This is a genomic window from Cyanobacterium stanieri LEGE 03274, assembly GCF_015207825.1.
Taxonomy (GTDB): Bacteria; Cyanobacteriota; Cyanobacteriia; order Cyanobacteriales; family Cyanobacteriaceae; genus Cyanobacterium; species Cyanobacterium stanieri_B.
In genome coordinates this window covers 1-57,671 of record NZ_JADEWC010000003.1, presented here as the reverse complement: position 1 = coordinate 57,671, position 57,671 = coordinate 1, and the positions used below count along the sequence as shown (strand labels likewise).

Here is a 57,671-nt window from a genome sequence, read left to right as displayed (position 1 = left end):
TACAACTCATCAATCAGACATCCAAGGCGGAGTTACGATCGCACTTTACCATTTACAAATAGGTGCGATCGCCTTTATCTCCTTAGAAACAGAGGAGATTTCGAGAAAATTACCAGGCTAAGTAGTTAAAATTAGTTGATTGAGCAAAAATGTTTTTCTAACTAACTCGAAATACTATGCAGTTAATGCACCCCTGTTTAAAAGACTTACTTTTAATTCCTGAATACAATCAAAGTGCGATCGCCTTTATCTCCTTAGAAACAGAGCTACCAAATTGGTTACTAAAACTTAGTAAACTATTTCCCTATCAAATTGGGTTACAAATCAGACGGGAATATCGTCATATTGCCATGGGATTAAGAGCATTTAAATTTAAAGATATTGACTCAATTTTTGTCTTTGAATTTTATAATCAACATTGCTTATTTTTACTACCCCTACTGGCATTGAGAGGAAAATTAACCTTTCTTACTCTCCATGGTAATCAACAATTTGCGATGAATAGTAAAATAAAATATTTAGGTTTTATTTATCTAAAAATTTATCTAGAATTATTTAGAAACTTAAAAGTAGTTTTGCTAGAAATTGATGATGATGTAATTCCTGAAAAATACAGATTTCCTGACTATTGTAAATATTTAATGCCCCTTCCTATTCTTAGTGAAGTAACACCAAGGCTAAAATTAGGAGAAAGATTATCGGAAAATGAAACTATCAAAATTGGGGTAGTAGGCATGATTCGCCCCGATAAACCGATCGCCCTTATCCTTGATAAAATACAACAGTATATTACCGATAGTGATCATCAATGTGAATTAATCATCGGTACACCTCTAGGGCAAAAACCAGCCTATCTCGATGAAGTAAAAGCAACTTTGCTCGACACCACCAAAGAAGAAGATTATTTAAAAGTATTACAGCAAATCGATATACTAATCATACACTACGACCAAGAGCGTTATTTTTACCGTGCCAGTGGGGTAATTAGCGATGCGGCTTCGGCTGGTTGTCATATTATTGCCTCTGATTACCCCGTAATTCATCATCAGGTTAATCATCCTGTCAAAATTGGTTACAACTTTTCAGATTTTGCCCAAATACCAAAATTAATAGATCAAACCATTGAAGATATTAAAAATCATGGGCAGGATAACCATTGGCAATGGAGAGAAGCTAGAACAGTAAGGGCGATCGCACCTATTTTTGACGTAGAGAAAAAGTGAGATCATCAAAGACCCGAATCTTACGCCCATTTCAAGCATCCCGTATTGCTGCTACCTTCCGGTCCTGACAAAGTTTGAGCGTCGAAACCGCATAAGTCCGAGTCAGTTAATATTATAGCCCATTGCAAAGGTAAATTTCAACTACCACAATCATTACCAGTATCAATTATCATCATAAAATACAAAAAAGCATATCCCCAAACTAACTAGAATATGAATATATTAGTAACAGGTGCCGCAGGATTTATTGGTTTTTATCTAACTCAAGAATTATTATCCAAAGGAGAATCTGTTATCGGTATAGATAATCTGAATGATTACTACGATACCTCCCTCAAAACAGCCCGATTACAAGAATTAGAAACACAAAAAAACTTCACCTTTCATAAACTAGATTTAGCGGATAGAAAAAATTTAGAACAGTTATTTAAAAACAATCAATTTGATTTTGTAATACATCTAGCCGCCCAAGCAGGGGTAAGATATTCCATCGAAAATCCCCATGCCTATGTAGATAGTAACCTAGTGGGTTTTGTAAATCTTTTGGAATGCTGTCGCCACAATAGCATAAAACATTTAGTTTTCGCCTCCTCTAGCTCAGTTTATGGGGCTAACAAAAAGATTCCTTTTTCCACCTCCGACAATGTCGATAATCCTGTTAGTTTATATGCCGCCACCAAAAAGGCCAATGAATTAATGGCACACACCTATAGTCATCTGTATCATATTCCTTGTACGGGATTACGCTTTTTCACCGTTTATGGGCCTTGGGGAAGACCTGATATGGCATACTTTTTATTTACTAAGGCTATTTTAGAGGGAAAACCGATTAAGGTTTTTAATTATGGCAAAATGCAGCGAGATTTTACCTATATCGATGATATTGTGGAGGGAATTATTAGGGTGATGAATCATATTCCTCAATCATCAACAGCTGAGGATAGAAGCAAAATTCCTCCTTATAAGATATATAACATAGGTAATAATCAACCCGTTGAGTTAACTAGATTTATTGAAGTTATTGAAAATTGTTTGGGTATGAAAGCAGAAAAGAATTTCTTACCCATACAACCGGGAGATGTGCCAACAACCTATGCAGATATTGATGATTTAATTCAAGATGTCGGTTTTAAACCTACTACTTCCATTGAGGAGGGCATCGAAAGATTTGTAAGTTGGTATAAGAATTATTACGAAACTAACTAGCACATATATGTTATTTTGTCAATAAAAGTAATTAAACTTTAGACAGGGATGGATTTTTGTTAACATTTTGTAATAGTTACTAAAATTAATTCCTATGACACAATCTACCCTAGAAAAAGCAAAAGCCCCTGTAGTTTTACCTGTGGGGGGAGAGGATGAAGATAATTTTAATTATCAAGAGGTTTGGTATCCTGTGTTTTTTGTGGAGGATTTGCAAAAAAATCGACCTAATTCTTTTACTTTGTTAGGGGAAGATATTGTAATTTGGTGGGAGGAAAAAACTTCTCAATGGCGAGTATTTACCGACAAATGCCCCCATCGTTTAGCGCCTTTAACGGAAGGGAGAATTAATGAGGAGGGTTTGTTGGAATGCCCTTACCATGGTTGGGCTTTTTCTGGGGAGGGAGATTGTGAGGTGATACCCCAACAACAAGAAAATCAACGGGCGCATACTTCTTCCCGTGCCTGTGTGAAGGCTTATCCTTGTAAGGTTGAGCAGGATTTATTATTTGTTTATGCTGGTGATCCTGATAATGCGGATAAAACTCCTATTCCCATCGTAGATCCTTTGGAGGAAGATAAGGATAAATGGTTGGTGTTAAATACTTTTCGGGATATTCCTTATTCTGCCCTCACTTTATTGGAAAATGTTTTAGATTCTAGTCATATCCCCTATACTCATCATGGTTCTGTGGGCGATCGCTCCAACGTTTCTACGGTAGAATTAGAAATTATCAGTAGTAATAGGCAAGGCTTTAATGGAGTATGGCAAGAAGGGCCAAGAAAAGGTAAGCTAGGCAGTCAATATACTACCTTTGTTGCCCCCAATTTAATGTGGCACGACTTAACCTCTAAACAATTTGGACGCACCATGACGGTGGTTTATGCTACTCCTATTAGTAAAGGAAAATGCCGTTTGTTTGCTCGTTTTCCCTTCCAATTTTCCTCAAAAATTCCTCAATTTTTTATCAAATTAACCCCTCGTTGGTATTCCCATCTTAATCAAAATGCTATCCTTGAAGATGATCAAATTTTCCTCCATTATCAAGAGCGATACTTAGAAAAATTAGGCGGTAGCGAAAAATATGAAAAAGCCTGTTACTTACCCACTAAGGCAGATTTATATGTAACCGAATTTAGACAGTGGATAAATAAATATAATGCCGAATTATTCCCTAATCAAGACTTACCAGCAACCCCTACCCACGATATTTTATTAGAGCGTTATCATTCCCATACAGAAAAATGTTCTAGTTGTCGTCAGGCACTGAACAATATTCAAAACATTCGTCAAATTTTAATCATTTTTACTGCTATTATTTGGTCACTTTTACCGATGATTTCTCTTAATTTCCCGAATATATCTCCAGTAATTATTTATTCAATAGTGATCGTTAATTTAATCAGTATTGTCAGTTACTTTTATCTAGGAAAAATTGAAAAAAGATTTTATCAAGGTCAAAAAATAGCTCCTAGAAATATTACAAAATAATTTATTATAAATAGGTTTTTTGGGGATAGCTATAGTATGCCTAAATACTGTATATTTTCTAGCTTCTCCATAACCTAAAATAAACCCATATTTAAAAATTAATAAGCTCCATTATTTTTAGTAAAAAACATCACCGCAATAGTTTTAAGAACAATCCAAATATCAAACATAAAATTATTATTCATAACATAATAAACATCCATTAAAATACGACGATTATAAGGAATATCATTTCTTCCCGATACCTGCCATAATCCTGTGATCCCTGGCTTGATAGTTAATACTTTATCAATTTTATTACCATACATACAAAGCTCTTTGGGGACAAGAGGACGAGGCCCAACAATACTCATATCACCTTTTAATACGTTCCAAAATTGGGGAAATTCATCTAAACTTGTGGCTCGTAAAAATCTACCAATCCAAGTGATACGAGGATCTTTTTTTAGTTTAAAATTATTTTCAAATTCAGCTTTTTTATGGGGACATTCTGCTAAAATTTTGTCTAAGATTAGATCAGCATTTTTAACCATGGTTCTAAACTTAATACATTTAAAAGTTTGAAAATTTTTGCCTACTCTTTCTTGATAGTAAAAAATTGGTCCAGGGGAGCTAATTAATATTAATAGGGCAATGGTAAAGTAGATGGGAAAACAGATTATTAATACTGTGGCGGAAAAAATAATGTCAAATACTCTTTTATAACGATAGCTATGGGAAATGGTTGATTGTGCGATCGCCCTTGATTTTGTAGAGCTACGCGCGCTTTTCCTAGACAAAAATTGGGTATTGATGGTCATTGTTACTCCTCTAGTCACACCTGATTAATTATCATCGAGAACAAAATATTTTAAATATCTCGATAATTGAGGGAAAATAGTTCATTTATTAAGTTGGTTTTATTATTACTCAAAATTGTGATAGATGAATTGTTTATTTTGGACTAAATTCATATAAACATTGATCAATGAATTGTTGATATGACTGTTGAAATCTTTGTAAACTGAACCTTTGAGCATTAATAAGACAATTTTCGGCATGGAAATGGGGTAATAAATTTTCAAAATTATTGACAGCATCAACCAATGATTCTACGGTTTGAGATGAGAAAAAAAGCCCCGTGCCAGTATCCTGATGGGTTCGTATGTCAATAACCGTTTCTAAAGCTCCCCCTTGCCCATAGGCAATCACAGGAGTGCCACAGGCTTGGGCTTCTACAATGGCGATGCCAAAATCTTCACAAGCACCGTATATAAAAGCCTTAGCGGAGGATAAATATTTTTTAAGGGTTATGTCATCCACTGACCCTAAAAGGGTAATATTAGGCTTGGCAAGGGCTTGTATGGATTTATATTCAGGGCCATCCCCAATGACAACTAAAGGTTTTCCTAGTTGATTAAAGGCTTCAACAATGAGGGATACTTTTTTATAACTGACAAGGCGAGATACAATTACGTAAAAATCTGATTTTTGAGCCTCAAAGGGAAACTTATCTACCTGTACGGGGGGATAAATTACTTCTGCTTCCCGACGATAACAACGCCATATTCTTCTCGCTGTGTGGTGGGAATTAGCGATAAAGTAATCTACCCGATGGGCTGAGATTACATCCCATTGTCTTATTTTGTGGAGGAAATAACGGGCAAAAAATCCTTTGAGGGGTGAGGTGCGCTGGAGATAGTCAAAGGTTAAATCCCAAGCATAGCGCATGGGAGTATGGCAATAACAAATATGAAGTTGAGCGGGGGTGGTGATTATCCCTTTTGCTACTGCATGGGAAGAAGATAACACCAAATCATATTCTGTTACATTTAGTTGCTCTACGGCAATGGGCAATAGGGGTAAATAGTTTTGGATGCCGTTTTTGCTCAGGGGAAAATGTTGTAGGAAAGAAGTGTTGATTTTTCGTCCATAAAGGTAACTTTGAGGATTGGAAGACTCGAAATCGATGAGGGCATATAGTTCAATATTATCTATTAGCTCTAAAATCTCTTTAACTACTAACTCCGAACCTCCCGTCGCCTTGGGGGTTAACCATTCATGGACCAATGCTGTTTTCATGAAAACTTAGAATTCATCATTATCGGAATTGTAGTTTTCATTATCCCGTTTCGAGCCTAATAAATCAAGGTTACTAACTCTTATAACGGGTTTTGAACGATTTGCCCCTGTGTTACGATCGCTCCAGGTATCAATTTTTAGTGATCCTTGAATACCAATTAAACTACCTTTTTTAGTGTAATTTCCTGCAATTTCCGCAGTTTTTCCCCAAATTTCTAACTCAAACCAATCGGGGCCTTCATCCCTTTTACTACGACGATTCACCGCTAGGGTGAGACGACATTTAACACTTCCAGAGTCAAAATAACGAACTTCAGGATCTGTACCCGTACGACCTACTAAATTAACAATGTTTAGACTCATACTTTTGCCTACACTCTCATAATGTACTAATATTATACTATGATCTAAGGCAATTATTCAGATTGATAATTTTCGTCGGGGGGTAAATTAGAGCCATGGGCGGCCTCAAAAGCAAGGCGATCGCACCTTTCATTTTCTTTATTACCAGCATGACCTTTAACCCAGATAAATTCTACGTCATGTTGACGACACAGAGCCAATAAATCTGCCCACAAATCAGGATTTTTTGCTTTTTCTTTGGCATTGCGCTTCCAACCATTTTTTTCCCACTTCTGCGCCCATCCTTTACTAATGGCATTAACCACGTATTGAGAATCAGTATATAATTTGACTTGACATTTTTTCTTGAGGGAGCTTAACCCAGCGATGACCGCAAAAATTTCCATACGGTTATTAGTGGTTAAACTAAATCCCCCTGACAACTCCTTACGGTGTTGCCCATATAATAATACTACTCCGTAACCCCCAGCCCCCGGATTGCGCAGACAAGAACCATCGGTATAAATTTCTACTTCTTGTAGCCCTTGTTTACTCATGATTATTTCCTTTAAATACCTTATCCATTTGACTATTGATCATATTGGTAATAGCTTTTTCATAGTTAGAGGCGATCGCCAATAAAATTCCTCCAAAAATATACCATGGCAAAGGAGCAATAAAAGTCTTTACCCATAAGCCAAACTGAGCCAGAACAAACAATAACGCAAACAAAACAAGCCAAGCCTTCATTATCAGTTAACTCCTCACAACTGCCCACAACCTAACATAATAAACGCTGAAGTTCACAAAAAAAAGGTAAATTTCAACGGAAAATAACCATAAAAAAGATGGGCATTGCCCACCTTATAAAAACTATTCAGTTATGAATAATTGTGATTATTTAGCCAAAGCCAATTCACGCTCTTTAGCTTCCTTGATTACCTCATCAGCGATATTCTTGGGACAAGGAGCATAATGGGAGAATTCCATGGAGAATTGACCACGTCCAGAAGTCATGGTACGTAAATCACCAATATAACCAAACATCTCACTTAAAGGAGCTTCAGCCTTAATTCTTACGCCCATGGGAGTAGTATTTTGAGATTTAATCATGCCACGACGACGGTTAATATCACCAATTACGTCTCCGATGTGATCTTCAGGGGTAAATACATCCACATTCATAATAGGCTCAAGGATTTGAGGACCGGCTTTAGGAATAGATTGACGATAACCCGCTTTAGCTGCGATTTCAAAGGCGATCGCACTAGAATCCACAGGGTGGAAAGCACCATCAGTTAAAGTAACCTTGAGATCCACACAAGGATAACCAGCTAATACACCTTTTTCGATACTGCTTTCAAAACCTTTATTAACCGCAGGCCAGAATTCACGGGGAACATTACCACCAGTTACCTTAGATTCAAACTGGAATCCAGTACCAGGTTCACCAGGTTCAATGGTGTAGTCAATACGTCCAAATTGTCCAGAACCCCCAGACTGTTTCTTATGGGTATAGCTATCATTAATTACCTTGGTGATAGACTCACGGTAAGCCACTTGAGGTTTACCAACTTCTACTTCTACCCCGTGGGTACGTTTGAGGATGTCCACCTTAATATCAAGGTGTAATTCACCCATCCCTTTAATAATGGTTTCACCGCTTTCTTGGTCAGTTTCCACATAGAAAGAAGGATCTTCTTGAACCATTTTACTAAGAGCCATACCCATTTTTTCATTACCACCTTTTTGGGTAGGTTTGATGGCAATAGAGATTACAGGCTCAGGGAATACCATGGGTTCAAGGGTAGCAGGATTGTTAGGATCACAGATAGTGTGACCAGTTTGGATGTTTTTCATCCCTACAATAGCCACGATGTCTCCTGCTTGGGCTTGATCAATTTCAATACGATCATTAGCGTGCATTTCCACAATTCTACCCACACGCTCACTCTTACCAGTGGCTGTATTTAATACAGTCATACCTTTTTCGAGGACACCAGAATAAATACGAGTAAAGGTAAGGGCGCCGTAGCGATCGTCCATAATCTTGAAAGCTAAAGCTCTGAAAGGCTCTTCTGCATCAACTTTGGCAAATTCACCAGTTTCGTTACCTTCCAAATCTACAATAGGCTGAGGATTAACTTCATTAGGAGCAGGTAAATAATCAACCACCGCATCCAAAACTAATTGTACCCCTTTATTTTTGAAAGAAGAACCGCAATAGGTGGGGAAGAAAGCTAGATCACGGGTACCTTTACGGATACAACGTTTAATATCCTCGATGGCAATTTCTTCACCTTCAAGATATTTTTCCATCAATTCCTCATCCTGTTCCACCGCAGTTTCAATCAACTGTTCACGGTACATTTCTACGTCTTCTTCCATGTCCGCAGGAACATCTTCGATGGTGTAGTTCATGGGATCTCCAGAATCATCCCAAATCCATGCCTTACGGGTTAATAAATCCACAACCCCTTTAAATTCGGTTTCAACACCGATGGGTAATACCATCACCAAGGGAGTCGCCGCCAGAATTTCTTTTACTTGCTTCACAACACTATAAAAATCAGCCCCAGTACGGTCTAATTTATTAACATAGATGATACGAGAAACCTTAGAATCATTAGCATAACGCCAGTTGGTTTCCGACTGAGGTTCAACCCCACCAGAACCACAGAATACCCCAATACCACCATCAAGAACTTTTAAAGAACGATATACCTCGATGGTAAAGTCCACGTGGCCTGGAGTATCAATGATATTGAATTGATAATCTTTCCAGAAACAACTTGTAGCGGCGGATTGAATGGTGATTCCTCGCTCCTGCTCCTGTTCCATAAAGTCGGTGGTAGCGGCTCCATCATGTACTTCGCCAAGTTTATGAATTTTACCAGTTAATTTTAGGATTCTTTCTGTAGTAGTGGTTTTTCCAGCGTCAACGTGGGCAAAAATCCCAATATTTCTATATCGAGCGAGGTCCTTTTTCATAATTTATCTATAAATATACAGCTTATGTTTTCTTACCTAAATTTTGTTTTATTTTTTTAGGTGGTTGAGTAAAAAAATTGTTGCACTCTAGCTAGTGGCAACTTTATTCATAGTCTTGATATTGAATGATTATAGACTTTGGTTTTTAGCCTAGGCTTGACGATTACTTTCTGTCTATATCTATTTTTCAAGGTTTTGAAATGTTCTAGTTGATTATATCATAGCGTTACATTATATAAACAAGTTACCCCATGAAGCTAATCTATGGGCGATAATAAAAGGTTATCTTTTTTTATAGATTTATTTTCTGGATTTATTTATCATTAAATGACCATAAATCTTGAATGAAGTGTCTGAGAATTTTTTTGGCATTTAAGAGTTTTTTATCGTCAAATTCAAATTCAGGCAATTGGCAAGAAAAATTAATATATTCAGTATCAAAAACCGGACGAAAAGATTGGGTATTCCATAACAAATCTGAGGTAAAACGTAAATCTTCAATGTTTTTTATGGCTTTTTCATAGGTATTTTTTTCCGCAAAATTTACCAGCATAAGAGGTCGCACCCAACATTTATTCTGTTGTGTAAGAACGTCAATTATTTCACAATATAAAGATTTATTTTGATTATCTAAACAAACTATTTCTCTAGGTTTAAAAACAATCACTTTGGTTATTTGTTAATCCCGATGGTTTGATTTCAATTTTTTAGTTAAAAGAGGGGATTTAACCCCCCTTAGTCAAGGCTATCATAGATTACATAACAGCATAGGCAGAATTGAGAGCCCAGATAATTAATGCGGTAATACTGCCGAGTATGATAAAAGCGGAAACCCCGACAATAATTGGTTTATCAGCACCTTCAAATTTCATGATGCCACGATTTAGATCAGACATACGACCTCGAATTTAATTTAAAGAAAAAAAACGGTTTATTATCAGGTTAACTTAAAAAAGATCTCTTTCCAAAGAAAGGTTCACAATTGTTGATACTTTTAGTTTTTGACGAAGGAAGTTTCGGGAAAAGATACTTTAGTACCTCCTAAACCACAATAACCGTTAGGATTTTTGGCGAGGTATTGTTGATGGTAACCTTCAGCGAAGTAAAATTCGGATGCGTCAAGGATTTCGGTGGTAATTTCTTCGTATCCTGCTTGGTTTAATTGTTGTTGATAGATTTGTTTGGATTTTTGGGCTAATTCTTTTTGTTGGGCGGAGTAGGTGTAAATCCCTGAGCGGTATTGAGTGCCTCTGTCGTTACCTTGACGCATTCCTTGGGTGGGGTTATGGTTTTCCCAAAATACTTTTAAGAGGGTTTCATAACTGATAATCTGAGGATCATATACTACTAATACGACTTCGTTATGACCTGTTAAACCGCTACATACTTCCTCATAGGTGGGGTTGGGGGTATAACCTGCAGCGTAGCCTACGGCGGTGAGATAGATTCCTGTTTCTAGTTGCCAAAATTTTCTTTCAGCGCCCCAAAAACAACCCATACCAAATAGGGCTTTTTCCATATGGGCTGGATATTCGCTTTTGAAGGGATTGCCGTTGACAAAGTGTTTAGAAGGTAGGGGCATTTTTTTGTCTCTACCTTTGAGGGCTTCTTCTGGTTTAGGTAGGGTAAGTTTTTTGTCTCCGAGTCCAAATAAAAACATATTTTTATTAATGATGGTAAAGAATTATTACTGTCTTATTTCATCTTATCGTTTATCGTTGTAGTTTATGTCTTTTCGAGAGCTACGGAGACATTTACTTGATTACAAGCTCAGTCAATGGTTAGGTTTCAGGTTGAGCATTTCTGAGCGATCAATAAAAACATGAAAACTATTGCCCATTCCCTGTCTTAACCAGAAAATTTTATCCCAAACTCAAGTTATGCAACAGGAGCGTTAGTGGAGGCATAAAAGGCGATCGCAATGCCCCCTAATACAAGAATAGTCGAAACAGCAACTAAAATAAGATTATTTCTTTTTTCGTTTTCTGTGGGAGCTTGAGCTTGGTAAACTTTGGGTTCATGGGCAAAATTATTAATTCTGCCGCCGTCTTCGGTGGTATATGGCATATACTGATGACCTCATTTACTAAAAATTACAATAGTCTATAGATTATGATCAGACTTTAATTTTGGGGGAAGTGTAGTAATAAATCTTGATATTACTTTACATTTTTTGTTGTCAAAATTAATATTTCTTTGTGATGCTGTGTCAAAATGAATGTTAATTTTTCTGCTCAAATAAATTATTATGCTTAATTATGTCTGGTTTGGATTGATTGCGATTTCGGTTATTGTTGGTGCAATCAATGGCAATATTGATGCGGTGACGGAGGCCGCCATTAGTAGCGCTGAAACCGCTGTTACCCTAGCCATTGGTTTAATCGGTATTATGGCTTTGTGGTTAGGAATTATGAAAATTGCTGAGACAGCAGGGTTAGTAAGTGCGATCGCCCGTATCGTTCGTCCTATCACAGTTTGGCTATTTCCAGAAGTCCCCCCCGAACATCCCGCCATGAGTGCCATGGTATTGAATATGTCCGCCAATATGTTGGGCTTGGGTAACGCGGCCACCCCCTTGGGTCTAAAAGCCATGCAGGAATTAGAAAAACTTAATCCCCATCCCGAAACCGCTACCAACGCCATGTGTACTTTTTTAACCATCAATACCTCCAGTGTGCAACTAATTCTCCCCGCCACGGTGGTAGCCCTCATGGGAGTAGAATCCAGTAGCCTATTCATTCCCACCATCCTCGCCACATCCTGTTCTACCATTGCAGGAGTCACCGCCGTCAAACTCCTCTCAAAACTCCCCAAATTTGCCATACCCGAACAAGAAACAGAAGAATCAAATCTCAATAAATAATTAATCTGAATTAAAGATAAGATTTCTCAATACTTTGAAAACTACATAATGGGCAATGGGCTTAAGCCTATTGTTGACAATAACCCAAATTAAAGCCAATTTCACAACACAAAAATATTTCATAACACAAAAATAATGATTGAATCCATTGCCGATATTTTTAACACCACCGCCAAATATATAATTCCCCTGCTATTAATGGGTATTCCCTTCTATGCCCTCGTATTCAAAAAAGTCAAAGTTTATGAAGTCTTCACCGAAGGCGCCAAAGATGGCTTCACCATCGCCATCCAAATTATTCCTTATCTAGTCGCCATTCTCGTTGCCATTGGGATGTTTCGAGCCAGTGGAGCATTAGACATCATGCTTAATATTCTATCTCCCGTGTTGTCAGTGCTGGGTTTTCCCCCTGAAAACCTCCTCCTTGCTATCATGCGTCCTCTGTCTGGGGGAGGCTCATTTGGTTTGCTGAGTGACTTAGTAGAAATCTATGGCCCAGATTCTCTCATTAGTAAAATCGCCGCCACCATGTATGGCTCAACAGAAACAACCTTTTATATATTAGCGGTGTATTTTGGCTCCGTGGGTATCAAAAAAGTACGCCATGCCCTTTTAGCGGGATTAATTGCTGATGTGGTGGGAATTTTTAGCGCAGTTTATATTTGTCGTTTATTTTTTGCTTAGATGTTTAGGTTTGAGGTATTGAAATTATTGTCTATTCACTTTACTAACCAGGAAACCTTATCCCTGACTTAAGTTTAAAAATGTTCTGAAAATGGGCAAACTTAAAACAATCATTACTTTATAACCAGAGATTGGCTCAAGGTAGTGTTAAAATTTGTTTGTTATTCTATTGTTAATGTAAAAAGAGTATATAAATATGGCACAAGGAAAAGGATTTGGACTAGGCTTAGGTAAAATGAAAGAACTTGCGGAGGCTTTCAAAAAAGCTCAACAGGTGCAAGAAGGAGCAAAACAACTCCAACAAGAATTAGAAACCATGGAAATTCAAGGGCAAAGCGAAGATGGCTTAGTAGTTGTTACCATGAGTGGAAATCAAGAGCCTTTGAAGGTAGAAATTAAGGACGAGGCTTTGGGTAAAGGTTCTGAGGCTTTATCTGCTAGTGTTACCGCCGCTCTTAAAGATGCTTATCAAAAATCTACCGAGACTATGCGCGAGAGAATGGAAGAGTTAACTGGTAGTTTTGGATTACCTGGAATGTAGGTAAGGGCTATTTGAGGGGCTGGAACATTTTCAGCCCTTAATTTTGTTTAATTAAATTAAATTGTTGTGATGGTTAAGTTATTATTTGTATGTTTAGGTAATATTTGCCGATCGCCCTCAGCGGAAAATATTATGAATTATTTAATAGAAAAAGAGGGTTTACAAGATAAAATAAGTTGCGATTCTGCGGGAACTTCCCGTTATCATATTGGTGCTTCCCCCGATAGCAGAATGAGAGAAGCTGGAAAAAAAAGAGGAATAAAGCTAGTAGGAAAAGCCCGACAAATTGAAGATTTTGATCTGGAATATTTTGATTTAATTTTAGCTATGGATAAGGCTAATTATCATGATATTTTATCTTTGGATTTGAAAGGAAAATATAGGGACAAAGTTAAGTTAATGTGTGATTTTGCTTCTAATTATTCTGATACAGAAGTACCAGATCCCTATTATGGTGGAGAATCGGGCTTTGATTATGTGATTGATTTATTACTTGATTCCTGTCAGGGTTTATTAGATTATGTGAAGGAAGAATATAATATCAACTGATTAAGGCAATAGGCAAGAGTAATAATCTTTATTCTGTTTGTTTCATTGTCCATTATTAATTATCCATTATCAATTAACATAATGACTGTTAACGAATCAATTTCTATTTATCTTGATATTGCCCTATTGGCGGCAAGGGCTGGGGGGGCTGTACTTAGTCACTATTGGGGGAAACAATTGGCGATCGCCCAAAAAGGTAGATCAGGTGATCTTGTTACCCAAGTAGATAAAGAATCCGAAGCGCAAGTAATCAAAGTAATACAAAGACACTGCCCAGATCATGCCATTTTTGCTGAAGAATCGGGGAAAAGTGGTACTCAAAACCATAAATATCAATGGGTAATTGATCCCCTCGATGGCACTACTAATTATGCCCATGGCTACCCTCAAGCAGCCGTTTCCATCGGTCTAAACATTGACGGCGTCCCCTCCGTGGGAGTAGTTTATAACCCCATGAGAGAAGAATTATGGTGCGCTGGGAAAGGATTAGGAGCAACCCTCAACGGCAACCCCATAAAAGTATCGAATACCGAAGAATTAAAAGATAGTTTATTGGTGACAGGTTTCGCCTACGATAGACGGGAAACCGATGATAACAATTATGCCGAATTTTGCTACCTTACCCACCTCACCCAAGGAGTAAGAAGGGCAGGAAGTGCTTCCCTAGATTTATGCGAATTAGCAGGGGGAAGGTTAGACGGTTATTGGGAAAGGGGCTTAAGCCCTTGGGATTTACTCGCGGGGGTGGTAATCGTTAAGGAAGCTGGAGGTTATATTAGCGCCTATGACGGCTCGGAATTTGATATTAACACAGGGCGCATTTTAGCTACCAACGGTAAAATCCATGATGCTTTGATGGTGGCTTTGAAGAATACTCCCCATAGCCCTGCTTTTTCTTTTCCTGATGTGGTGGGTTAGTGGTTGATTGGTGGATATTTTTAACTGACTGTCTCACTTTTATTTTGACGAAGCATGACATTAGAATGAGTCATATAAAATAATGCTCCAACAAATATACCTCCTCCAATTAAATTACCAATCGTCACGGGTAAAAAACTCCAAAAAACCATATCCATACCCGTAATATCAGCACCTAAAGCCATGCCTGTAGTTAAGAAAAACATATTAACGACAATATGTTCCATTCCCAATACAATAAAAGCCATAATAGGAAACCAACAACCAACAATTTTACCAATTACTGACTTACTGACAAAACCCATCATTACGGCAATACATACGAGAAAATTACAGACAATTCCTCGCACAATAAATAAAGTAAAACCAGATAAACCCATTTCTCTGACAGTGACAGATTTAGAAATGGCAATTTCCATAATTTTTTCTCCTACCGCAGAAGGGGGAATCATTCCGCCGTCGGTAAGGGAATAACTCATCAATAGTGCAATGGTAAAACAACCGCAAAAATTAGCAAAATAAACCCACAACCAGTTATTAAGGGCTTTATGAAAACTAACTTTTCCAGCTAATATACCCACACACATAATGGCGAAGTTGCCTGTTACTAACTCCATGCCAAAAAGTACGATGGAAGCAAAGCCCCAAGGAAATAGTAATGCTCCTAAAAAGGGTATTTGTGATTGAATGGCGATGGTAATGGCGAGGGTTGTGGCTACTCCTAAAATTGCACCAGAATAAAATCCCCGAATCATTAAGTTTTTGATAGATAGTCTTGATTTGCTTTTTGCCGCATCGATAACGGTGTTGATTAAATCCTGTGGCAATAAATAATCCATTTGCTAATCCCTCTACTTGATAGTTAGTTTTGTAAAAACAATCACAAAATGCAATTTATAATTATTAATTATTGAATTAATGCTTATATTAGGGATAAATATTGGGCAAAAATGTAAATTTAAATACTAAATAAAGCTATTTTTACTTTTTTTACATAGTGTTTAATTGAAAATTGCATATTTTTTCTAAAAGAGGAGTATCGAAGATGGGGAGTAAGGATGATAATCATGAGTCTATTAATTGTCCATTGTTTACATCTTTAAAAGACTAAAAATGTTGTCCCAAACTCAAGTGAGTTATTATTGTTTCAATATCAAAGGTTTAATACCAAATCCGATTTAGAAAATATATCATCACTCTCTTTGCAATGAATAATCTTTGTAAAGATGTCGGGTATCGGATTATATCAAGTCCGCTTGATCACTTACAAATAGTAATGTCAATATCTTAGTTCAATAAATTGAACTAACCACCGTTAGCCATCTAATTCATTACACGGTGGGGCAACTAAGAAAATGCAATCTATTGATAACGAATTATCCGAACTTTATTTTAAAGAATTTATAAAAAGTCGCTTCTTTTACTTTGGGTGATGGTTAATAGTTGCTCAATTTCTTGCCAATGGTTGGACTCTATATCATTAATAATAGTATCTAAATTTTGGCGGTATTTTTTAAGACTATTAAGAATGTTTTTTTGATTATTTTTTGCCATCATTAATCCTAATTCGGGGTTTCCTCCTCCTACACGGCTAGTGTCTTTAAAACCTGAACTAGCTATTTTTTTGGCAAATTCTCTTACTTTTTGATCCTTTTCTCCTAAACAGCTATAAATTAAATTAGCACTTATCATCACGGGTAAATGGGAAATCCATGCTACTGCTTGATCATGAATTTCGGGACTGGTGGTTAATATTTTACATCCGACTGATAACCACATTTTTTCGATAAGGGCGATCGCCCTTACCCTAGTATAATCATTAGGAGTAATTACACAGGGAGCATTATTAAATAAATTCCTTTCCACCGCATCAATACCACTATTTGCCGTACCTGCCATGGGATGACTACCGACAAAATTAGGACAGATTTTTTGGGCTTCCCTGACAATAGATTCTTTCACCGAACCAACATCCGTAACCACGGTATGGGAAGATAAATACTGGAGTAAACTTTTAAGAGTCGGGATAATATATTCTATGGGGGTAGCAATGACCACCACATCGCAATCTTTTAGTAAACTCAAATCAACCCCTGACTTAGTCGCCACGCCCTTTTGCAAAGCCTTAGAGCAGGTTTTTGGGTTACGAGATACCCCCACCACATGATAATTTTTGGCAGTCAAATCCAATCCCAGAGAGCCACCGATTAAACCTAAACCAATAATACCAATTTTCATTCTCTAATTACAGACGGAATAATTATCCGTGGTCAATTTTCCCCATTGCCCCACTTTTTGATCAAATTTTAACTATTTCTTGGGCATAGCGGCAAAAATAGAATCTCCATCCACGGTTACGATAATTTCTCCATTATCTTTTATCCAATACCCTCGCAAAAATGGTGCTAATTCTGGAGTAATGGCCGAGGCAGGGGGAGAGTGTAAATTATCAGTGTGACACATTTCAATATCTTGAATATCACTTACTACTAAACCCACTAATTCTCCAGTGGTTAAACTTTTGATATTTTGGTTACTAGGGTGAATTACCACCGCCTTATGGTTAGAAGCGGTAACCGATTGTTCATACCAAGGGGTAAAACCTAATAATTGCCCTAAATCTATCATCCAGACAATTTCCCCCCGCCAATTATAAACCCCCATTACCCAACTAGGCATATCTGGCACAGGGACAATTTTACCGAAGGGAATTTTTAACACCGCCGCAATCTGTGATAGGCTAACCATCAAATTGGTGTCGGGGAGTAATAAAAACCTTAAAAATTGAGAGGCTTGGGAAGTGGTGTCTTTGTTAATTGACAAGGATGGGTTTGATTTATTTTCCATGGTTGATTCCATAATTATTGTAGAGGGTAGCTGAGAATTGATTTCTCACTATTTTCCCTCCTCAAAGATATTTTATGCCGTCAATTTCTTTACAGTGCTAAATAATTCGTCTTTATTAACGGGTTTGGGTAAATAGGCATCTGCCCCCTGTTTCATACCCCAGAATTTATCCATTTCACTGCCTTTGGTGGAACAAATAATCACGGGTATTTTATTGGTGTTATCATTGGATTTTATTTCTCGACAGATTTCAAAGCCACTCTTACCGGGTAAAACCACATCTAAGATAATTAAGTCGGGGTTAATTTGAGGAATTTTATCGAGGGCTTCCTCTCCACTTTCAGCGGTAGTAATAGAAACACCTATTTCTTGTAAATAAGTTACTAATATTTTTCTCTCGGTGGAGGAATCGTCAACTATTAATACTTTTGCCATATTGTTTATTAACCTCTATAAATTAGTCATAATCTTTATATACAAACCATAACAATGATATAGCAATCTTTTCCTTTTCCATAGAGAAGTTGCTATATTTCCCTTAGGATACTCCTATTTTGAGATGTTTTCTGATGGTTTCTAGCACTAAGGCTCTATCTACGGGTTTACCGATAAAGTCTGATGAACCTACCATTTTTGCTCTCACTCTATCTACTAAACCATCATTTCCTGTCAAGATGACGATGGGGGTATGTTTGAAGAAGGTTAATTTTCTTAGTTGACTACAGATTTCATAACCATTGGCGTTGGGCATGATTAAATCTAGGAAGATAAGATCGGGTTTTTTGGCCAGTAAAATGGCGATCGCCCTTAGGGCATCATTCACCCCAATAAAGGAATAACCTGCCCCGGTGATAATTTTTTCCATGGTTTGACAAATCAAGGGACTATCATCCACACAGGCGATGGTAATGTTACTGTTAGCGGATAAATCATCATCCCCATCGTTATGGATAGGTAAAGAAGGGGCGGGAATATCGCTAATGTCTATTAACCTTACCAAACCCCTTTGCACGTAGGGTAATAGGGAACGAGTAACCGTTAAAACATCCCTTTTCATCCTGACGGATAAATCTCGCAAGGTTTGTTGTCCATCGAGTAATTGAGTAAGGGTTTGATATACTTGGGGGTTGGTTTGTTGTTCTAATTCTTGGGGCTGGGTAATCACCGGGGCCATGTCTGGGGAGCGATCGGCGATTTTGGCTGACTGCCAGGCCTGCCATGCCTTTTGAGCTTCAGCGATTACCTGTTCGGCATCTATTAACACTAAACGGGAAGAAAAAGGTAAGGTGCGATCGGGTTTTAATTCACAAGTAACCTGCATCGCCTGAGTAACATCAAATAAAACCTCCGTAATATTTTGACGAATCATCTTCGCCGCTTGTTCAAGGGTTATCCTTTGCTGATCTACCCAAAAACACAATAACTCATATTCCCAACAATTATTCTGCTCATCTAACTGTAGCTGATTAATATCATTTTGAATCGCTCCCATGTGAGAAGGAATATGGGGTAAATTTGCCACCAAATTACGACGCCATCTTCTAACAGGGTGATGCCCCCCCGTAGCATAGACAATACGACCTAAATAAAGATAGAATACCCACTTATTACGAGTTCCAGTCAACAGTAGTTGACCGCTGAAACGGGGCTGTTTCAAATTTTCAAAAAATCCCGCTTGTTTTAGAGCCGTAAACTCTCGAAAAGGTATTGGATTAGACATATTCTCTTTGGGCAGTCGTTATTTTCTCGGTGAATTTAATAATGGTTTTATTATTTTGTCACACCTTCTAGGGTATCACAATTCCGAGACTTCACACCTTTTGTGTCAGCCCCTGACCACAATAAAAAAGTAGATTGAGGGCTTGATAATCTTGGATTTAGTATAACTACTATACTCCAAAAAATTGTCGGTGAGGACAAGCAGCAATTCTGGTGTCTGGAGTTAAGGGAGTACCTTCGGCGGTGGTAGTCATACCTCTCATTTTACGAACGGCATTGATGGAAGAAATACAATCACAACCAAATAATCTTACTGCTTCATCACTTTCTTCATCGGTAAAATTCATGATGTAATCGCCAAATTCATTTTTTTCTAAATTGGGATATTCTACTTGTTCATTTTCCCCTGTGGTGAATACACTTCTTTCTACACTATTTCTAAATCTGATTTCTTGAGCTTTAACGGAAGAATTAGATTCCCCGAAACTTACAAAAATAGAGGCGACAACTAAGGGCGTTGAAAGCACTAATGTTTTAAAAATTTGATTAGCATTCATCACGAATAATTTAATTAATATAAAATGATTTTTCGCCCATGGTATTTAATAATTAGTTGATCTGTCAAGGGGATAATAATCCATAGAAATTAATCTATAGAAAATCCTCTCTAATCTTGAAATCATCAACCTCAAGAATTTGATTAGGGTTCATAGTTAGTCTCTTTTTTTCAGTAAAATAACTTAACCTTGCTATAATCAGAAAAGTTTTTATGTCACTATCAAAAAAATCGGTAAAAAATTAAGAATGATCTGGCCCTTTAAACCCAACACAAAAAAGAAAATTGCCAAAATTGAAATTAACGGCGCTATCGGCTCATCAACTCGTGTACAGGTTTTAGAAGCCTTGAAAACTGTAGAAGAAAAAAAATATCCTGCGCTCTTATTACGTATCGATTCCCCTGGAGGTACGGTGGCAGATTCTCAGGAAATATATTCAGCCCTGAGGAGATTGGGAGAAAAAATAAAAATTGTGGCTAGTTTTGGTAACATTTCCGCATCGGGGGGGGTTTATATCGGTGTGGGGGCAAATCATATCGTCTCTAATCCTGGCACTATCACAGGCAGTGTGGGGGTAATTATTCGGGGTAATAATCTGGAAAAACTTTTGGATAAGGTGGGGGTGTCGTTTCAGGTAATTAAATCTGGCCCTTATAAGGATATACTATCTTTCGATCGCAACTTAACCCCAGAAGAAACCGATATTCTACAACAACTCATTGATAGTAGTTATGAACAGTTTGTGCAAACTGTCGCCGAAGGACGTAATCTATCAGTGGAAACGGTGAAAAGTTTCGCCGATGGTCGTATTTTTAGCGGTGAACAGGCTTTAAAATTGGGTTTAGTAGATCGACTCGGTAGCGAAGAAGATGCCCGTCGTTGGGCTTGTGAGTTGGTTAAACTTGATCCTGAAAAAACCGAATGCGATACCATCGAAGAACCAAAACCATTAATTAACCGTTTGCTTAATGGTCGTAGTCAGGTAAAATCAGGGGTAGGTTCAGCTATTAATTGGTTAGAATTTGAAATGGCAACCAGTGGACAACCTTTATGGTTATATCGTCCTTAATTTTATGATCATTCGCATTTAGTCGGGAAAGGAGTAATGTCACCCATGTGGAAAGTACGGGCAATTAGAGGGGCAACTACAGCAGAAAATAATTCTCTTGAAGCCATGAGAGAAGCCATTAGTGAATTAATGATTGAAATTGAAGCTCGTAATCAGCTTGATTATGATGATGTCATTAGTGTTATTTTTACTGCAACCCCTGATTTAGATGCGGCTTTCCCCGCTGCGATCGCACGAGAACGCCCCCATTGGGCGAATGTACCCCTTCTCGACTTACAACAAATGAAGGTAGAGGGTAGTTTAGAGCATTGTATTCGGGTTTTAATTTACTTCAATACCACTAAACCAGCTAATGAAATTTATCATCCCTATTTGCGTAAAGCTCAAAATTTACGCCCTGATTGGAGTTTAGCTCAATTTTCCCGATATTAGAATCAACTATCAATTATTAAAATGAGTTTGGCTAATATTGTTAGTTTATTTGGGGCGATGGCAATACTGGCATCAATTCCCAGTTTGAGTGTATTAACGGTATCGACAAGAAGTGCTAATGGTGGCTTTATCCATGGTTTTTTTACTACCTTGGGCATTGTTTTAGGAGATATTATTTTTATCATTGTTGCCCTATGGGGATTATCTTTTTTGCAGGATACCATGGGCGGTTTTTTTATATTAATTAAATATCTTGGAGCTGGTTATTTAATATTTTTAGGGATTAATATTCTCAGGGCAAAAACGAAGAATGCTAGTTTGGAAAATATTGATGTAAAATCCCTTTTATCTAGTTTTTTAACAGGTTTATTTATTACTTTAGGAGATCAAAAAGCTACTATTTTTTATTTAGGTTTCTTACCTGCTTTTGTGGATATAGATAATATTTCTTTTCTTGACACTTTAATTGTACTGATAATTACTATCTTAACAGTAGGAGGGGTAAAGTTAATCTATGCTTTTATTGCCCATAAATCGAGAATATTTTTTACAAAAAAAACTAATAAAATAATTAATATTTTTGCAGGTTATTTAATGATATTTATTGGTATTTTTTTAATCATTATGCCATGATGCTAAATCCTGTTTCAATAATATACTAACTAGGGCAGGGAACAGAGAACGGGGAATAGTTTTTTACTATGGTAGGTAAAAATTTTAGACAAAAAAAAGGTGGGCATTGCCCACCCTATTTAAAGATTAATGGGTTGTTACCACTGAACGGCGACGGCGAGTAAATTTACCATCACTGTCTTTTTCATTGTCTTCGTCATTACTATCATTAATGTCTGGTTGAACCTGTAGCATAAAGATAACGAGGGGGTTACTTCTCAATTCCCTTTGAATGAGTCGATCTAAACTAGCTTCCACGTCAAGGCGAATACTAGACCAGTTGATCTCTTCATTACCATTTAATAGTAAAGCACTCTTGATGCGATCGCCTATAGTCTTATCCACATTACGGGTAATCAAACGATTTAACATGGAAATTTCAATCTTACTAACCACCCCACGGAGATTAATTTGGGGTTCTTCTAAAAGTCGGCCTTGATAATTAACTGCAGCTACCACGGTAATCACGCCATCTTGGGCGATTTGGGTTCTTTCTTCCATTACATGAGTACCATGGACAATACCAGAATTATCCACCAACTCAATACCAGAAGGCACTTTAGGGCCTTTGGCAATGGAATCAGGGGTTAACTCCACCGTATCTCCATTATCAACAATGACAATATTTTCAGCAGGAATACCTACGCTTTGAGCTGTTTGAGCGTGTTTAACTAACATTCTATGTTCTCCATGGACGGGAACAACAAATTTAGGTTTAGTCAAAGCCAACATCAATTTTTGATCTTCTTGACAACCATGACCAGATACATGAATGCCTAAACTTCTACCATATAGTACATTAGCACCCTGCATAATTAATCTATCGATGGTATTAACCACAGGAATGGTGTTACCGGGGATGGGATTAGCGGAGAAAATAACGGTGTCTCCTTGACGGATTTTTACTTGGCGATGTTCTCCCCGAGAAATTCTTGTCATGGCGGCAAATTTTTCTCCCTGAGAGCCTGTACAAAGGATCAATACTTGCTCATCGGGAAGGCTATGGAGCGCCCGAAGGGGTACAAATACATTTTCTGGACATTTGATATAGCCTAGGTTACGGGCGTGGGCAATGACGTTCAACATCGATCGCCCGACGACGGCTACTTTACGGTTATATTTTTGAGCCAATTCTAGTACCATATTCACCCGATGGACGGAGGTGGCAAAGGTGGTAAGTAGTAAGCGTCCGTTGGTTTGTAGGAAGATTTTTTCAAGGTTGGGATAAACGGATCTTTCGGAGGGGGTAAAGCCTGGTACTTCGGAGTTGGTGGAGTCACCTAACACACATAAAACCCCTTGTTCTCCTAATTCGGCGAGGCGGTGTAGATCAAAATATTCGCCATCTACGGGGGTATGGTCAATTTTGTAGTCTCCTGTGTGGATTAAAACGCCCACGGGGGTATGAATGGCAAGGGTGAAACTGTCGGCGATGGAGTGGGTGTTACGGATAAATTCGACTTTGAAATGTTTACCGATTTTGACTACTTCTCGGGGGGTAACGGTTTTAATTATAGTGCGATCGCTCAATCCTGCTTCTTCTAGTTTGTCTCTGAGTAAAGACATGGCAAGACGAGGTCCATAAATGATGGGGGTGTCAATTTGTCTGAGGTGATAGGGAATACCGCCGATATGGTCTTCATGGCCATGGGTAGCGACAAAGGCTTTAATTTTATCGTTATTTTCTCTTAAATAGGTCATGTCTGGCAATACTACGTTAATGCCGTGCATTCCATCGGTAGGAAAGCCAATTCCTGCATCTACGACAATCATTTCATCTCCGTATTCATAGATACAGGTATTTTTGCCAATTTCATGGAGTCCACCAAGGGGAATTACTCGGAGAGCGTTTTTATTACTTTTTAGCTCTGGATCGTTATTTTTGGCTTTGATTTTGGGGGTATCTTTCAATGTTTTGGTAGGTTTAGTGGTTTTATCGCTAGTTTTTCTTTTTCTGCCTTGAATTTTGTAAACTTTATTCATAAACTAATATACTTGTCTGATTGTTGTCTTTTTTTTTGATTTCTGTGGGTAATTATCCTTTTTCAAATACTTTTTTTAACTGATTACAAGATGGTTTTATTTTAGATCTAAAAAGCAGTTTAGGATTTGATTTGGATACTTTGTTGTTAACTGAAATAGGTACGTTTCATCAAAATAAGTATTTTACTGAAATAAGTTTTTATTGATTTTACTTAAGACAGTATTATTGTTTTTTTGACTTAATTTTTTCTTCAGTAATTTTAGTTTTAATGAGCTTGAATAGCCTTAATATAAACTAAATTTTAAGAGGATGTGTGCTTGGTTAGTGATTAATAAACCGTATATATTCAGTCACTTTTTTCACAAGTTATAAATTCAGTGAATTAGGCTTAAATAATCTGACTAAATTTATTAATTATAAGTAGTTAAACACACCTCATCTTGGGGTTGTAATCTATGTTTAATTTTCAATATGTTAATTATTTTTTACGTAAATAAACCTCCTTTTGTTTTGAATCGAAAACCTTTATTTTCTTGTGTAGAAAAACTTTAAAATACTAAAAATATTGAGGGAATAAATTCTTTAAATATTTACAATAGACCTAGTTCTTGAAGAACTTTCTTAACTTCTTGTTCATTTTGTTTAGAAATAGAAGATAAAGGTAATCTAACGCCACCAACCTTCCATCCTAGTTGTTGTAGGGCTGATTTTAAGGGAATAGGATTGGTGTCACAAAATAATACTTTAAATAGGGAATATAGTTTTTGTTGAATATCTTGAGCAATTTTATTTTTTCCTGATTCGTAGGCTTGGATCATGGATTGAATTTCGTTCCCTACTAAATGACTGGCTACGCTAACAACTCCTACACCGCCTACGGTCATCATGGGTAAGGTTAAAAAGTCTTCTCCTGAATAGATTAACATATTATTTGCGGTAAGGGTATTAATTTGGGCGGCTTGTTCTAAATTGCCACTGGCTTCCTTTACTGCCACTATGTTATCAAATTCTTTATATAATCGGGCGATGGTTTCGGGTTCGAGGTTTTTTCCTGTTCTACCTGGTATATTGTATAACATGATGGGTACATCGGGACAGGCTGAGGCGATCGCCCCAAAATGTTGATATAGTCCTTCTTGGGGTGGTTTGTTATAGTAGGGTACGACTTGCAATGAGCCGTCTATACCGATTTTTTCTGCTTCACGGGTAAGGGCGATCGCACTTTGAGTAGAATTAGAACCCGTACCCATAATAATTTTACCCCGATTACCCACGGCGGATTTAATGACCTTTAAAAGTTCATTCTTTTCTTGATGCTCAAGGGCTGGAGATTCCCCAGTAGTGCCACATACCACAATACCATCACTACCATTGTCCACCAAATGACTGGCTAACTTTTCTGCCACACCATAATTAATAGAGCCATCCTCATTAAAAGGTGTTACCATTGCCGTCAAAACTCGACCAAAAATATAATCACTCATCGCTATTAATTTAATATCTCTTGGGGATTAGTCCAACCCTGAGCCAAATCTATATTTACATTACGTAGTTTACCAATTCGATGGGCAATGTACAACTTAAGGAATTGATAATGGTTAAACTTACCTAACACTTAATCTTATGAAAATTTTACTTTGAAAGATAGTCCAATAATAAGTCAGCTACCTTCGCGCTAGAAGCGGGATTTTGTCCGGTAATAACCCTATTATCTTCTACGGCATACACTCCCCAAGGTTCGGAGGCTTTTTCATAAATACCACCTTTTTCGACGATCGCATCTTCGGTCAAAAATGGTACGGCTTTGTCTAACTCAATCTGCTTTTCTTCCTCGTTGGAAAAACCAGTTATTTTTTTACCATTAATTAAATAATTGCCATCGGATAGTTTAGTATTTATTAAACCCACCGAGCCATGGCACACGGCGGAAACATAACCGCCATTTTCATAAATTTTTTGGCTGATGGCTTGTAATTCTTGGTTATCGGGAAAATCCCACATCACCCCATGTCCACCAGCGTAGTAGATTGCTACATAATCATCAGGATTAATGTCACTGGGTTTGAGGGTGTTACCTAAACGATTCATAAAGTTTTTATTTTGATACCATTGCCAATCGGTATTGTCAGCCATGGCTAAACTATGGGGGTCAATAGGAGTATAACCTCCTTGGGGGCTAACGTAGTCAACTTTGTACCCTGCTTCTTCAACTTTTTTGACAAAATGGACGGCTTCCCCTAGCCATAATCCTGTGGCACGGTTTAGGGTGGGATATTTTTCGATACTGGTTAAAACAACTAATATTTTTTGTTTCGACATACAAAAGTATAAATAATTACAGTGATATTATAGTTGAGTATTTTTTTTGTGATGGTGGGCAATACCCACCCTAGGATTTAAAATTTGTTATTGAAGATGGGTTGTTAAAAATTCGGTGGTTTTTTTCCAAGCGTCTTGGGCTGCTTCGGGATTATATCTATTGCCTGATGAATTGGCAAAGGCATGATCTGCGTTTTCGTAGATGTGAATTTCTACGTCTTTATTAAGGCTTTTGAGGACTTGTTCAAATTCTTGGACTAATTCTACGGAGGGATTTTGATCTAGTTCGCCGAAAATACCGAGAATGGGCATTTCTAGGGTGGCTAATTTTTCGGGATCGGTGGTAATATTTCCGCCATAATAAATTACGGTGGCATCTAGTTGGGTGGGTAATAAAAGGGCGGTGTTTAATGACCATAGTCCACCAAAACACCAACCCATGGAGGCTATTTTAGGGGTATTTTCTTGGTTTTTTAGGTAGTCATAGGCTTGTTTAAGGTTGTTTTCTAGTTCAGGGCCTGAGGCGATCGCCCTTTGTACTAATTCCATGGCTTGATCGGGGTTTTCGGCGCTTTTTCCTTTATACAAGTCCACGGCTAGGGCAACATAACCTTCGGCGGCCATTTTATCTGTCATGGCTTTAATGTTATCGTTTAACCCCCACCACTCATGGATTAAAATAACCCCCGGTAAGGCTTCCTCAACCCCCACAGGACGAGAAATATAACCTGATACCATTTCCCCGTCAATTTCGGCATATGATACCATTTCCCCGACTACTTCTATTTTTGGGGCTTCGGCGATGATGTCTGTGGGTACGGGGCGATCGTTTTTGTGGGCCTGGGCCATGTAGTGGGCATAGTCAGAGGCGATCGCAGGGGTAACTTGATGATTAATGTTAAAAATTGCCAAGGATATTACGAGGAAAAAAGAGCCTAGGGCAAAATAAATAAATTTACGCATATTGGTTTATGAAGATAATATTTTTTTGTGACCACTTTAAATAATAATCATTGTGAGCAAAAATTGACCACCGATAAAATTTCTAATTAACCACAACAGTTACCGAACCATCAAAATAAACCATTAACCATTGGTATTTATGTGTTTTTTAGGAATATAATTAACTACTTATGCTATCAAAAAAAATAATATATTTTCATCCTAAAATTTAGCCAAAATATTTTAAATATCTCAATAAATATCTATACATTTATGGAAAATTTACTAACTATAATTCCTGATAGTCCCATCGTCACTTTTACAATTCTCCTACTAATAATTTTAACAGTACCTCCTATTTTTGAAAAAATAAAATTACCGGGTTTGGTTGGTTTACTGGTAGCTGGGGTTGTATTTGGCAATGATGGATTAGGTTTACTGAACGCTGAAAACGAATCCGTTAAATTATTAGCAGATATTGGCAAAATTTACTTAATGTTTGTGGCAGGGTTAGAAATTGATTTAGTCGATTTTCGCAAAAGTCGTAACCGTGCCTTGGGGTTTGGGGTTTTCACTTTCATCTTTCCTCTGATAGTAGGTACGGGGGTGGGTTTATTTTTTGATATGGGTTTAAATGCTTCGGTGTTAATTGGCTCATTACTAGCTTCCCATACCCTGTTGGCTTATCCCATTGTCAATGGTTTGGGGGTGGTGGGTAATGAAGCGGTGGTGGTTACCATTGGGGCAACTATTGTGACGGATACGGCGGCTTTATTAATATTAGCCATTTGTATTTCCATTCATGGGGGAGATTTTTCCCTAGGTAGTTTAATTGTTCAATTAGTAAGTTTAGGGATTTATTCCTTAGTGGTTTTATATGGGTTTGATAGGGTAGGTAAAGAATATTTTCGTCGTACGGGAGATGAACAAAGTAATCAATTCTTATTTGTTTTATTTGCCGTTTTTCTGGCTTCTGTGGGGGCGCAGTTAATTAATATTGATATTATTGTGGGTGCTTTTTTGGCTGGTTTAGCGGTTAATGATGTGGTGGGGGAAGGCCCTGTTAAGGAAAAAATTGAGTTTGTGGGTAGCACTTTATTTATTCCTTGCTTTTTTGTTTCCATGGGTTTATTACTTAATATTTCTAGTTTTGCCACCACTTTAACTAATGATTTACCTTTGACGGTGGCTATTGTGGTTGGCTTATTTGTGGGTAAGTTTCTAGCGGCGATCGCCTCTAAGGTCAGTTTTAAGTATAATTGGGATCAATGTTTAACCATGTGGTCATTATCTTTACCGCAGGTAGCTGCCACCTTAGCCGCCACCCTAGCAGGGGTAAGGGCCGGTTTATTATCCGAATCGGTATTTAATGCAGTCATTGTCTTAATGTTAGCCACCTCCTTAGCCGGCCCTATTTTAACCAAAAAATTTGCAGGAAAACTAAAAACCGCTCAAATTGCCACCACCCCTGCCACCAATTTAGAAGATATTATTGAAGCCACACCAGAAAAAATTGCTTATCCTGAAGGTCATGACAAACCAAATAATTTATTCAAAGTTATTATTCCCATCCATAACCCCTCCACAGAAAAATTTTTAATCGAAATGGGTGCTATCCTCGCTAAACACGAAGCCGGAATGATAATTCCCCTCTGTGTGGCTAAAGCCCACATACACATGGATGAGCCAGAATTAAATTTTGCCATTGCCCAAGGAGATAAATTAATATCACGGGCTATGAAGTATAGTCAAGAATTGAATGTCACCGCCAAACCGATTATCCGTATTGATGATGATGTAGCCCAAGGTATTAGCCGTAGCGCGAGGGAAAATGATGCCAGTCTCATCTTAATGGGTTGGACTCCGATAACCACCATTCAGGCAAGGTTATTTGGTAACTTAATTGATAACGTTTTTTGGTCATCCCATTGCCCCGTTGCGGTAGTTAATTTGTTAGATGAACCTAGTAATATTCGTTCTATCTTAGTACCTGTTAAAAATATTGACCTAAAAATTATCAAAATTATTCGTTTTGCTGCCATTTTTGCGGAAATGAATCAGGGTAGCTTAACCTTACTTCATGTTCATGATCGTAAAGCGACTCGAAATGAAATTAATTTATTTCAAAATGCACTACAAGAAACGGTTGCCCCCATTAGCCATAAAATCGATATAACCATTAAAACTCTACGTTATCAAGATCCTGCCGAAGCCATTGTTCATACCGCCAACAAATACGATTTTGATTTAGTTATGTTACGTTCTGTACGCCGACGTACTGCAGGGGGGTTAGCCGTTAGCGATGTTACAACCCAAACCATTAAAAAATTAAAACGCTCAGTGATTTTATTAGGTGAGCCCCATTAGGATAAATATTAGCAACTATCTTTGTGAAATCCTCTCCCAGAAAAAATAGCTGTAAAATAGAGTTTAAGCAAATCTGAACCATAATATCAATTTACTAAACAAAATATATGAGTGTAGCAGAACAAAAAAATCCATCAACATCAGGATTAGATGCACCCAAAAGGGGTTTACCTGTCACCATTATTACAGGATTTTTAGGTAGTGGAAAAACTACTTTATTAAACTATATTTTAGAAAATCAAGAGGGTGTAAAAACAGCGGTTTTAGTAAACGAATTTGGTGAAATTGGCATCGATAATGATTTGATTGTTTCTACGGATGAAACCATGATCGAGCTAAGTAATGGCTGTATTTGTTGTAATATTAACAATGATTTAGTTGATGCGGTTTATAAGGTTTTAGAAAAAGACGAAAAAATTGATTATTTAGTAGTTGAAACCACTGGAATTGCCGATCCTTTACCCGTTGCGATGACTTTTTTAGGCACGGAATTAAGGGATATGACAAGGTTGGATTCTATTATTACCCTTGTGGATTGTGCTAATTTTAGCCTTGATTTATTTAACAGTGAAGCGGCTTACAGTCAAATTGCTTACGGTGATATTATTATTCTTAACAAAACTGATTTAGTTACCTCTGATGCTGTCGATACCCTTGAGAGTAGGCTCAAGGAAATGAAAACGGATGCTCGAATGATGCGCACTACTAATTCTAAAGTACCTTTACCATTAATCTTGAGTGTGGGTTTATTTGAGTCTGATAAATATTTTGACTCGGAGGAGGAAAAGGGTCATAATCATGATCACGATCATCACCATGAACACCATCATCATGATCACGATCATCACCATGACCATGAACACCATCATCATTCCCATCACCTTGATAATGATGGCTTTACTTCTGTTTCTTTTGTTAGTGATAAACCGTTTTATATCCGTAAATTACAATATTTCTTAGATAATCAGTTATCGGCGAATGTTTTTCGTGCTAAGGGGGTATTATGGTTTCATGAGAGTGCAGATCGTCATATTTTTCATCTTAGTGGAAAAAGATTTACCATTGAGGATGATATTTGGAAAGAAGGGCAATCTAAGGGTAATAAGTTAGTTTTTATTGGTCAAAATTTGGATCATGATTTAATTAAAGAGCAGTTGGAAAGTTGTTTAATTAACGATTAGTGTTCAGGTTTTAAGTGTTAGGTAAATGGGCTAATAATTAATAATTAATAATGGAAAATTAATGATAAATATTAGATTTTTACGGTAATTTTTCACGGTATAATTAATTATAAGGCTAATAAATAATTAGCTATATTTAGTTTTAGCTAAAAACTGTTTAAAATTTGATTTAATAACTATATTTGTCTATCTTTTTCCTATGCTAATTCCCCTCAGAAAAGAAGCTCTTGATGATATGATACCTGCGATCGCAACGGGGACACAATATGCTTATTATTGGGCTAATTTTTCGACACTATTAAAAAATTTATTTATATCTTTGCTAGGAGTGTTGATTTTTTGGTTATTGGGGGCGATTTTTGGGGAAGCTACGGAAGGAATTTCTTTGATTTTGACGGTGACGGCTGGTTTATATTGGTTATGGAGTCCTGTATATTGGGCTAGTGTACGTAATGGCAAATATAGACGTTATAACTATGTGGGCTTTTGGCGTGGTAGGGTGTTGGATGTTTATATTACCGAAGAAGTGGTAAATGAGGCTTCAGCGCTAGATAAACTGGGTAAAGTAATTATTGTGGAAAATTTGCAGAAAAAAATTAACGTAGAAGTGGGGGATAAAAGCGGTTTTAGGGCAACTATTACTAGCCCTTTACAACGTATTCATAAGGTTATTAATCGTGGTCAGGCGGTGGAGGGTTTATTATTATCTAATGATCCTGATTTTATGCGTATTAGTAAAGTTACAGATATATATATTCCCCGTCATAAACTGTGGGTGGGGGAATATCCTTATATTCGACGGGATATATTTTTAGATGTTAGAAAAGAGTTGGCTAAAATTTATGGCTAATTAAAGTTTTGGTTGAGGAAAAGTAATGACAATGATAATAGCCCATCGGGGTTTATCTACAGAAAGCCCAGAAAATACCCTTTCTGCTTTTCGTTTGGCAATGGCTAAGGGCGCTGATGGTATTGAGGGAGATTTTCATTTAACGAAGGATAAGCAAATTGTTTGTATTCATGATACCCATACCGCTAGGGTTGCAAATACTAGATTAATTATTAAAGATTCTACTTTAGCTCAATTAAAAAAACTTGATGTGGGATGTTGGTTTAATTCAAGGTTTAAAAATGAAAGGATTCCTACCCTTGAGGAAGTATTGGCAATCTTACCCCCTGAAAAAAAATTTTTTTTAGAAATTAAATCAAATTCTGAGATAGTACCTTATCTTTTGAAGATACTAAAAAATAGTAATATCAATTTAAATCAGCTGGTAATTATATCTTTTAATAGTCGTAATTTGCAATATATTAAACAGGAAATGCCTGAGTTAAAAACCATTCTTTTATTAAGCCTTAAAACTATTAATAGTATTAAGTTATCAAATTTTTTGGCGGAGAAGTTATTAAAAAAGTTAGCTAAAATTAAAGCGGATGGTATTAGCACTTCTGTATCACATTTTCTTACTAAACATTATATTTATCAGTTTATTTCTAAGGGATATGAATATCATTTATGGACAATTGATAATAAAAAAACTGCCGAACAATTTATTAAAATAGGAGTTAATTCTATTACTACTAATACTTTAAGAATTATTGAACTATAATCAGTATTTGATCATCTTTAAAATATTATCACTATTCGCCACTACCTTTATTATCTTAAGTTGAGTTCGGATAATTTGTTATAAATAAATTATATCTTCACCCATCGTGTAATAAATTACACGGCTAATGGTAATTCGTTCAATAAATTGAACTAAGATATATTTTGATTCACAAATTTATCATAAACTATTATCACCCTCACCCCTCATCTCCCATACTCCTCATCAGCTTAATACCTGCAACCCAATAATAATAACAACCCCCATCCCAAATAGAGGTTATTTTATCAGCGCACCTTATCCGATAACTCATTATTAATAATTTGGGAAACTTTACCTTTTTCTAAGTTAATAATAAGATCGGCTTTTTGAGCTAAATTAAGGTCATGGGTAATTAAAAAAGTGGTTTTACCCTTAGCTAAATTTAACAACGATTGGATAACTTCCTGCTCATTTTGACTATCTAAACCCGTTGTAGGTTCGTCTAAAATGAGAATAGGTGTATTATTCATGGCAGTACGGGCGATCGCAATACGCTGTCTTTGTCCTCCCGAAAGGGTTGCACCCCTTTCCCCCATAAAAGTATTATACCCTTGGGGTAAATTAGAAATAAAATCATGGGCATTAGCCAGACAGGAAGCCTTAATAATTTCCTCATCCTTAACATCGGTCATACCATAAGCAATATTATCCCTAATTGTCCCCGCAAATAAAATAGTTTCCTGTAATACCACACTAAGTTGCGATCGCACCGAAGAAATAGTATAATCCCGAATATCATGGCCATCAATTAAAACTTGTCCCTGAGTAGGCTCATAAAGTCGTAATAATAAATTCATCATCGTTGACTTACCACAACCAGAAACCCCCACAATAGCCACCAATTGCCCTTGTTTTACCCGAAAATTGACACCCCTTAATAAACAATGCCCCTCCCCATAAGTAAAAGAAACATCACGAAACTCCACATCTCCCCTAAACATCGGCGCTGGTTGTGCATCAGGCAAATCTTGAATAGTAGGAATTTCCTGAAAAATATTTAACACCCTTTGTGCCGAAGCCGCCGACTTAGCCAAACGCCCCGTATATTTAGCAAAATTCTGAATCGGCTTAAAAGTATTTTTGAGATAAGTAAGAAAAACAATAACATCCCCTACACTCAAAGCATTCTGCAACACTAACCATGAACCATACCACAACACCACCGCTAAAGCCAAGGCAATAATGACATCAACAATCCTTTCGAGGGAAGCTGATAAACGTTGCGTTTCAATAGCCTTACGTAAACTCTGCTCGTTTTCATGGGCAAATACCTCAAAAAAAGCATTTTCCAAACAAAGGGCTTGAATCAGCTTTATAGATGTCATAGATTCGGCAGAAGTAGCCGCCAACAATCCTTCCCGTTTTCTTTGTTGTAAAGATGAAGTTTGAATACGTTGACTAAGACGATTTACCGCCAAAGAAAAAAAAGGTAAACTAATTAAAGCCACAGCAGTTAACCTTGCATTTATCCAAAACATAATTCCCACAGTGCCTACCAAAGTGAGAATACTAACTACCAGAGGTAAAGTTGCCGTAATAAGAATTTCTTGAAGGCGACTCGTATCACTACTAATGCGAATAATTAAATCTCCGCTTCTCGTAGTGGTGTGATAATCCAAAGATAAAGCCTGTAGATGTGCATAGAGACGATTTCTCACCTTTGTCATTACCCTACTGCCTACCATGGCTAAACTCACCGCGCTACCATATCCAGCTAAAGCCCGAAAAGCACTAATGGCAAACACTGCCACCGCACAAATAGTTAGTAAAGTTATGGGGCTAATTTCACCGACATAGAGAATATTAATCGACTTATTTTGTAATACATAATCTAAAACAAATTTGAGGGGTAATGGTTCAATGATTCGTAAACAAACATCTGCGATAATTGAAACAATAGCAATAAATAAGAGAATTTTTTCTTGTTTTAAATAAGGGGCAAAATTATCTAGTAGCTCTTTTAAAATTGGCAAGGATGTCTCTAATGTTTTCGTTTTATTTTCTGACATAATTTAAACTATTAATACTTATTAAAAAAATCTAACTATAGCTATTGAATAAGTGAAGGAAAAAGAATAAATTTAAATAATTGATTAATCAAAAGTAAATTACCATAATAAATGTAAAATAATTAATATAACACTACAGTGATTTAACCAAATAGACTTTAATAAAATTCACTGAATATGTTTTTTTAATCATTTAATTGATTGTGCTATGGGGTAAATAAATTATGATAAATAGATGAAAATATTAAATGTATTAATTAAGTGTTAATCATGGTTTACTAATATAGGTATGTCAACCCCACCTTGATATTATTTCCGTTTATTAGTAATATAAATACTTCAATAAAAATATTAATCTTATATAAGATCATTACTTAATTAAGTTTAATATACTATCAGTAACTTGAATCCAAGTATGATTGTTAATAACATAACTATGACCATTTTGACCCATCTTTTGAGCCAACAAAGGATTATTGAACAATTGCTCTAAATAATAAATTAAAGCATTTATATCTCCAGCAGGAACTAAAAAACCATTTTTATCATGACTAATAATAGTTTTTAATTGTCCAATATCACTAGCAATAACGGGTAAACTAGCCGCCATATATTCATATACCTTAAGAGGAGAAAAATAAAAATTTTTAAGAGCAGGATAAGGGGCTACACCTACATCCATTTGTGAAAGCAATAAAGGTATTTTATTTGGTGAAACTTTACCTGTTAAAGTAACTACTGCCTCTAATTTTTTATTACTTATATCTTGTATTAATTTTTCTTTTTGTGTACCATCTCCTACAATTAATAATCTTCCTTGGGGATATTTTTTATAAAAATTATTAAAAGCATCGAGCAAAATATTTAAACCGTGCCAAGGTTTTAAAGTGCCTACAAATCCTATGGTAAAAATGTCTTTTTTTAGATTTCTTGAAACATCAGAAAAACGTTCAGGATTTACACCATTAGAAATTACTTTAATTTTTTCAGTATTGGCTAAATATGATTTTAAATAGCTTTTAATTTCTTCGGAAACCGCAACGATATGATTAGTTAAATTAAAAACTTTGTGAGCAATATTTTCTGCTTCTATTTTATGAAATAATCCTCGGTGTTTTTCTTGCTCGTCTATTAAAGGAGAATTTACTTCTAAAATAGTAGGAATATTATGTTTATATCCATATTCTATTCCTTGATAACTCCATAAAGAATAACGCTCATAAATTAAGTCAAAAGGATGATTTTGCTCTAACAACTGATATAATGTGTGGTTGATAGAGATAGCTTTTTTTTCTCTTAATTCTAATTCCCCTTTAGGAATAGGAGGGAGTAAGTATATATCAATATTATCTTTAAATTCTTGAGGTATTTCCCCCCCCAAACGAGGAGTAAATAAAGATATTTTTGCTCCTTTTTTTATAAAACAACGTATAATTTCTTGGACATGGATAGAGCAACCTTTTTCCCCAAAGACAGGAATACCAGCATCAGCACAAATATAAGCAATACGCATAATAATTTAAAATTTAAATGATTAGTTATACTAAATAACTGTTTTTCGTTTTTTGTTTTATTATTCAAATAATTTGAAAATAATCATTAGGATTTATTTAATCAAGCAGTAAATATCCAAATTACACAATATTATTTATTTCTGATTCCTTGCACTTTAATAATTTACTTTTTTATCATTACTTAATTACCAAGGAAATTTTGTCGCAAAAATTGACTATTTTGGTAAATATTAAAATCAGATTCGATTAATTTTCGTGCCTCTACAGCGCACCTTACCCGTAAATCTTTATCTATTAAAAATTTTTGTATAGCCAGAGCTAAACTTTTTACGTCCTGTTGTGGTATGATAAGACCCGTCTTTTCATGGATTACTAATTCGGGAATTCCTGTAACATCTGTGGCGATACAAGGAGTACCTAAAGCCATAGATTCTAATAATACAGTGGGTAACCCATCCCTATTGCCATCCTTCCCGATGATATAAGGTGCGACAAATACCGCTGATTCTTGCACTAATTTAAAAACTTCATTTTGGGGGCGATCGCCCTTTAAACTAACCTTATACTGTAAATTAAGATCAAGAATTTGTCGATGTAACTCCCCGTGTAAATCACCACTACCGATAATCTGACATTCAAAATCACAACCCCACCGATTTAACAAATCACAAGCATCCACGAGAATAGACAAACCCTTTTTCTCCACCAAACGCCCCACAGAAATAATCCGAGGTAAACGATTATCAGGAGACTGAAAAGAAAATTGACTAACATCCAAACCATTGTATATTCGTTGCACATTTTGCCCCAGCGCACCATATTTTGTTGTTAAATAATTTTTGTTATAGTCACTCACCGTAATAACAGATTGTGCATCCCGTAACTTTCTCGCAAAATCATCAACATTAACACTGTCATGGAAAATATCCTTAGCATGGGCAGTAAAAGTATAAGGAATATCTGCAAAATGTGCCGCTAAACGGGCTACACTCGTCGCCACCGAAGCAAAATGTGCGTGTAAATGGGTGATATTTTTTAACCTCACCTCCCTCGCCAACCATAAACCCTGATAAACCACACTAGCAGACTCCCCCGCCGCAAAAGCTAACCTCTGCCATATATCAGGAATATATCCCGCCGTTTCTTGCAATTCTGCCCAAAAATAACTCGCCGCCGTAGGATTAACACTATTTAAGTAAGCGCTTTTTCTACCTTGAGTGGGCTTTTTAATATAGCTAACCGATGCTTTTACCTGAGAAATAATATTTTGAAAATGACTATCACAAGGAGGGCGCAAGGCAAAAATTTCTATATCTAAACCAATTTTTTCATGGGCTAAAATTTCATTGACAATAAAAGTTTCTGAATAACGAGGGTAACGTTTAACTACATAACCAATACGATGTGATTTTTCTTGCATGATAAATGATTGATTCTAAATTGTGTTACTAAATAATGTTTGATTACATTAAAAACCTATATTTACTATCTATTTTCCCCACAAAATAATTAGTTATTACCTAAGCAACCATTGGAAATTTATTAGATGAGTTTTTGTGCTGTATTTGTTGACAAATACTATTTAAATATAGGGGAATTCTTTTTAATCCGTGAAAATCAATATAATTATGTACTTGAGGTGTATTTTTTTCTTCTTTTAACCATTTAGCTAAAGAATCAGGAGTTAAATTATCTGGGTGTAACATATCCACTAATCCCAACTCTTGTAACCTTTGAATGCGTATTAACTGCTCACGACGAGGATTAATTCTCGGAATAATTAAAGCTCTTTTTTCAAAAGATAAAATTTCACTGGTGCTATTATACCCACCCATAGAAATTACCCATTTTGCCTCTTTTAAAAGAAAAGTAGGTTCTTTTACATATTTCCACACCCATAAATTAGATCTATTTTTTGCTATATTTAATAAATATTCTTGTACTTCTTTGGGCATAAAAGGACCAGTAATAATTATCCCTTGAACATTATTAGGTAAAATAGTTTGTGCAAAAGTCAAAGCTAAATTAGCTCCATCTTGCCCTCCACCAACCATACATAAAGCTAAATCTTTATTATTAAGTTTAAAGTTAGACTTATTCGAGCTAAAATCTAATCTTGACCGTTGATCAAAGTAGCCTGTATAACGAAATTTACTCGCAATATCCGTTGAAAATTTATACTCTTTAATGGCATCATAAATCATAGGATCTCCATAAATCCATACTTCATTATAATAGGTACGAATTATCTTCTCATTTTTCGCTTTCTTCCATTCTTGATATACTGTTTTTGGATCGTCTAATATATCTCTTAAGCCAAGAATTCTAAAGGTATTTGTTTCTTTTTTTAAATATTTAAGAGTTGGTTTTAACTCTCCCATTGCCCCCTTCGGCACGTTATCAACTATTAATATATCTGGTTTAAAATTTTGAATTGTTGCTAGAATAATGTGCGATCGCATCTTAACAATTTCATCAAGAGACATCTGCCATTGTTTTGCCTCATAACTTCCCCTCTCATTTTTATACAAAGCAGGTAGAGTAACACAATCAATCCCATCACCGCCACTAAAATTATTACTCTGATTTGTACCCGTAATCAGTAAAATATCCACATTCAGAGGAGAAAGCCCCAAATTTTGAGCTATCAATAAATTACGTCTTTTATGCCCTAAACCCATAGTATCATGGGAGTAAAGCACTATCCGCCATCGCTTAGAAGAAGAATTTCCACAGCTAGAAATCGCAAAATTAGAGCTTGTGTCTAAAGATTGCGTCAAAGAATTATTTTCTTCACTAAAATTGCAGTTCATCGGTCAATAATATGTAAATAAATATGGTTAATATTTGTTTAAGAAGCAAAATATCCCTAATTTGTTCCTGAATCTAACTATTTATACGTAAACTTTATACAAATTATATATTTATCCTCTCTAATACTGATAAAACCGTAAAATCAACCAACCTCATCAGCAATCATTATCCATTAGATTAACCAAAATCTGTTAACAAACCCTGACAGTAATCAAACAAAATAGGAGTTGAAAACTGACGCTCAGGAAATAGGGTACTAAGATATATATGCCTTACCAGCGTCAAAATAGTATAAATTCTCATCTCCTTTCTTTTGTCTTCTCCTACCAATGAAATAAACTCATTTTCTAAAATATTTTCCTGAGCCTTAAAAGCGTGAAAATGACCATATCTTCTTAAACTATACTCTATTATGTGTCCCAAAAAATTTCCCATATCAAGGCTAGGATTACCCAAACAATATAAATCTAAATCTAATAAATAAAAATGCTCATCATCTACGATAATCTGATCAAAATAAAAATCACGATGAATACCACATAAATAGTGATTTTCTTCCATTAATTGACCAAGAGAATCACACTTTTTCAAAATATCTTTAATTTGAGACTCCCAATGAGGATAAATCTTTAAAACTAAAGGTAATTTTTGATGTAATATACTCAATTCATCAACTATCAAATGAGAATGAACAGTGGCTATGTTTGCTAAATGTAATTTACGAATAACATAGGGAATTTTTTCTATAATTTGTCTATTCATCTCAGGATTAAACAAATCTGTTAAAACTTTTCCCGATACTTTTTTTTGTAACCACATTTGCCACGGAGGAATTAAACCAAAAGGTTGAGGCACAGAAATTTGATCCAAACAATCATTATTAAAGCCATTTTCCCATAGCTTTTGTTGTAAATTATAGGTTTTAAAATCAGTACCTTTTGCTTTTATTTTACCAATTAATATTAAACTATTATCTCCTTCAAAAGTAAACTCAATTAAACATCTTTTTTCTGGTTTATAACGAATTACTTCTAAGGCTTTTAACTGATACTTACTCATTAAATCAGACAAAAATTGATTAAAATAGCTTTCCACATTATCTTTATTTAAAATGTCTGTTAGAAACACCATTTTCTTATCAGAACTTAGATTATACTTATTAATAATATTCATATTTATTTTTATAAAATAAACAATATATATTTATGTTATTTGCTAACTTTAATTAATATCAAAGTATCGTAAAAAAGCAAGAAATAGTTAATAACTAACCATCACGAATAATTTCATTTACTACATAGTAACTTGAAAAATAAACATAGCTTAATTGTTTTGTATGAACAATTTTGATAATATCTTGTTATTAAAGTAGATGATCGTAAAACAAAAAAAATATAAAAAATAATGGTAGAAAACAGGGAAAGCGAATACTATAAAGAGTCCGAGGCAACTAGAGTTAGAGTTTTAAGCGAGGCACTTCCCTATATACAAAAATTTGCAGGACGTACCATCGTTGTGAAATACGGTGGTGCTGCCATGAAAGATGATAATCTCAAAGAAGGAGTAATCAGAGATATTGTTTTTCTCGCCTCCGTGGGTTTAAATCCAGTGGTAGTGCATGGAGGTGGCCCAGAAATTAATGTTTGGTTAACAAAATTAGGTATCGAACCTCAATTCAAAGATGGATTAAGGGTAACAGACGCTCAAACCATGGACGTGGTGGAAATGGTGTTGGTGGGTAGGGTAAATAAACAATTAGTTACCCTGATTAATAACGCTGGGGGAAAAGCCGTTGGTATATGCGGAAAAGATGGTAATCTAATTCAAGCTAGATCGGTAAATCGTGAAAAAGTTGGTTTTGTCGGAGAAGTCACTAGCGTTGATAGCTCTTTAGTAGATTCCCTTGTAAAAAGTGGTTATGTACCCATCATATCTAGTGTCGCAGCGGATTTTGATGGACAACCCCACAATATTAATGCGGATACCGTGGCGGGAGAAATTGCCGCCGCTTTGGGGGCTGAAAAATTAATTTTATTAACCGATACCCCCGGGATTTTGCAGGACTATCATGATCCTTCTACGTTACTATATAAGTTATCAATCCAAGATGCTAGGGACTTAATCGATCAAGGGGTGGTGTCTGGGGGAATGATTCCCAAAGTAACTTGTTGTGTACGCTCTTTAGCCCAAGGGGTAAAAGCGGCTCATATCATTGATGGTAGAATCCCCCATGCTCTATTGTTAGAAATTTTCACTGATGATGGTATTGGTTCAATGATTGTTCCTTAATTTTCAGCTTTTGAGGGTGAATTTCACCCTTTTATTAACAAACAAAATTTAACGTAAATCAAGAATATTATCTTTAAAGTTATCGGCTATTTTTGATAGAAATGTAGAGCGAGAGGATTCTTTATTTTTTAAGTTCTGGGTATCTTTGTTTTGATGATTATCCATCCTTGAAGATTCTTTATTTTCACGACTCCATAAAGAAAAAACTTTAATCATTTTCATAAGTAAAAGCTCCTTGATATTTTTATCAAAGCGAGTACTCCATTATATTCTCACTATTTGATAAATTAGCTAGTTTTTATTATTCATGATGGTTGTTTCAAAAAATTATTTTCGTGACATTTATTCTTAATCTGTTGCATTTCTTCATATATTTTGTAAGGGATAATAATCAAGACAATGATTAATTATTTTTCCCTCGTTACTTTTGATTAATAACAGCGCACCTTAAACCCATAAAAAATTACTCATCAGCAATAGTCAACCTTTCAATATTCCAAAAAGCACCACCAAGGGGAGAGTATTCCACCCCTTCAATGCGATTTCTTACCGCAGATAAAGAATAAGGATTCACCAGATATATTAAAGGTAAATATTCCATAGCTAACTGCTGAGTTTGATCATAGATTTGCTTACGACGCTCAAATTCTAATTCCCTTGCCCCTTGTACATACAAATCACCGATTTCCCTTTCCCAGTCTGCAACCACTCGGCCTTGGATGTCTTCCCTTCCTGCTTGGGGTTTTTGATTAAAAAGATGTAAATTACCGTCAGGATTCCAAAGATTAATGCCCCCGTTAGGCTCATTTCCCCCTGTAAAACCAATAATATGGGCTTCCCAATCTAGGGAATTACTGAGTTTATCTACCAATACATTAAAAGCGATGGGGGTAAAATCAACGATAACCCCGATTTGCTCTAAATCTTGCTTAATTTGAGAGCCTAGGGATTCCCTGATGCGGTTTCCTGCGTTGGTAAGAAGGCTAAATCTGACGGGATGATTGTCGGCATCAAAAAGATTACCGTTATTGTCATATCTAAATCCTTCAGCCATTAAAATCTCTTTGGCTAATTCAGGGTTATATTCGTAGCCTTCTACGGTAGGATCGTAGAATGGTGACTGCACCGAAATAGGTGAATTTTGTTGTTCTCCTAAACCCCTATATATATTATTAATCATTCTATCACGATCAATGCTATGGGCGATCGCCCTTCTAAACTGCACATTATTAAACCACTTCGACTTATAAGGAGTCACCAAAGGAGTACCATTTCTCGAACCTTGATTGAGATTAAAAGCCATAAAAGTAGTACCATAGGCAGCACCACCATTATAAATAGTAAAATCCCCCTTGTCCTCCTCCCGTTTAAGTAAAGAAAAATACTCAGGGGAAACCCCTATAGAATCTAAACTGCCAGAGCGAAATTGTAACAAAGAAGTGTCCGTCGATTCCACAATTTCCCACACCACATCTTCAATATAAGGTAATTCATTACCCTCCTCATCCTTCTGCCAATAATAAGGATTTCTCGTAAAAATAACCCGCTGAGAAGTAGAATAACTTTTCAACTGATAACGGCCATTAACAATCAACTCATCAGGAGGAGTATCCACCCCCCACACAGAAAGAAACAAAGGATTACCATCCCGATCCCTTTCTTGCACCGTTTCCTCTAAAATATGTTTAGGTAAAATTGCTAACCCTGTGCTTTCTAAAAAAGGAGCAAAAGGTTCATTAATCGTAAACCTCACCTGTCTATCATTTAACTTCGTCACCGTAGGCAAAGCACGACTTTCCCCCACCCTCAAACTATCCCTTGCATTACTAGGAATTTCCTCATTCAGATAGAGTTGATTATAACTAAATACCACATCATCTACCGTCAAAGGTTCACCATCAGACCATTTTAAATTTTCCTTGAGAGTAAAAGTAATATTAAGATTATCCTCCGAAAAAGTCCAAGACTGCGCCAAGGCAGGTTGAATTTCCCCCGTTAAAGGATTTTCCTCCACCAATCCATCATAGGTTAAACCAAAAATATTAGGAGACTCCTGAGACAAAACAGCGTTGAATGTTTTAGGATCACTTAAAATAGCTTGAGTTATCTGAGATTGTTGCCTCGTCTTATTTACAAGAGTAGCATCACCACACCCCGATAATAAAGTTAAACTCATCAGCATCACCAAAGCCCCACTAATTATCTTGGAAAACCTAGAAAACATACCTTAATCAAATCAATCTTTTTTTACAACTCCCATGTTATCCTAATATAGCTCTACCGAAGATCATAGAAAATAGTAAAAAATACCAAAAAATTAGTTTCAGTTAAACCTATCTTTAAATCCTTATTTTTTTATCCGATTGCCTCTTTATAAAATATGAATATTAGTTTGGAGCAGATTTTTAATATTTCTCCTAATTTTCAAAGTTTGCTAACAGATATTGCCATTGTTATCCTAATTTTAGGACTTAGTTATTTTGTTCTAAAAATTGCTAAAAATTTATTATTTAGACAGTTAAAAAAAATTACCCGCCAAACCAAAACAGACTTAGATGATCAAATTATTGAAATTATTAATAAACATATAATTCCCATTGGTTACTTTATTATTTGTTATTTAACCTTTAAGGAAGTTGAAATAAATGAAACAATTTTAGGATTATCTAGGACTTTTTTTAGTGTTGCTATTACTTTTTGTACATCGAGATTTTTAGTTGATTTATCTAGGGTAATTATTAGATTTTATAGTAAAAAATATCATTATTCCAATTCCATTGTCGAGAAAAATATTAACGCCCTTTTTCCTGCTATTAGGGTTGTAATTTGGACATTGGCAGCCATATTTACCATTAGTAATTTAGGTTTTGATATTGGGGCGATTATTGCAGGTTTGGGGATTGGTGGTGTTGCCCTTGCCCTTGCATCCCAAGGAATTTTACAAGATTTATTTAGTTATTTTGCTATTTTATTCGATCGCCCCTTCGAGATTTCTGATTTAGTTTCCGTGGATGAATTTACGGGATATGTACAACACATTGGCATCAAAACCACCAGAATAAAAGCTCTCACAGGGGAAGAATTAGTTTTGGCAAATACAGACTTAACTAGCTCTCGTCTGAGAAATTATAAAAGGATGCAAAGTCGTCAAGCAAAAATAAAATTAGGCATCATTTATGAAACTGATAATCATCTACTGCCCCAAATTCCCGAAATTATCGAAAAAGCCCTTATGCCCTTAGAAAATATTACCTTTGATATTGCTTATTTTTCTGGTTTTGGAGATTTTAGCCTCGACTATGAAGTCATTTATTTTGTCCATAGTAATAATGAGTTAAAAATTTATCGCAAAGCCCAACATGAGGTTAATCTTGCCATCAAATTCGCTTTTGCCGAAGCCAGAATCCAGTTTGCTTATCCTACAGCCCTACATTATCTTAAATGATGAACAGTTTAGACTAAATCCTGTTTTAAGAATAGTAAACTTTACTAATCAGATTTGGTGTTGGTTCAATAGATTGAAAGAACTACCGTTAGCCGTGCAATAAATTTACACGGTAGAGCAACTGCGAAGATAGAATCTATTTATAACGAATTGTCCGAACTTGATATAATACGAACAAAATCGCCCTTATAGCCCCCAATTCAGGGGGACTTTTATTGTATCCTTACTCCTAATCACCCTTCATCTAACCCTCATTAACCCGTGTTACGCATTCCTGCGGCGATACCGTTAATGGTAAGTAAAGCACCCCGCAATAATTCATCTTTGCTATAACGGAAATGAATTAAACCCGCTTTGTCTTGATTAGCATATTGACGCAGACGTTTTAATAAAGATACTTGCAAGAAGCCAAGGGGTACAATAGAACCATTACGCAACTGTACTGAGCGTTGCAATTCGGGATCAGTATCCAATAATCGCTCTTGTTGATTGATTTTTAAGACCATTTCTCTACTCAGATAGTATTCCTTGGCAATTTGGGAGAATAGCTTATGGAATCGCTCTTTATCTTCATCCTCCGCCAATTCTTCCACATAATGACTTGCCATTTGTAAATCTACTTTAGAAAGGGTCATTTCCACCTTAGAAATTACCATCTTGAAGAAAGGCCATTTTAGGTAAAAATAGCGTAATAATTTCAAATTCTCCTCAGGCTCTTTGGCTAAAAATTCCTGTAGGGCAGTACCTACCCCATACCAAGCAGGGAGCAAGAAACGGCTTTGAGTCCAGCTAAACACCCAAGGAATGGCACGTAGGGAGCTAATATCCTTTTTACCTTTCTTACGACGGGCAGGGCGGGAGCTAATTTGGAGTTTACTGATTTCCTCGATGGGGGTAACGGAAAGGAAGAAGTCGATAAAGTCTGGTTGTTCGTAAATTAAATCTCGATAGGCTTTCCTGGAGGCGATCGCAATTTCTTCCATAATCTCATTCCAAGGCTCAATATCATCAAACCCACTACCCAACAAACTAGCCTGAATTACAGCGGTGCTGATGGTTTCAAGATTATACAAAGCCAACTCTGGTAAGGAATACTTAGAAGCCAAAACTTCCCCTTGTTCAGTAATTTTAATACGTCCATTGATGGTGGAAGTCGGTTGAGCCAAAATCGCCGCATAGGCAGGGCCTCCCCCCCTACCCACAGAGCCACCCCTACCGTGGAAAATTTTGATTTTTACCCCATAATTTTTACCCAATTTTGCCAAAACCTTTTGGGCTTTATGGATTTCCCAATTACTACTCATAAACCCTGAATCTTTATTACTATCAGAGTAGCCCAACATAATCTCCTGGAGGTTATAAGGAGTTAACTTCGGTAATACCAAATTAGACTGACTATTGGTAGGAATTTCCTCATATCCCCCCGCCAAACAGGCACGATAAAGGGGTAAATCAAACAATTCTTTCATCACCGAGTAGGATCTTTTTAAGTCCTCCACCGTCTCAAATAGAGGCACTATACGAATGGTACTAGCTCCAATTACGGGGTCATACAATCCTGCTTCCTTGGCTAATAATAATACCTCTAAAACATCACTGACATAGTTAGTCATACTGATGATGTAGGTGTTGCAAATTTCTAAACCAAATTCCCCTTGCAGCGCCCTTAACACCTTAAAAGTTTCAATGGTTTCGGTGGTAGTCTCAGAAAAAGGAATTGGATTAGGCACAAGGGGGCGACGGGTTTTTAATTCCCTCACTAGCCACGCGGTTTTTTCCTCCTCGCTTAATTCATTGTAGGGTTTATCCAACATTCCCAAATATTGGGCGATTTCGTTAAGGGCATCGGAATGGCGAGAAGAATCCTGACGAAAATCTAACTCGGCAAGATGAAAACCATAAATTTCTACTTGGAAGATAAGATGGTCTAATTCTTGACAGTTTAATCCTGTTTGCTCAAGGTTAAGTTTAATCAGTTTTAGGTCATCTAGGAAGTCGTTAGCACTAGGATAAAGGTTATCATCCTTGGTGGCTAATTTAATGGATTTACGGGTTTCAGGGTTCGATAAAGCCTCATTACGAGCCTTGGTGTTGTGTAATTTTTTCTCGATAAAAGCCAATTTGAGGCGGTAAGGCTCTTGGCGATAACGAACATATAATCTATCATACACATCAGGCATCTTGATGCGATCGGTTTCCAAGGAATCTAATAATTCTGGCAAAACATTAGACCAATGTAACGATAAACTTAGTACATCATTTAACTTCGCCACAGATTCCAAATATTTTTCAATGACAAGGTTACGTTGATAACAAGCCGTTGACCATGTAACTTCAGGGGTTACAAAAGGGTTACCGTCACGATCGCCCCCTACCCAAGAGCCAAAATAACAAAACTTATGACTAGGGGCTTTCAATTTAGGAAAAGTGCTATGTAAAGCCTGTTGTAATCGTTTGGAAAGATGGGGCAAACTATCAAATAATACCTCTTGGAAATAGTGAAGGGCATAATCCACCTCATCTAATACCGTGGGCTTAAACTGGTGTAACTCATCGGTGCGCCACCACAACTGAATCTCATCCATCAAACGGGAGCGAAAATGCTCAGCTTCATAAGAATTAGTTAAACCCATGGCGCGACAAGATTCCTCAGCACCATCCAAGCGCTCTAAAATTTGGGAAATGCGTCTTTGTTTTTTGCGAATGGTATGACGGACAATTTCTGTAGGGTGCGCTGTGAATACCAAACGAATATCCAACTCATCCAACAATTCTTGAATTTTTTGAGGGGGCATATTCAACTGTTGGAGATGGGGGAATAACCAATGAAAAGTACCTCCACTAGCCGGATTGGGTTTTTGTTCAAAATAACTATAATCTTTATCCCCAGAATCAACAACTATTTTTTCGGTTTCGCCCTCAATCAATTTATCAATGACACTATCCATTTTAGAACCATTTACTTGATCTTCGGTGGTGGTACTACGGATAATTTTTTGGTTTCTTTGTTCGTAATGTTGCTCGACAATGTTAATTAATTGGAAATAAAGAGCTAAAGCGCGTACAGCCTTGATGGCATCATCTAACTCTAATTGCTCAATCCATTTACTAACAGATTGTTTGGGGCTTTCGGAAGTTTGTCCTTCAGGAGAACAAGCGGACTTTAATTGTTCTAGTAAATCTACCAAATGCTGTCCACATTCATTGGTCAAAACTAATTCCCACAAATTCTCAATTAACTTTAATCGGTGGCGCAATAGTAACTCTGAGTTAGAGTAGATGCTTAGTTCTTCTTCTTTATGGCTAGTTTTGGTAAAAGTCATAATATTTACTTCTCTATAGATGTTGATTCATGGGCTAGTTGTCATGACAACCTTATAATCTTAGCGGTGATTAGTCCTTAAATAAAGTTTTTTCAGATACATTTTTTATCTATATTCATCTATTCCCCATCACTCTGATTATATTTTCTCCTCAATTTTCTTGATAAATATCTGCAATTTATCATTTAATGGTCTGGTTTTAAAGTTGATCAAATTTTATTTTCTTCTGGTTAATTTTCATTGCTATTATTTGATTTATAACTCCCTCTGACGACAATCATGAACCAGTCTTCTAGCTCTAATACCGTTCTTGAAAGTAATCTTAATCCCTATATTACTCTAAATAATCAGGGAATTATCCTTCCAGGAATGGAATTATCTGCCTCTGAACATCGTTTGGGTCGTGACCCTACTATGGTAGATTTAGTTGTACCTAATGATTGGAATATTGTCAGTCGTTGTCAGGGACTTTTTATTCGGGAAGATAATCATAATTATCGTCTTTTTGATGGTAACGGGGCAAGACGTAGTTCCAATGGACTTTTTATTAATAATAAATTAATTCCCCTTCATGGTCATTTATTGAGTAATGGCGATCGCATCCAAATCGGTCAAAATCCAAGGGATTGGGTGATTATTGAATATCATTCATCTCAAGTCCATAGTGGTTTTACCCCCCCTAAAACCCAATCTATCTCTTTATTAGAAAAACCCATCATTCTTGGTAGGGATGAAAACGCAGATTTACGATTAGAAGCGCCTACGGTATCCCGAAAACACGCCGTCATTACGAAAAATAGTAAAGGAGATTATATCCTCACCGATTATAGTGCTAATGGGGTGTTTGTCAATGAAAAAAAAGTTAATGGCTCTTGTGTGATTAGTCATAATTCATTAATTACCATTGGTCCTTATCGTCTGGTATTACAAGGACATAAATTAGTTATCGCTGATCCAGGGGATAATATTCGTTTAGATGCGTTTAATTTGATTAGGGTTGTTAAAGATCAAGAAGGAAAAGATCGCACTATTATTAATGATATATCTTTACCCATCGAACCTGGTCAATTTGTGGCTTTGGTGGGAGGTAGTGGGGCGGGAAAATCAACTTTAATGGGTACTCTTTTGGGTATTCAACCCACAACCCAGGGAGCTGTATTTATTAATGGGGAAGACTTACGGCAAAATTTTAATATTTATCGTAATCAAATTGGTTATGTACCGCAAAAAGATATTATTCATAAGGATTTAACAGTTATAGAAGCCCTCGAATATTCTGCAAAATTACGTTTACCCCCTGATATTAATATTCGGGAAATAGTCAGTAAAACGTTAGACCAAATTGAGTTAGTTGATTATAAGAATATTTTGGTTAAAAATCTCAGTGGTGGTCAGTTAAAAAGGGTAAGCATTGGAGTAGAATTATTAGCAGATCCTAAGTTATTTTTCCTCGATGAACCCACCTCAGGGCTTGATCCTGGATTGGATAAAAAGATGATGGAATTATTACGCAAATTAGCCGATGAAGGACGTACCATTATTCTTGTTACCCATGCCACTACAAATATAAGTATGTGCGATCGCCTCGTATTTTTAGGCAGAGGGGGGCATCTTTGCTATTATGGTGAACCCCAAAAAGCCATGGACTTTTTTAATATTTCTAGTGGGAATTTTGCGGATATTTATATTAATTTAGAAACCATTGAAGCGGTGATTAATAAAGCTCAAGAATTTAAAAATTCTTCCTATTATCAAGATAATATTAAAGATCATTTGTCACAAAAACACACCACTTATTCTATGGCTAATAATACGGGTTATAATTTTACTAATACTTCTTTAAAGGGTAATAAAATCCCTTATCAATCAACCCCTGAAAAGGTAAAACCATCTTTATTAAAACAAACTATTACCTTAACCCAAAGGTATGGCAAAATCATTTTTAGAGATAAAATAAACCTTTTAATATCCCTTTTGACAGCTCCTATCGGTATTAGTTTAATTAGTTTTGCTATCAAAATTGAGCCTTTCACCATCGAATCAGATAATAATCCTAAGTTAGCATCAACAGCCCTTAGCGTCTTATTTGTTTTCACTTGTGCTAATATTTGGGTCGGTTTATCAGGTGCTTTGCAAGAAATCGTAAAAGAGGCAGATATTTATTTTCGAGAAAGGTTAGTAAATCTTGATATTTTTGCTTATTTATTTTCTAAATTATCGGTACTAAAGCTAGTTACATTTTTACAAAGTTTATTGATTGTTTTAACTATTTTAATCCGTTTTGCAAGTCCTAATTCAGAATTAATTCCTTGGTCAATGGGAGTTTTTATTACCAGTTTTTTGACTATTTTTGCTAGTATAAATTTTGCCTTAATGGTATCTGCAGGGGTAAAAAATATTACTCAAGCTAATAGTTTGTTACCCTTATTATTAATCCCACAAATTATTTTTTCAGGGGTGTTATTTACCATGGAAGATGCAGGGAAATATTTATCATGGTTAACTATTAGTCGTTGGTCTGTGGGGGCTTATGGTACATTGGTTGATGTTAATGCCATGATACCTGAACCCATTATATTACCCGATGGCAGTGCGATCGCCCCGGGAATCCCCGAATCATTGGTTTATGACTCCACCTGGCACAACCTCGCCATTAACTGGTTAGTGTTAATGTTGCATACTCTTATCTACTTTGCCATAACGTTTATTTTACAAAGAAGAAAAGATATATATGGCTAACTACAGAAGAAGTGAAAAAATAAAGAATATACACTTTTTCCCATAAAAAAGGGAGACATATTAGCCTCCCCATAGTTTATCAATTAGACAGCTTCAAAATCTAAAGCATCAATGATAGTTTTGTTATAAATAATTCGCCCGGGGGTAGTGTGAATATATTGGGCAATTTTTTCACCCTCAGCGGTTTCCCGTACTTTGCGATCGCCATAATACTTCCAACAACTACCATCGCCGAGTTGTTCAACCTTTTCGGGTTTATCATCAGGGTGACTACCATCAACCGCCCCATCAAAACGAACCCAAACATAAGCATGTAAATCAATTAACCCTTGCTCATAGGCCCTAAAAGCATCCTCAAGGTTAGCATAGTAACCCCCAGCGCCCTTAGTCGCCGCAGGATTTTCCGCCGTGAGATAATAACAACCCAATACCATATCCTGAGAAGGAGCAATAATAGGTTTACCAGTAGCAGGGGAAAGAATGTTATGACAAGCCATCATCAACAAACGAGCCTCCGCCTGGGCTTCAATGGATAGGGGTACGTGTACCGCCATTTGGTCCCCGTCAAAGTCAGCGTTAAAAGGAGGACAGACAAGGGGATGGAGTTGAATGGCTCTACCTTCCACCAACACAGGCTCAAAGGCTTGAATACCCAAACGGTGGAGGGTGGGGGCGCGGTTTAGTAATACAGGGTGTCCGGTAATTACTTCTTCTAACACCTTCCAGATGCTAGGATCACCTTTAATGATCATTTTCTTAGCCGCCTTAATATTACTGACAATACCCAGACGGATGAGACGATTAATCACAAAGGGTTGGAAAAGTTCGATCGCCATTTCCCTAGGCAAACCGCATTGATAAATTTGTAAACTAGGACCAACTACAATTACCGAACGTCCAGAGTAGTCCACCCGTTTACCCAAGAGGTTTTGACGGAAACGACCCTGTTTACCCTCAATAATATCAGAAAGGGATTTGAGGGGGCGATTATTACCACCAACGACGGTGCGTCCTCTACGGCCATTATCAATTAGAGCGTCCACCGCCTCTTGTAACATCCGTTTTTCGTTACGGATAATGATTTCAGGGGCAAGGATTTCTTGAAGACGTTTTAAACGGTTATTACGGTTAATTACACGACGATATAAATCATTTAGGTCAGAGGTAGCAAAACGACCACCATCTAACTGCACCATGGGGCGTAAATCAGGGGGAATGACAGGAATTACACTTAAAACCATCCATTCAGGTTTTGAACCCGTAGCGATAAAGTTATCAATTAAGCGTAATCTTTTGATTAATTTTGCTCTTTTTTGCCCTTTGCTATTGCTGATTTCTTCTCTTAGTTTATCGGCTTCTTCTTCTAAATTAATCTCCTGTAATAGACGTTCAACCGCTTCAGCGCCAATGCCCACTTCAATATCTTCTAATTCGGAGTCCTCGGCGTAGATTTGCTCCTCAATTTCCATCCATTGATCTTCGCTGAGCAATTGACGATTACTCAAATTACTCGCATTCCCAGGGTTTAGCACCACATAGGAGTTAAAATAAACCACCTGTTCTACATCCCGTAGGGGCATATCAAGGAGAATACTTAAATAGCTAGGAATCCCTTTTAAGTACCATACATGGGTAACAGGGGCGGCCAATTTTAGGTAGCCCATACGATGACGGCGCACCCTAGACTCTGTAACTTCAACCCCACAACGTTCGCAGACAATACCTCTGTGGCGTACTCTTTTATATTTTCCGCAATGACATTCCCAATCCTTGGAAGGACCAAAAATTTTCTCACAAAATAGCCCGTCCATTTCTGGCTTAAGGGTACGATAGTTAATGGTTTCTGGGGTTGTTACTTCACCGACGACAATACCATTGGGTAAGGTGCGCTCGCCCCATTCTCTAATTCTTTCGGGGGAAGCGATGCCGATTTTTACGTAGTCAAACTGTCTTGTTTGTTGCTTTGTCATGCTATTGTAATGAGCTAAACCTTTTCTATAGAATCAATCAATATGTTGTTTGCAATTATCCGAGGGCTTGTTATTTTTCTACTTTGAGCGATAATTGTCCAGAAAATACATTATACTATAATATTTAAACAGATCGATTCCAGTGGGAATTAATCAATACTGTATAGACGATCGCAAACATCCCCAACACTGCAAAGGCAACCGATAAACCAATCATTTGACTATCAAGAATGTTAGTGGTTTGTTGACTCAATAAATTATAATTAACACTGAAGTTGGCCGCCGCCATGCCCGTATAGTGCATGGATAATACCGCAATTCCCATAATTAGAGATGCAGTGGCTTTTTTGATATTATACAAAGCATCTTTTGTGCCTGTCCTTAAACCAATCACGATTTTAATGGCCGCAAACGAAGCTGCGATCGCAATGAACACTGATAAAATAAACAAAGTAGGATCATAACTAATATCCGCAGCCACCCTGATGGCCGCCATACCAATATAGTGCATTCCCGCAATGGCTGCCCCCATACTAATAGCACCCGCCACAATGGTTTTATTAGTAACCAAAGGTTGAGTAATGATATATAACCCCTGAATACAACCCAACACCGCCGCCAACAAAGATACCAGCACAATCAAAAAATCATAACTAATTTTCGGCTCAATGGAAAAAGCCGTCATCGCAATAAAGTGCATTCCCCAAATACCCATTCCCATAGTCACCGCACTGATAATTAACCAACTCCAACGCTCTAAACCCTTATTAAACGTAATCTCCTGAGACATCTCAATGGTGAAATAACCAGCCCCCACCGCAATGATAGCCGAGAGAATAACTAGGGGAATATCATAAGTTACATTCATGATTGTTACTAATTTATTTTTAAGAACTATTTGTTTACCGCAGAATAACTATTTTGTAAATGTTTATTCACAATATTTAACAATTGTGTTTGAGAAAAAGGCTTCGCTAAAAAATCCCTTGCCCCAATGCTTTCTATCTTTTGAGCATCCAGCATTTTATGATTACCACTAACAATGATAATAGGAACATTCTTAAACATCGAACTACTTTTAAGAATTTGAGAAAGACGATTACCATTAATTTTTGGCATTGATAAATCCATCAAAATCAAATCTGGCTTACTTTCAAACAAATAAGAAAGAGACTCCATAGGATTTTCCACCGTTACCACCTCAAAATAATCCCCTTGTAGATAATCCTTAATCGTTGCCAACATTGTCGGACTATCATCAATACAAATAATTTTAGACTTATTCTGTGTTGATGAACCATGGAGAGAATTAGATAAATGATGATTACCATTAATTCCCATGGATTGAGCCATTATATTTGCCTGTTGTGGCGATGATGATGGTGTTGTTGGGTTGTCCATTGTTTGTGCCATAGGAGACACCGTGGGTAAATTATCATAAGGATACTTTGCCTTTTGTACATTGACGATGCCATGGTGAATATAAGGGGCAAGTAAACCGATTATTTTTAACTCATCTTGTTTTAATGCCGTGGCAATGTCTCGGATAGTGGTATCACCTTTTACCAATTTTGATAATTGAGTTAATACCCTCATGGATAACTTTCCTTGGGGTACTTTTTTTTGTGCATCATTAATACTGGTAAATACTGGGCACTGGTAAGGGGAATTTGCCACGGGGGATAATTTTTGCCACAGTTGATGACGAATACGGAGAGATTTAACCGTGGTAGAAATATTTATGGGGTTATCTCCCACAACATTTTTAATGTTTAATACCTCTGTTTTATTTAATTTTTCCCAATGATATTCGCCTTTGTTTAACCATAGGAAAGATTCGAGGGCATCTTCAGTTAATTTTTTGAGAAGATGACTTTTATCTTCATCGTTAATAAATTGCTTTTGAGAAAGTAAATGTATTATTTGTATTAATTGTAATGTGTTAATGTTTTGTCTTGTTTTAAGGACATTAATAATTTTTGTAGCTACACCAGGATTAATGGCACTTAAATAATATTCGAGGGTATCTAATGATTGTAATGAATGATTTGCATATTGCAACACACCATCAATATAATACAAGTTCCACGTCACTAAATTTGATTCTAATGTTAGATGGACGGTTAGTTTATTTTTATAAAGAAACTGTAAAATGCTAACGGGATTAAATGTGGATGGTTGTTTTTGCGTCTTATTATTCATCTTGTTTTTCTCCTCGAGTAATTTTGTGCGATCACAATCTTTATTTCTATGCCAACGGTATTAACCTAACTACTTTTCCTGGATTTTTAAATTGTGTCCTGATTTATTTAGCTATTATAGAGTATGGTTTTATGATAAATATTAAAGAAATATTTACTTCTTTGAATAATTACCAATTTTTTTTGTTTTGATTTTCAAGATTAAGTGATAATAACCAGTGGTAAATATACCGTAAATACCAATTTATTTAGAGTTTAATCGATATTATAACCTTGGTAAAACTAAGTTTAATTAAACTATTTTTTTTGGTAATTTATACTTAAATCTTTATAAAAACTTTATATAAGTAATGGGGTTATTTTTAACATTTGTTAACAAAACCTTAAAGATAATTAACCTTAACTAATTTTTCGATGGTTTGTAATAAATTTTCCTCATTATAAGGTTTGGAAAAATAGCCATCTGCGCCTAAATTAAAGGCTAATTTTTTGTGTTTTTCATTACTGCGGGAAGTAAGCATGATGATGGGTAAAAATTTAAATTGAGAGTGGCCCTTAATTTCTTCTAATACTCCATAACCATCAAGGCGTGGCATTTCAATATCACAGATAACCCCTTGTACGGAAATTCCTGCGAGTAGTTTATCAACGGCTTCTCGCCCATCCTTGGCTTGTTCGACTTGATACCCTGCTTTTTCGAGGGTAGAGGCAAGGTAACGACGGACGTTAATGGAATCATCCACAATGAGGATAGTATTTTCCCGATCGCCCCTAAAACCTTTATAATAATCTGAGCCAAACATTTGAGTACGTGGTTCATAATCATATTGTAGATCCATGGCTTCTTGAAAAATGACCACAGGATCAACTAAAGGTAATACCCTGCCATCCCCTAAAATAAGGGAACTAATGAACCCGGGGGGTAAAGAAAGATGGGTTTCAATGGGCCGTATGGTAACTTCTTGTTCACCCCAATAACGCTCAAGGTGAATTGCACCGCAGTTAATTCCTTCTCCCACAATCAAGAGGGTAGATTTATCAATAACAGGATAACCAGGCATTTCAAAGGGTTTACAAGGACGATTAAAAATTAACAAATCATCCAGACGCACCACAGGAATAGATTGATTTTGCCATGTCACCTTTTTTTGATCCATAGATTCGGCCTTCACAATTTCCCTAACACTGTTAACAGGCACAGCAAAAACCATTTGATTGGTTTCTACCACCATCACCCGCAAAATAGATAAATTAAAGGGCAGAGAAAGGGTAAAAGTAGTACCTTCTCCTAGGGTGCTATAGGCGTGAATTTCCCCTTGTAGTTCTTCAATATTCGATCGCACTATATCCATTCCCACTCCCCTTCCCGATAACTCCGTCACCTCCGAGGCGGTGGAAAATCCTGGTTCAAAAATATAATCCATTATCTGAGAGGGTTTCATCTTGGCAATTTCTCCCTTACCCATACCCATTTTGAGCAGTCGTTGCTTAATTTTATCTAAAGAAATCCCTGCCCCATCATCTTGGATAGTAATAATGATTTTTGTGCCGCGGTTAAGGGCGCTCAGGGTGATAGTACCTTGGGCTGGTTTCCTTGTCTGAAGGCGGGTTTGGGGATCTTCAATGCCATGATCAAAAGCGTTGCGCAATAGGTGCATTAAAGGGGCGCTGAGGGATTCGATAAAAGTGCGATCTAGTAAAGTAGTTTCCCCCTCAATTTTTAAATTAACCTTTTTGCCAAATTGTACCCCCAAATCACGGATAAAACGAGGAAAACCCCTCACCAAATCCGCAAAAGGACGCATCTGAATGCGAGTGGCGTTTTTCTGTAACGATTCCATGGTGTGGTTTAATTCTTGCAGGGATTGATTAATATCATTAATACTAAAATTAATATCCGTGCTAACCTCTTTTAACTGTACAATGGTTTCAATTTGTTCTTGGGAAATGACGTGTAAATCGCTATAACGATCCATTTCTAGGGTGTCAAAGTCTTCTAGGGTAGCCTGATTCATCAATGATTGTTCATTCCACGATTTGATGGCGGTGGAATCTTGCTCATTTATCCAACCCTCCGAGGATGCCTTGTCATACCAGTCTCTTAATTCCTTGTTAGAGCGCTCTAATTGACTCATCCTTCGTTGCATCAACTCCCCAAAATCCTTAATTTGCCCTAGCTGTAAGTTAAGGCGATTTCGTTCCAAAATTAGTTTTCCAAAAAGGGTATTAAATTTGGCTAACTGCTCGAGGGGTACTTTAACCATTTTCCCTGTTTGCGGTGCAGTGTGGATGATTTGAGGTTCGGGAAGGGGGATATTTTCTTCTTCGGGGGCATCCTCGGCAATTTCCAAAAATGTATCTTCGATGGCTTCGTCTATCTGTTGCCCCAAGGCTTCTAAGTCTGGTAATTCTTGGGAAATGTTTGCTAGGGATAAATCGAAATCGATGGTTTCGTCTAGGGCGTTAGTAAGAGAGATTAAATCATCGTTTTCTGAGGGCAAATCGAAATCTATGGTTTTATTTTCTAAAGATGATTCCTCATTTTCTGAAGGTAATTCAAATTCTAGGATCTCATCTAGGGCATTACTGAGGGAAAATAGATCATCATTTTCTAATGGTACGTCAAAATCTAAGGTTTCATGGGAGGGAAAAGGCTCTTTTGCTGAAGGTAATTGAAAATCTAAGGTTTCGGACAAGGAAAGTAAATCTTCATCTCCTAAATCTAAGTCTATATTTTCTAAATCAAACTCTGGGGC

The 57,671-nt window shown here is 36.5% G+C and carries 51 protein-coding genes and 1 other RNA gene (1 of these 52 running past the window's edge); 19 read left to right on the top strand and 33 right to left on the bottom strand.

The annotated features are described in order from the left end of the window. Positions 1–121, top strand: the 3' portion of a protein-coding gene (locus tag IQ215_RS02090; RefSeq protein WP_193799674.1) for a hypothetical protein. 20 nt of this gene lie to the left of the window's left edge; the window shows 121 of its 141 coding nt (coding positions 21–141); its start codon lies off the left edge, out of view; it ends in the stop codon at positions 119–121. 55 nt (positions 122–176) lie between these two features. Beyond that, positions 177–1,223 carry a glycosyltransferase gene (locus IQ215_RS02085; protein ID WP_193799673.1) on the top strand — a complete coding sequence of 349 codons (1,047 nt, stop codon included), beginning with the start codon at positions 177–179 and terminating at the stop codon, positions 1,221–1,223. Between the two features lie 7 nt (positions 1,224–1,230). Here IQ215_RS02085 and ffs read toward each other — a convergent pair. Then, an RNA gene (ffs, locus tag IQ215_RS02080) (signal recognition particle sRNA small type) lies at positions 1,231–1,327 on the bottom strand. Between the two features lie 109 nt (positions 1,328–1,436). Between ffs and IQ215_RS02075 the strand changes: the two genes are divergently transcribed. Next, complete coding sequence (locus IQ215_RS02075) at positions 1,437–2,429, top strand: NAD-dependent epimerase (protein ID WP_193799672.1); 993 nt, start codon at positions 1,437–1,439, stop codon at positions 2,427–2,429. Positions 2,430–2,523: 94 nt separating this feature from the next. After that, positions 2,524–3,921 (top strand): Rieske 2Fe-2S domain-containing protein, encoded by a 1,398-nt coding sequence (locus IQ215_RS02070; protein WP_193799671.1) that lies wholly within the window; start codon positions 2,524–2,526, stop codon positions 3,919–3,921. A 98-nt stretch (positions 3,922–4,019) separates the two neighbouring features. Here the strand turns inward: IQ215_RS02070 and IQ215_RS02065 are convergent, their stop codons facing one another. The 10 genes from IQ215_RS02065 to psb34 all read right to left on the bottom strand — a co-directional run bounded on the left by IQ215_RS02065 (position 4,020) and on the right by psb34 (position 11,382). Continuing rightward, a complete protein-coding gene (locus tag IQ215_RS02065) occupies positions 4,020–4,721 on the bottom strand; it encodes a sugar transferase (protein WP_193799670.1) in 702 nt (233 codons plus the stop codon). Positions 4,722–4,854: 133 nt separating this feature from the next. Further along, entirely contained in the window at positions 4,855–5,982 is a 1,128-nt protein-coding gene (locus IQ215_RS02060) for a glycosyltransferase (RefSeq protein ID WP_193799669.1), read from the bottom strand. Positions 5,983–5,988: 6 nt separating this feature from the next. Further along, positions 5,989–6,345: a single-stranded DNA-binding protein gene (locus tag IQ215_RS02055; RefSeq protein WP_193799668.1), complete on the bottom strand. Its 357-nt coding sequence runs from the start codon at positions 6,343–6,345 to the stop codon at positions 5,989–5,991. A 53-nt stretch (positions 6,346–6,398) separates the two neighbouring features. After that, the gene (gene rnhA / locus IQ215_RS02050) at positions 6,399–6,881 is read right to left on the bottom strand and encodes a ribonuclease HI (protein WP_193799667.1); all 483 of its coding nucleotides are present in this window, start codon (positions 6,879–6,881) and stop codon (positions 6,399–6,401) included. Further along, positions 6,874–7,074, bottom strand: coding sequence for a hypothetical protein (locus IQ215_RS02045; RefSeq protein WP_193799666.1), 201 nt, complete (start codon positions 7,072–7,074; stop codon positions 6,874–6,876). Before IQ215_RS02045 ends, rnhA begins: the two co-directional genes overlap by 8 nt. 147 nt (positions 7,075–7,221) lie before the next feature. Beyond that, positions 7,222–9,315, bottom strand: coding sequence for an elongation factor G (gene fusA, locus IQ215_RS02040; protein WP_193799665.1), 2,094 nt, complete (start codon positions 9,313–9,315; stop codon positions 7,222–7,224). Positions 9,316–9,628: 313 nt separating this feature from the next. Beyond that, positions 9,629–9,868: a hypothetical protein gene (locus IQ215_RS02035; RefSeq protein WP_241735228.1), complete on the bottom strand. Its 240-nt coding sequence runs from the start codon at positions 9,866–9,868 to the stop codon at positions 9,629–9,631. A gap of 202 nt (positions 9,869–10,070) precedes the next feature. Beyond that, positions 10,071–10,211, bottom strand: a complete 141-nt coding sequence (locus IQ215_RS02030) for a hypothetical protein (protein ID WP_193799663.1) — start codon at positions 10,209–10,211, stop codon at positions 10,071–10,073. Between the two features lie 98 nt (positions 10,212–10,309). After that, the gene (gene msrA / locus IQ215_RS02025) at positions 10,310–10,975 is read right to left on the bottom strand and encodes a peptide-methionine (S)-S-oxide reductase MsrA (protein WP_193799662.1); all 666 of its coding nucleotides are present in this window, start codon (positions 10,973–10,975) and stop codon (positions 10,310–10,312) included. A gap of 218 nt (positions 10,976–11,193) precedes the next feature. Further along, on the bottom strand, positions 11,194–11,382 hold the full coding sequence (psb34, locus tag IQ215_RS02020; RefSeq protein ID WP_193799661.1) for a photosystem II assembly protein Psb34: 189 nt from the start codon (positions 11,380–11,382) through the stop codon (positions 11,194–11,196). A gap of 181 nt (positions 11,383–11,563) precedes the next feature. On the opposite strand from psb34, the gene IQ215_RS02015 reads away from it, so the two are divergent. The 5 genes from IQ215_RS02015 to IQ215_RS01995 all read left to right on the top strand — a co-directional run bounded on the left by IQ215_RS02015 (position 11,564) and on the right by IQ215_RS01995 (position 14,870). After that, positions 11,564–12,178 (top strand): nucleoside recognition domain-containing protein, encoded by a 615-nt coding sequence (locus IQ215_RS02015; protein ID WP_193799660.1) that lies wholly within the window; start codon positions 11,564–11,566, stop codon positions 12,176–12,178. Positions 12,179–12,313: 135 nt separating this feature from the next. Further along, on the top strand, positions 12,314–12,862 hold the full coding sequence (locus tag IQ215_RS02010; protein ID WP_193799659.1) for a spore maturation protein: 549 nt from the start codon (positions 12,314–12,316) through the stop codon (positions 12,860–12,862). Positions 12,863–13,058: 196 nt separating this feature from the next. Further along, positions 13,059–13,403, top strand: coding sequence for a YbaB/EbfC family nucleoid-associated protein (locus IQ215_RS02005; protein ID WP_193799658.1), 345 nt, complete (start codon positions 13,059–13,061; stop codon positions 13,401–13,403). Positions 13,404–13,472: 69 nt separating this feature from the next. Next, complete coding sequence (locus tag IQ215_RS02000) at positions 13,473–13,952, top strand: low molecular weight protein-tyrosine-phosphatase (protein WP_206688478.1); 480 nt, start codon at positions 13,473–13,475, stop codon at positions 13,950–13,952. 81 nt (positions 13,953–14,033) lie between these two features. Next, positions 14,034–14,870: an inositol monophosphatase family protein gene (locus IQ215_RS01995; RefSeq protein WP_193799656.1), complete on the top strand. Its 837-nt coding sequence runs from the start codon at positions 14,034–14,036 to the stop codon at positions 14,868–14,870. A gap of 20 nt (positions 14,871–14,890) precedes the next feature. Here the strand turns inward: IQ215_RS01995 and IQ215_RS01990 are convergent, their stop codons facing one another. The 6 genes from IQ215_RS01990 to IQ215_RS01965 form a co-directional block, all read right to left on the bottom strand. Next, the gene (locus tag IQ215_RS01990) at positions 14,891–15,709 is read right to left on the bottom strand and encodes a formate/nitrite transporter family protein (RefSeq protein ID WP_193799655.1); all 819 of its coding nucleotides are present in this window, start codon (positions 15,707–15,709) and stop codon (positions 14,891–14,893) included. A 562-nt stretch (positions 15,710–16,271) separates the two neighbouring features. Continuing rightward, a complete protein-coding gene (locus IQ215_RS01985; RefSeq protein WP_193799654.1) occupies positions 16,272–17,108 on the bottom strand; it encodes a prephenate/arogenate dehydrogenase in 837 nt (278 codons plus the stop codon). Positions 17,109–17,180: 72 nt separating this feature from the next. Continuing rightward, entirely contained in the window at positions 17,181–17,717 is a 537-nt protein-coding gene (locus IQ215_RS01980) for a chemotaxis protein CheW (protein ID WP_193799653.1), read from the bottom strand. Positions 17,718–17,789: 72 nt separating this feature from the next. Then, the gene (locus IQ215_RS01975) at positions 17,790–18,152 is read right to left on the bottom strand and encodes a response regulator transcription factor (protein WP_193799652.1); all 363 of its coding nucleotides are present in this window, start codon (positions 18,150–18,152) and stop codon (positions 17,790–17,792) included. Positions 18,153–18,255: 103 nt separating this feature from the next. Then, entirely contained in the window at positions 18,256–19,437 is a 1,182-nt protein-coding gene (locus IQ215_RS01970; protein ID WP_193799651.1) for a response regulator, read from the bottom strand. A 169-nt stretch (positions 19,438–19,606) separates the two neighbouring features. Further along, entirely contained in the window at positions 19,607–19,993 is a 387-nt protein-coding gene (locus IQ215_RS01965; RefSeq protein ID WP_193799650.1) for a hypothetical protein, read from the bottom strand. 247 nt (positions 19,994–20,240) lie between these two features. On the opposite strand from IQ215_RS01965, the gene sppA reads away from it, so the two are divergent. Genes sppA through IQ215_RS01950 form a run of 3 tightly spaced genes read left to right on the top strand, consistent with a single transcriptional unit; the run spans position 20,241 to position 22,127 of the window. Further along, positions 20,241–21,062, top strand: coding sequence for a signal peptide peptidase SppA (sppA, locus tag IQ215_RS01960; protein WP_193799649.1), 822 nt, complete (start codon positions 20,241–20,243; stop codon positions 21,060–21,062). 36 nt (positions 21,063–21,098) lie between these two features. Then, a complete protein-coding gene (gene aroH, locus IQ215_RS01955; protein WP_193799648.1) occupies positions 21,099–21,494 on the top strand; it encodes a chorismate mutase in 396 nt (131 codons plus the stop codon). Between the two features lie 21 nt (positions 21,495–21,515). Beyond that, positions 21,516–22,127, top strand: coding sequence for a LysE family translocator (locus tag IQ215_RS01950; RefSeq protein WP_206688477.1), 612 nt, complete (start codon positions 21,516–21,518; stop codon positions 22,125–22,127). Between the two features lie 126 nt (positions 22,128–22,253). On the opposite strand, the gene IQ215_RS01945 is transcribed toward IQ215_RS01950, so the two are convergent. From IQ215_RS01945 to IQ215_RS01930, 4 genes are all read right to left on the bottom strand, one after another. Further along, positions 22,254–24,149, bottom strand: a complete 1,896-nt coding sequence (locus IQ215_RS01945) for a ribonuclease J (protein ID WP_193799647.1) — start codon at positions 24,147–24,149, stop codon at positions 22,254–22,256. Positions 24,150–24,740: 591 nt separating this feature from the next. Next, a complete protein-coding gene (gene dapA / locus IQ215_RS01940; RefSeq protein WP_193799646.1) occupies positions 24,741–25,634 on the bottom strand; it encodes a 4-hydroxy-tetrahydrodipicolinate synthase in 894 nt (297 codons plus the stop codon). Positions 25,635–25,782: 148 nt separating this feature from the next. Beyond that, positions 25,783–26,469, bottom strand: coding sequence for a type 1 glutamine amidotransferase domain-containing protein (locus IQ215_RS01935; RefSeq protein ID WP_193799645.1), 687 nt, complete (start codon positions 26,467–26,469; stop codon positions 25,783–25,785). A gap of 87 nt (positions 26,470–26,556) precedes the next feature. Next, positions 26,557–27,432: a dienelactone hydrolase family protein gene (locus tag IQ215_RS01930; protein ID WP_193799644.1), complete on the bottom strand. Its 876-nt coding sequence runs from the start codon at positions 27,430–27,432 to the stop codon at positions 26,557–26,559. A gap of 252 nt (positions 27,433–27,684) precedes the next feature. On the opposite strand from IQ215_RS01930, the gene IQ215_RS01925 reads away from it, so the two are divergent. From IQ215_RS01925 to IQ215_RS01910, 4 genes are all read left to right on the top strand, one after another. Then, on the top strand, positions 27,685–29,778 hold the full coding sequence (locus IQ215_RS01925; RefSeq protein WP_193799643.1) for a cation:proton antiporter: 2,094 nt from the start codon (positions 27,685–27,687) through the stop codon (positions 29,776–29,778). Positions 29,779–29,885: 107 nt separating this feature from the next. Beyond that, a complete protein-coding gene (locus IQ215_RS01920) occupies positions 29,886–30,959 on the top strand; it encodes a CobW family GTP-binding protein (RefSeq protein WP_193799642.1) in 1,074 nt (357 codons plus the stop codon). A 199-nt stretch (positions 30,960–31,158) separates the two neighbouring features. Beyond that, positions 31,159–31,809, top strand: a complete 651-nt coding sequence (locus tag IQ215_RS01915; RefSeq protein WP_193799641.1) for a phosphate ABC transporter permease — start codon at positions 31,159–31,161, stop codon at positions 31,807–31,809. A gap of 25 nt (positions 31,810–31,834) precedes the next feature. After that, a complete protein-coding gene (locus IQ215_RS01910; protein ID WP_193799640.1) occupies positions 31,835–32,569 on the top strand; it encodes a glycerophosphodiester phosphodiesterase in 735 nt (244 codons plus the stop codon). Between the two features lie 287 nt (positions 32,570–32,856). Here IQ215_RS01910 and IQ215_RS01905 read toward each other — a convergent pair whose 3' ends face one another. The 5 genes from IQ215_RS01905 to IQ215_RS01885 form a co-directional block, all read right to left on the bottom strand. Then, positions 32,857–34,620 (bottom strand): ABC transporter ATP-binding protein, encoded by a 1,764-nt coding sequence (locus IQ215_RS01905; protein ID WP_193799639.1) that lies wholly within the window; start codon positions 34,618–34,620, stop codon positions 32,857–32,859. A 370-nt stretch (positions 34,621–34,990) separates the two neighbouring features. After that, positions 34,991–36,133 carry a glycosyltransferase family 4 protein gene (locus tag IQ215_RS01900; protein WP_193799638.1) on the bottom strand — a complete coding sequence of 381 codons (1,143 nt, stop codon included), beginning with the start codon at positions 36,131–36,133 and terminating at the stop codon, positions 34,991–34,993. 182 nt (positions 36,134–36,315) lie between these two features. Continuing rightward, the gene (locus tag IQ215_RS01895) at positions 36,316–37,554 is read right to left on the bottom strand and encodes a glycosyltransferase (RefSeq protein ID WP_193799637.1); all 1,239 of its coding nucleotides are present in this window, start codon (positions 37,552–37,554) and stop codon (positions 36,316–36,318) included. Positions 37,555–37,654: 100 nt separating this feature from the next. Continuing rightward, positions 37,655–38,947 carry a glycosyltransferase family protein gene (locus tag IQ215_RS01890; protein ID WP_241735227.1) on the bottom strand — a complete coding sequence of 431 codons (1,293 nt, stop codon included), beginning with the start codon at positions 38,945–38,947 and terminating at the stop codon, positions 37,655–37,657. Positions 38,948–39,125: 178 nt separating this feature from the next. Next, entirely contained in the window at positions 39,126–40,121 is a 996-nt protein-coding gene (locus IQ215_RS01885) for an aminoglycoside phosphotransferase family protein (RefSeq protein WP_193799636.1), read from the bottom strand. Between the two features lie 231 nt (positions 40,122–40,352). On the opposite strand from IQ215_RS01885, the gene argB reads away from it, so the two are divergent. After that, positions 40,353–41,237, top strand: coding sequence for an acetylglutamate kinase (argB, locus tag IQ215_RS01880; protein WP_193799635.1), 885 nt, complete (start codon positions 40,353–40,355; stop codon positions 41,235–41,237). A 48-nt stretch (positions 41,238–41,285) separates the two neighbouring features. Here argB and IQ215_RS14295 read toward each other — a convergent pair whose 3' ends face one another. After that, positions 41,286–41,453, bottom strand: a complete 168-nt coding sequence (locus IQ215_RS14295) for a hypothetical protein (protein ID WP_206688476.1) — start codon at positions 41,451–41,453, stop codon at positions 41,286–41,288. Between the two features lie 247 nt (positions 41,454–41,700). Next, positions 41,701–43,413, bottom strand: a complete 1,713-nt coding sequence (locus IQ215_RS01875) for an ABC transporter substrate-binding protein (protein ID WP_241735226.1) — start codon at positions 43,411–43,413, stop codon at positions 41,701–41,703. Positions 43,414–43,617: 204 nt separating this feature from the next. On the opposite strand from IQ215_RS01875, the gene IQ215_RS01870 reads away from it, so the two are divergent. Next, positions 43,618–44,682 (top strand): mechanosensitive ion channel family protein, encoded by a 1,065-nt coding sequence (locus tag IQ215_RS01870; RefSeq protein WP_193799633.1) that lies wholly within the window; start codon positions 43,618–43,620, stop codon positions 44,680–44,682. A 254-nt stretch (positions 44,683–44,936) separates the two neighbouring features. Here the strand turns inward: IQ215_RS01870 and ppc are convergent, their stop codons facing one another. Further along, on the bottom strand, positions 44,937–48,005 hold the full coding sequence (gene ppc / locus IQ215_RS01865) for a phosphoenolpyruvate carboxylase (RefSeq protein ID WP_193799632.1): 3,069 nt from the start codon (positions 48,003–48,005) through the stop codon (positions 44,937–44,939). Positions 48,006–48,284: 279 nt separating this feature from the next. Here ppc and IQ215_RS01860 point away from each other — a divergent pair, with 279 nt between their 5' ends. Further along, positions 48,285–50,744, top strand: a complete 2,460-nt coding sequence (locus tag IQ215_RS01860; protein ID WP_193799631.1) for an ATP-binding cassette domain-containing protein — start codon at positions 48,285–48,287, stop codon at positions 50,742–50,744. Positions 50,745–50,827: 83 nt separating this feature from the next. Here the strand turns inward: IQ215_RS01860 and IQ215_RS01855 are convergent, their stop codons facing one another. From IQ215_RS01855 to IQ215_RS01840, 4 genes are all read right to left on the bottom strand, one after another. Next, positions 50,828–52,714 (bottom strand): DNA-directed RNA polymerase subunit gamma, encoded by a 1,887-nt coding sequence (locus tag IQ215_RS01855; RefSeq protein WP_193799630.1) that lies wholly within the window; start codon positions 52,712–52,714, stop codon positions 50,828–50,830. A 124-nt stretch (positions 52,715–52,838) separates the two neighbouring features. Continuing rightward, on the bottom strand, positions 52,839–53,582 hold the full coding sequence (locus tag IQ215_RS01850) for an MHYT domain-containing protein (RefSeq protein WP_193799629.1): 744 nt from the start codon (positions 53,580–53,582) through the stop codon (positions 52,839–52,841). Between the two features lie 26 nt (positions 53,583–53,608). Then, the gene (locus tag IQ215_RS01845; protein WP_193799628.1) at positions 53,609–54,916 is read right to left on the bottom strand and encodes a response regulator; all 1,308 of its coding nucleotides are present in this window, start codon (positions 54,914–54,916) and stop codon (positions 53,609–53,611) included. A 382-nt stretch (positions 54,917–55,298) separates the two neighbouring features. Further along, positions 55,299–57,671, bottom strand: a 2,373-nt coding sequence (locus tag IQ215_RS01840; RefSeq protein ID WP_193799627.1) for a hybrid sensor histidine kinase/response regulator, incomplete at its 5' end; no start/stop codon positions are given.

Coding starts and splice junctions, on each gene's coding strand:
- IQ215_RS02085 (WP_193799673.1), top strand. CDS start 177: ATGCAGTTAATGCACCCCTGTTTAAAAGACTTACTTTTAATTCCTGAA.
- IQ215_RS02075 (WP_193799672.1), top strand. CDS start 1,437: ATGAATATATTAGTAACAGGTGCCGCAGGATTTATTGGTTTTTATCTA.
- IQ215_RS02070 (WP_193799671.1), top strand. CDS start 2,524: ATGACACAATCTACCCTAGAAAAAGCAAAAGCCCCTGTAGTTTTACCT.
- IQ215_RS02065 (WP_193799670.1), bottom strand. CDS start 4,721: ATGACCATCAATACCCAATTTTTGTCTAGGAAAAGCGCGCGTAGCTCT.
- IQ215_RS02060 (WP_193799669.1), bottom strand. CDS start 5,982: ATGAAAACAGCATTGGTCCATGAATGGTTAACCCCCAAGGCGACGGGA.
- IQ215_RS02055 (WP_193799668.1), bottom strand. CDS start 6,345: ATGAGTCTAAACATTGTTAATTTAGTAGGTCGTACGGGTACAGATCCT.
- rnhA (WP_193799667.1), bottom strand. CDS start 6,881: ATGAGTAAACAAGGGCTACAAGAAGTAGAAATTTATACCGATGGTTCT.
- IQ215_RS02045 (WP_193799666.1), bottom strand. CDS start 7,074: ATGAAGGCTTGGCTTGTTTTGTTTGCGTTATTGTTTGTTCTGGCTCAG.
- fusA (WP_193799665.1), bottom strand. CDS start 9,315: ATGAAAAAGGACCTCGCTCGATATAGAAATATTGGGATTTTTGCCCAC.
- IQ215_RS02035 (WP_241735228.1), bottom strand. CDS start 9,868: ATGCTGGTAAATTTTGCGGAAAAAAATACCTATGAAAAAGCCATAAAA.
- IQ215_RS02030 (WP_193799663.1), bottom strand. CDS start 10,211: ATGTCTGATCTAAATCGTGGCATCATGAAATTTGAAGGTGCTGATAAA.
- msrA (WP_193799662.1), bottom strand. CDS start 10,975: ATGTTTTTATTTGGACTCGGAGACAAAAAACTTACCCTACCTAAACCA.
- psb34 (WP_193799661.1), bottom strand. CDS start 11,382: ATGCCATATACCACCGAAGACGGCGGCAGAATTAATAATTTTGCCCAT.
- IQ215_RS02015 (WP_193799660.1), top strand. CDS start 11,564: ATGCTTAATTATGTCTGGTTTGGATTGATTGCGATTTCGGTTATTGTT.
- IQ215_RS02010 (WP_193799659.1), top strand. CDS start 12,314: ATGATTGAATCCATTGCCGATATTTTTAACACCACCGCCAAATATATA.
- IQ215_RS02005 (WP_193799658.1), top strand. CDS start 13,059: ATGGCACAAGGAAAAGGATTTGGACTAGGCTTAGGTAAAATGAAAGAA.
- IQ215_RS02000 (WP_206688478.1), top strand. CDS start 13,473: ATGGTTAAGTTATTATTTGTATGTTTAGGTAATATTTGCCGATCGCCC.
- IQ215_RS01995 (WP_193799656.1), top strand. CDS start 14,034: ATGACTGTTAACGAATCAATTTCTATTTATCTTGATATTGCCCTATTG.
- IQ215_RS01990 (WP_193799655.1), bottom strand. CDS start 15,709: ATGGATTATTTATTGCCACAGGATTTAATCAACACCGTTATCGATGCG.
- IQ215_RS01985 (WP_193799654.1), bottom strand. CDS start 17,108: ATGAAAATTGGTATTATTGGTTTAGGTTTAATCGGTGGCTCTCTGGGA.
- IQ215_RS01980 (WP_193799653.1), bottom strand. CDS start 17,717: ATGGAAAATAAATCAAACCCATCCTTGTCAATTAACAAAGACACCACT.
- IQ215_RS01975 (WP_193799652.1), bottom strand. CDS start 18,152: ATGGCAAAAGTATTAATAGTTGACGATTCCTCCACCGAGAGAAAAATA.
- IQ215_RS01970 (WP_193799651.1), bottom strand. CDS start 19,437: ATGTCTAATCCAATACCTTTTCGAGAGTTTACGGCTCTAAAACAAGCG.
- IQ215_RS01965 (WP_193799650.1), bottom strand. CDS start 19,993: ATGAATGCTAATCAAATTTTTAAAACATTAGTGCTTTCAACGCCCTTA.
- sppA (WP_193799649.1), top strand. CDS start 20,241: ATGATCTGGCCCTTTAAACCCAACACAAAAAAGAAAATTGCCAAAATT.
- aroH (WP_193799648.1), top strand. CDS start 21,099: ATGTCACCCATGTGGAAAGTACGGGCAATTAGAGGGGCAACTACAGCA.
- IQ215_RS01950 (WP_206688477.1), top strand. CDS start 21,516: ATGAGTTTGGCTAATATTGTTAGTTTATTTGGGGCGATGGCAATACTG.
- IQ215_RS01945 (WP_193799647.1), bottom strand. CDS start 24,149: ATGAATAAAGTTTACAAAATTCAAGGCAGAAAAAGAAAAACTAGCGAT.
- dapA (WP_193799646.1), bottom strand. CDS start 25,634: ATGAGTGATTATATTTTTGGTCGAGTTTTGACGGCAATGGTAACACCT.
- IQ215_RS01935 (WP_193799645.1), bottom strand. CDS start 26,469: ATGTCGAAACAAAAAATATTAGTTGTTTTAACCAGTATCGAAAAATAT.
- IQ215_RS01930 (WP_193799644.1), bottom strand. CDS start 27,432: ATGCGTAAATTTATTTATTTTGCCCTAGGCTCTTTTTTCCTCGTAATA.
- IQ215_RS01925 (WP_193799643.1), top strand. CDS start 27,685: ATGGAAAATTTACTAACTATAATTCCTGATAGTCCCATCGTCACTTTT.
- IQ215_RS01920 (WP_193799642.1), top strand. CDS start 29,886: ATGAGTGTAGCAGAACAAAAAAATCCATCAACATCAGGATTAGATGCA.
- IQ215_RS01915 (WP_193799641.1), top strand. CDS start 31,159: ATGCTAATTCCCCTCAGAAAAGAAGCTCTTGATGATATGATACCTGCG.
- IQ215_RS01910 (WP_193799640.1), top strand. CDS start 31,835: ATGACAATGATAATAGCCCATCGGGGTTTATCTACAGAAAGCCCAGAA.
- IQ215_RS01905 (WP_193799639.1), bottom strand. CDS start 34,620: ATGTCAGAAAATAAAACGAAAACATTAGAGACATCCTTGCCAATTTTA.
- IQ215_RS01900 (WP_193799638.1), bottom strand. CDS start 36,133: ATGCGTATTGCTTATATTTGTGCTGATGCTGGTATTCCTGTCTTTGGG.
- IQ215_RS01895 (WP_193799637.1), bottom strand. CDS start 37,554: ATGCAAGAAAAATCACATCGTATTGGTTATGTAGTTAAACGTTACCCT.
- IQ215_RS01890 (WP_241735227.1), bottom strand. CDS start 38,947: ATGAACTGCAATTTTAGTGAAGAAAATAATTCTTTGACGCAATCTTTA.
- IQ215_RS01885 (WP_193799636.1), bottom strand. CDS start 40,121: ATGAATATTATTAATAAGTATAATCTAAGTTCTGATAAGAAAATGGTG.
- argB (WP_193799635.1), top strand. CDS start 40,353: ATGGTAGAAAACAGGGAAAGCGAATACTATAAAGAGTCCGAGGCAACT.
- IQ215_RS14295 (WP_206688476.1), bottom strand. CDS start 41,453: ATGATTAAAGTTTTTTCTTTATGGAGTCGTGAAAATAAAGAATCTTCA.
- IQ215_RS01875 (WP_241735226.1), bottom strand. CDS start 43,413: ATGAGTTTAACTTTATTATCGGGGTGTGGTGATGCTACTCTTGTAAAT.
- IQ215_RS01870 (WP_193799633.1), top strand. CDS start 43,618: ATGAATATTAGTTTGGAGCAGATTTTTAATATTTCTCCTAATTTTCAA.
- ppc (WP_193799632.1), bottom strand. CDS start 48,005: ATGACTTTTACCAAAACTAGCCATAAAGAAGAAGAACTAAGCATCTAC.
- IQ215_RS01860 (WP_193799631.1), top strand. CDS start 48,285: ATGAACCAGTCTTCTAGCTCTAATACCGTTCTTGAAAGTAATCTTAAT.
- IQ215_RS01855 (WP_193799630.1), bottom strand. CDS start 52,714: ATGACAAAGCAACAAACAAGACAGTTTGACTACGTAAAAATCGGCATC.
- IQ215_RS01850 (WP_193799629.1), bottom strand. CDS start 53,582: ATGAATGTAACTTATGATATTCCCCTAGTTATTCTCTCGGCTATCATT.
- IQ215_RS01845 (WP_193799628.1), bottom strand. CDS start 54,916: ATGAATAATAAGACGCAAAAACAACCATCCACATTTAATCCCGTTAGC.